The organism is Aurantimicrobium minutum (genome assembly GCF_002355535.1).
In the GTDB taxonomy this organism is placed as follows: Bacteria; Actinomycetota; Actinomycetes; order Actinomycetales; family Microbacteriaceae; genus Aurantimicrobium; species Aurantimicrobium minutum.
In genome coordinates, this window is the sequence record NZ_AP017457.1 from 288,358 (window position 1) to 346,028 (window position 57,671).

The following is a 57,671-nucleotide window of genomic DNA, read 5'->3' on the forward strand; positions in this document are numbered from 1 at the left end:
CGCTGATCCTGTTGTTGCCGAACACTCTCAGCGTTATTTCAAAACAGGTCCGGGTGAATATGGTGAAGGCGATGTCTTTATCGGGGTTCGTGTTCCTGTTGTGCGTGCGGTGGGAAAGAACTTTCGTGATCTCTCACCAGCAGAGATTGTCGAATTAGCTCAATCGCCCATTCACGAACTTCGCTTGTGTGCAGTTCAGGTTTTAGCTGGACAGTTCAAGAGATCTAAAAATCTTGTTCAGCAAGGCGAACTCTTTGATGTGTATCTCTCTCTTGTTGCGCAAGGACGGGTGAACAACTGGGACTTAGTTGATTCGTGCGCTCCCTATGTTGGTGGATATCTGACCTCGATTGATAACTCCATGGATCTACTGAGAGAGCTTGCCTCTTCAGCCAATCTGTGGGAGCGACGAAGTGCTGTGATGTTTACGGCCGCTTTGATCAGACAGGGTATTTTCGATCCCACTGTGAGATTGTGTGAGATGTTGCTGGGGGATAGCCATGATCTCATTCACAAAGCCACGGGGTGGATGCTTCGCGAGGTGGGGATTCGGGATGTGTCGGTCTTACGCGGTTTTCTCGAAAGGTATGCGGCAACAATGCCTCGAACAATGTTGAGATATGCCATCGAAAAGCTCAGTGAACCAGAACGTAAACATTATTTGGGTATGAAGTCACTGTTAGCCTAAAGAAGCGTTCCGCTGAGTTCATCGCGCTGAGCAAACACTCAGACAACACTCAGCCAGGGCATAGCAATCCCACAGATTGATAGGTAATGCTGATGGGACGTGAAAGGAGTTTCTCGCATGACCGAGAACAACGATAAAGGTATACCAGAGTATTTCTTCCCCAAAGTTGGAGAAGGTTCAACACCACCTCCCGCTGCGCCTGCAGCGGAGCAGGTGATTCCTGAAACCTTTGTTGGCCCTGCACGTGTTCAGGCTGACAAACAAAGCAAAGCTCTGCCACTTGTTGCCGTTGCCGTAGCCGCCGCCCTCGTTGGAGGTATCGCAGGTGCTGGAGCAGCTGTCTTCTTCACTGGCCAAAACTCCACAACCGCATCTTCTTCTGCCGTCCAGGGCATCACTATCAATGACACCGATGAGGTCAATGCAGTTACTGCTGTAGCTGCCAAGGCCTCGCCAAGCGTCGTCACTATTTCTGTTACTGGAGATGCCGGTGCTGGAACTGGTTCAGGTGTGATCTTGAACGAAGAGGGCTACGTCCTCACTAATAACCACGTGGTGACCTTGGATGGTGCATCGAATACTGCAGACATTACTGTCCAGGACAATGAGGGCAATATCTATCCCGCGACCATCGTCGGAACTGACCCCACTGTGGACATGGCAGTTCTGAAAATCAAGGGCACCGGTCCATTTATTCCCATTGAATGGGCTGATTCCAGCAAACTTAATGTGGGAGATCTGACCATTGCGCTCGGTGCTCCGCTGGGCCTAGCAGGAACGGTTACTACCGGTATTGTTTCCGCACTCAACCGCTCCATTCAGGTTGCAAGCTCTGCAGCTCCTGATTCTTCAGGATCCGATTCAGGTAACTCTGGAGAAAGTGAAAACCCCTTCAACTTTGACTTTGGTCAAGGTCAGACACCATCTCAAAGACAGTCACAGAGCGCAGCAATTTCTATCCCTGTGATTCAAACTGACGCCGCAATCAACCCTGGAAACTCTGGCGGTGCTTTGCTGGATTCCAAGGGACGTTTGATCGGAATTAACGTCGCCATTGCCAGTGCTGGTGGTGGCGAGGCCGGAAGCATCGGTGTGGGCTTTGCTCTGCCATCAAACCTGGCCAAGCGCGTATCCACTGAATTGATTCAAAACCAGAAGGCCTCTCATGGACTTCTCGGCGCTCAGGTATCTGATGCTGCTGCCAAGGATGGGAGCAACGCTGTTGGTGCATACATCGAGGAAGTAGTTGATGGTGGTGCAGCTCAAAAGGGTGGCATCAAGGCTGGAGACATTGTGACCCAGTTCAACGGTGTCCGTATAACCGATGCCAATGATCTCACTGCACAGGTGCGCACTGCCCCAGGTGGGTCAGACGCGACTGTTGTGATCAATCGTGGTGGTAAGACTCAGACTCTGAAGGTGCAGCTCGGTACCCTCAACTAAGGGCGCAGAAGGCCGAGGTCTTGATACTCTAGAACTCGGCCTTCTTTCAAAGGACCCCATGTCTGCTCTTGGCTCAGCGCCCATCCCATCCACACCTTTACCGGGTGTTTCTTATGTGATGCCAGTGCTCAACGAGGTCACCCACATTCGTGCTGCCGTGCAGAGCCTGCTGGAACAGGACTATGCAGGCCCAATGGAAGTCACCCTTGCTTTAGGGCCCAGCACAGATGGCACCAACGAGCTCGTGGCGCAGATGTGTGCTGAAGATTCACGCATTCACTTCGTCGACAACCCGGCAGCAGCAACACCGGTGGGAATGAATCTGGCGATTAAAGCCTCGCAATACCCCATCGTGATTCGGGTTGACGCTCACTCTGTCTTGCCCTCGGACTACGCCAGCATCGCAGTGGAGACCCTGTTACGCACGCAGGCAGATAACGTCGGCGGCATCATGGACGCCCAAGGCACGACACCTTTTGAAAAGGCTGTTGCTAGGGCATACGACACCAAAGTCGGTCTGGGCGGAACACCCTTTCACGTTGGGGGAAAAGAAGGCCCTGTTGACACTGTTTATCTGGGTGTTTTCAACCGGGAGAGCCTGCTCACAGTGGGCATGTTCAACGAAGAAATTCGCCGCGGTCAAGACTGGGAACTTAACCGTCGATTCCGCGATGCTGGTGGCCTGGTGTGGTTTACCCCCAAACTCAAGGTTGTCTATCGCCCACGAACCTCAGTGAAGGCGCTGTTGAAGCAGATGTATTCCACCGGTTTATGGCGCGGTGAACTTTCCCGCCGGTACGGAAGTGGCCTGCGCTACTTTGTTCCGCCCATCATGGTTATGGCAACCATCCTGGGAATTCTTGCTGGTTTATTCGGTTTTGATCTCGGCTGGGTAGTTCCCGGTGTTTATGTTGCCTTTGTTGTTCTTTCCACGCTGGTTTATGGACGGGGAATGGGGGCCAAAGCAATGCTGTGGTTTCCCCTCGTACTTCCCTGCATTCACTTCGCATGGGGTGTAGGTTTCATCATGAGTTACAGCAGACTCACCTCGAATATCGCCGGCAAAAGCGGAAGGTAAGAACGTGGAGAAACCCACCTCTTTAGCTCAGCTGCGCGAGGTTACACAGCCACCAGAAGTTCGCACACGAGCTAACGCAGAGCACTGGGTTGCTCACTTGTATTTGCGTGACCTCTCTCCCTATGTCACATGGATGTTGCTCAAAACTCCCATTTCAGCCAATGGTGTCACTAGCCTGATGATCCTCACCGGGTGGGCAACCGCTGCTGCCTTACTCATTCCTGGAATATGGGGACCTGTCCTGGCGCTGATGCTTGGCCAATTGCAAATGCTCATTGACTGCTGTGATGGAGAAGTGGCGAGGTGGCGCAAGACAAAGAGCCCAGCAGGTCACTTCCTCGATGCAGTGGGTCACTACACAACCGAAGCATTGATTCCCCTTGCTCTGGGCTTGAGGGCGGCAGGATTTGCTGATGGAAGCCGGCCCATCGACTGGATGTGGGTAGCACTGGGTGCATTCCTGTCCATCGTGATTATTTTGAACAAGGTACTCAACGATTTGGTGCGGGTTGCCAGAGCGATGTCTGATTTGCCCAAGTTGGCCGACGCCAAAGGCGCCAATGCACCCCTGCCGGGCATGGTTGCACAATTGCGCAGAATGGCACGTTTTGTTCCATTCCACCGGATCTATCACTCAGTTGAGTTGACCATTATTGCTTTCGTGGCTGCACTGGTGGGAATTTTCGTGGGGCAGCTGCTCATCAGCCAAATCTTGGTTGCCGTGCTCCTACCACTGTCAATTCTTGCAATCATTGGTCACTTCATCGCCATTATGACGAGCTCACGTGTCAGGGCTGCTTAGTCGCACAAACTTCGGCGCCAGACCAAAAGTGGGCGTCGTGGTGCTGACCATGGGTGAACGTCCAGAAGAGTTGCGCCGAGCTGTTCGCAGTGTGCTTGCACAACGACTCGTTGAGCTGGATGTTGTTGTGGTCGGTAACGGCTGGCGGCCCGAATTCCTCCCCGGGGGTGTCAGAGGAATTTTCCTCCCAGAAAATGTGGGTATTCCTGCAGGCCGTAATGCTGGAGCTCGCGAGGTGAGCGGGGAGTACATCTTCTTCCTCGATGATGACGCTGAACTTTCGGACGGACTGTTCCTTCACAACGCACTCTCGCTTCTTCAGGCTGATTCAGACTTGGGCCTGATCCAACCTCGAATTACTGATCCGAGTGGTGAGCAAACTCCCACTCGATGGATTCCTCGGCTGCGCAAGGGCGATCCGAAGGTCTCCAGCTACGTGTTTTCGGTATTGGAAGCAGCTGTGGTGATGCCGCGACGAGTATTTGACGATATAGGTGGCTGGGGAGATCCCTACTTTTATGCCCATGAGGGTATCGAGTTGGCATGGCGCACCTGGAACGCGGGAAAGAAAGTGTGGTACTGCGGTGATCTGGTTGTTCACCATCCGGTGACAAGTCCAACCCGGCACTCCACGTACTACCGCCTCAATGCTCGCAATCGTGTGTGGCTGGCCAAACGTAATCTTCCCTGGGTGCTCGTTCCCTTCTATGTTCTCTCCTGGACAGGGGTTCAGCTGGTGCGTTCAGTTCGTCAACGCGGCGCTGGGTTAGGTGCATGGTTAGGCGGTTGGGTTGAAGGCTGGCGCACGAACCCAGGTGGTCGTGTGGGAATGCGATGGTTGACCGTATGGCGAATGACCCGCGCTGGTCGTCTCCCCATTCTCTAATTCACACACGTGGCAGGTTAGGTTTAACGTATGGGTTTGTTTCAAGATGCGCGCTCTGCGGCAACATTGCTCAGCAATGCTCTGCAAGGGCGTTTACGACGCAAAGAACTTGCGAGTAAGTTAGCTCAGCAGCCTGAATTTACCCCCGGGAAGTTCAAAGTCGGCCTCTACTTTGCCGACGGGGAAGTCAACCTCTATCAGGTGCGTCAGTGGTACAAACCTCTAGAAGTCCTGGCCAAGACATGGCCTGTCGTGATCTTGAGCAGGAATACTCTCGGGGCTCTGAAGATGTTAGATGAGTCGCCTGTTCCCGTTGCGTATGTTCGAACCGTCATTGATTTAGAAGAGTTCATCGCGGACCAGGATTTGCGCGTCATTCTTTACGTCAATCAGAACGCGCGAAACTTCCAAATGTTCAGATACGGTCAGCGTTGGCATGTGTTCATCAACCACGGTGAATCCGACAAGATGTACATGACCACTAACCAGTTCAAAGCCTATGACTACAGCCTGATTGCTGGGGATGCGGCACGTGAGCGCTTAGGTCGTGTGCTGTGGGATTACGACTTTGATAAGCGCGCCATTGCCATTGGTCGGCCACAAGCAGACCATTACACCGGCACGATTCCATTTACTCCGGATGAGCGCCAGGTTGTCTTATATGCCCCCACCTGGGAGGGGGATCGCCCCGCGGCAGCATACGGCTCTGTCGAATCGCACGGCCTCGCTCTCGTCGAAGCACTTATCGCCACAGGTCGTCATCGCGTGATTTATCGCCCGCATCCACGAAGTGGGGCAGTTGATTTTGAATACGGTCAAGCAAACGACCAAATCAAATCTCTCCTGCGCAGAGCTAACTCACATGACCCTCAGGCCAAGCACATCATTGATGAGGGCGCAGAACTTGGATGGCAACTCTCGGTTGCTGATATGGCCATTGTTGACATTTCAGCGATGGTTTATGACCGTTTGGCTGCAGGGAAGCCACTGATCATTACTCGCCCGGTCAACCCCGATGCAGAAATTGATGAGGGCGGATATCTCAGCGATTGTGAATGGCTGGATGCCACAGCAGCCGGAAATATTGTTACCCAGATAGATGCGATCGAACACGATCCTGCAGCCCAAGAACGCTTAGCTCGATGGTGCAAACACTACTTTGGTGACATTACCCCTGGTGTTCCTACGCAGCGTTTTCATGACGCGATTGCCCACCTGATGAACGAGTGGGAAAAGCAAGCCGAATTACACGAAAACGACGGCTAATTCTTCGCAGTTTTCCAGAAGATATCCCGGAGAGTGTCGGTGCCTGACGATAGCGTGGAGTCATGGCATCAACGGGGTTTATTCAGCGTGAAATAGCCCCTGCGCGCCCATTTCTTCCCGATGACGTCCAAGCCCAGATTCTTGCCCTGCCAGCAGACACATCTGCCGTAATCGTGGGTGCACCCGGTACAGGTAAAACAGCCACCCTAATGGAACTTGTGGCTGCCCGAGTCGCAGCCGGAATGAACCCAGACAACATTGTTGTGTTAAGTCCCAACCGCATCGCGGCAGGTCGCCTTCGCAACGCGCTAGGACTGCGCCTTGGGATCGCAACCAATGGCGCATTGGCAAGAACACCCGGGTCGCTCGCATTCGCTCTCGCTCAACAGCAGGCGTTCGCTGAAGGCCTAGAGCCTCCACGGTTACTCACCGGAAGCGAACAAGACAGCATCATTGCAGAACTTCTAGCCGGTCATACCGAAGACGGTACAGGGCCACAGTGGCCAGACCCTCTCGTACCAGAGGTGCGTGCTCGCCGAGCATTTCGCAGCGAGCTTCGTGACTTGTTTGCCCGTGCTACAGAAATGGGGTGGGGGCCTGAAGAGTTAGCGCAGCAAGGTCAGACCCGCCAGCATCCTGAATGGGTTGCTGCTGCAGAATTTTGGAATTCTTATCAGCAGGTTATCGCCGGTTTTCGATTCAGTTCCTTTGATTCTTCAGAACTGCTTTCTATGGCCGCAGGGGCAGTTGCCTCTGCGGAGGTGATGCCGGATGTTGAACTCATCCTGATTGATGACGCTCAAGAAATTACCGCCGGAGCGATCAGGCTCCTGCGAGCCTTTGCTCAACGCGGAATCCCCATCATCGCAGCGGGAGATCCCGATATAACCTCAACCGGTTTTAGGGGTGCAGTTCCTAATTTCTTGGGAAGATTCGGAATCGAACTCGGCATTAAACCAACCCAAGTGTCGAGCTTTGTGTTGCCTCGGGTCTACCGTCACGGGCCGACTGTTCGTTCTGTGGTGAAAAAGATGACCGAAATGGGGACGGCAGAATCAGGCGCTCAACGTCAGGCAATTTCGGCTGAGGAAGATAGCTCAACGCATCCAGTTGTGGTTCTGGAGCGAGGTTCACGCACCGCCGAGATGACCGCTCTAGCCCTGCAGCTGCGTGAAAAACACATCCTTGGCTCTACTGCCTGGTCGCAGATGGTTGTCGTGGTGCGAACAGGTGCCTTAGTGCCACAGGTTGCCAGAGCCTTGGCTGTTGCCGAAGTTCCTACCCGCACGTTGCTTTCAGAGCGCTCACTCAAAGAACACCCCGCTGCATTGGATCTCATTGCGGCAATCGCCGTTGCAATGGGCCGCTTGGAACTCAGCCCCGCTGTGGTCGCAGATTTACTCACCTCACCTATGGTCGGGCTTACCGCACTGGAAGTGCGCCGAGTGCGGCTTGCATTGCGTCACGAAGAATTAGCATCAGGGGGCGTGCGCACTGGTGAAGAATTACTCACGAATGCTCTGAACCAGCCCGCTGATTTGTTGACGTTGGACTTTGGACCTGCACGCCGCGTGGCACGTTTTGCAGAAACACTCCGCTTGCTTCGCGAAGGAATCGCTGCCGGAGAGTCCATTGAGGAATTGCTGTGGACTGTGTGGGATCGCAGTGGTTTGGCCGACACCTGGGGTTCTGAAGCGTTGAGTTCTGGGTTGATTGCTGATGACGCTCATCGCAACCTCGACGGAGTCATGGCACTGTTTACTTCTGCCAAAAGGTATGTCGAGCGCTACCCAGACAGGCCTGCATCAGAGTTCATAGCTGAGCTTTTGGATGCAGATGTTCCCGAGGACACCCTCGCACCACAAGCCGTTCATGATTCGGTGTTGGTGTGCACTCCATCCGCGTTGATTGGTACCCAGTTCAGTGTTGTCGCGCTCGCTGCCGTGCAGGAGAATATCTGGCCTAATCTGCGGCCCCGTGGCTCTCTTCTTCACGCACAAGAATTAGCGTCAGACTCGGTGGGCGTTGAGATGGACTTTGCTGCTGCCAGGGCAAGCGTTCTCGATGATGAATTGCGCATGTTTGCCCTCGCTGCCTCACGTGCCACCACATCGGTGGTGATGACGGCTACCGCCAGTGATGATGTACTTCCCTCCCCGTTCTTGCGTCGCGTTCAAGCCTTGATGGGTGTTACTGGGGCTAGTGCCTCTGCAGAACGAAACACGTTGGCAGAATATCCCTTGACGCTTCGAGGCATGGTTGGTTCACTTCGTCGCGCATTGACGAGCGAACTTAGGAAGTCTGAGGGTTCGCCTCGTGTGCAGCAGTTGGCCAGCGCACTTGCCAAGCTTTCTCAACAGGACATTCCTGGAGCTCACCCACAGAGTTGGTATGGATTGACCTCCCCATCAACCCTCGAGCCGCTATATGACCTCACTCAGCCCGAGGTTCGTGTTCCAGTATCCCCATCCAAGTTAGAAACGTGGGAGAAAAACCAACTGGCGTGGTTTATTGAATCAGTTGTGGGTCGCACCTCGAGTTCTGCACAAGGCATTGGAACCATCGTGCACAAAGTCATGGAGGATGCTGGAAACAATCCTGAACTTCACATTGACACTGAATCGCTTTGGAGTGCAGTTGATGCCAGATGGCATGAGCTCAGCTTTGATGCACCGTGGCTGAACGAGGCGGAGCGTCGTCGAGTACGGAAGATGGTCGCTGCACTGTCGGAGTATCTGCAGAACTTCAACGCTGATCAGAAAACGCTTCTGGCCAATGAAGGTGGTTTCACTCTCGAGCTTGGTCAGGCCACCGTGCGTGGATACATAGACCGGATTGAACAGGATGTCCAAGGCCACGTGGTGATTGTCGATCTCAAGACAGGAAAGTATTACCCAGCAGCTAAAGACATTCCTGAACATGCCCAATTAGCCTGTTACCAGCTGGCTTTGAGCTCACAGGTCCTCGAGGATGTTCCTACTGATGCACCCATCGGAGGAGCCAAGCTCATTTACCTCACCAACGGTGTCAAGGGGAAGCTCTACAGGGAAATTGTGCAAGAGCCCTATGACGAAAAGGCTTTAGCGGCTATCCGGGAGCGCATAGAGCTTGCGGCTGAGGGTATGGCAGGAAATTCATTTACGGCGCCTGTCGTGATCAAAGAAGCCCTCGGAGATCCGCACTCACGTTATGAATTCCGCATCCATACAGTTTCGGCGGTGTCCGCGTCATGACAGAGATGAGAATCAGTGCACTGGAACTAGCCCAGAAACTGGGTCAGCCCGCACCTACCACGGAGCAGCAGGCCATTATTGAGGCACCGTTGGAGCCAGCACTGGTCCTTGCTGGTGCAGGCAGTGGCAAGACGGAAACGATGGCTAACCGTGTGGTGTGGTTGGTCGCTAATGGCAAGGTTGCAGTCCACGAAATTTTGGGTATGACCTTTACCCGTAAAGCTGCAGGTGAACTTGGTGAGCGTATACGAGCGCGCATTGCCGCCCTGGTGGAAAAGAAGATTGTGCCATTGGAGATTGACGATCTCGAACAAGCCACGGTTACGACGTATAACTCTTTTGCTAACCGCATTTATTCGCAGTACGCCGTCCTGATCGGCCGGGACCCAGATGCTACGGTGCTCGGTGAAGCTGCCGCTTGGCAACTGGCGCGCTCGATCGCGCGGGAGGGAACCGGAGAGAATCTCGCAGATTTAGACAAGAGTCTGGATACTCTCACCGAGGCCATTTTGCGACTGTCACGAGCCATTGCCGACAATGTGGCCGATGTTCACGAGATTGCACGTTACGCACGTGCTTTAGATGCGCACACCGTAGACATGCCCATAGATCCAGGTTCTCGCAAGAGCGCTCCGGTGGACGCTTGGCTGAAGGTGCGCGAAGTTGGTCTCACTCTTCCGGTTCTCACTGATTTAGCCGCGGAATTTGCTGCTGCTAAGCGACGCCAAGGATTGATCGAGTTCAGCGATCAGGTTGCGTTGGCCTTAGAAATCTGTCAACGGTTTGACGCCGTCGTGGCAGATTTCCGCAGCCAGTTCAAAGTCGTGCTACTGGATGAGTATCAGGACACTTCGGTTGTTCAGACACAGTTACTGAGCCTGTTATTTGCCAATACCCCCGTGATGGCGGTGGGAGATCCTCACCAGTCAATTTATGGTTGGCGTGGTGCTTCAGCAGACAATATTGAACAGTTCGGTGCCGCCTTTGCCACTAGTTCTGATGCGGTTGCCACCTACTCGCTGTCAACCAGTTGGCGTAATCCTGTTGACGTACTCGTTGCAGCTAATGTGCTGGTGCGACCTCTCAACGAGAAAACCCGAATTCCGCAGCAGCAACTTCAAGCACGCCCCAATGCAGACCAGGGAGAGCTCACCCTGAGTGTGAGCGAAACAATTCTTGATGAAGCAAAAGAGGTGGCAGCGTGGTTGGCTTCGAGAGTGACGGCAGAAACGTCTGCAGCGCTGTTGTGTCGATCTTTGCAGGGTATTGACCCCTTCAAGAAAGCGTTAGAAGCGGCAGGTGTTCCGTATCACGTCGTAGGGTTGGGCGGCCTTCTTGACGAACCGGTCATTGTTGATGTGGTGTGCACATTACGTGTGCTTCACGATGCCACTGCAGACTCTGAATTAGTGCGTTTGCTCACCGGTGCGCGGTGGGCACTTGCACCCAAAGACATTGTGGGCCTGAGCGACATTGCAAAGTGGATGAGCGCACGTGATCACCGTCAACAAAAACTCTCCCCAGAAATCCGTGAAGCTTTGCGGGCCTCCGTTGTGTCCGAGGATGGGTCATCACTGGTTGATGCCCTTGATTTTGTTGCCACGGCACCTGAAGGACATATTGCACTGGAATTCCTCAGCCCAGAAGCACGAACTCGATTGAAGCACGCAGGAACGCAGATTGCTCGCCTACGTCGCCGGGCAGGTGCAGATTTACGCGAACTCGTCACCATCGTTCAGCAGGAACTACTCCTCGATATAGAGGCGGTGGCCAACGAATCTGCCTCGACTGCGCTGGCGAGCTTAGAAGCATTCATGGAGCCGCTTTCTGCTTATGTGGATGGCGAAGATCGAGCAACCTTGGGTGGATTCCTCAGCTGGTTGACCGAGGCAGAGCGTCGTGAACGACTCAGCCCACAATCTGCACCTGCGGAACCGGGAACCGTCCAAATCATGACCATCCACGGTGCAAAAGGTTTGGAATGGGATGTAGTTGCCATTCCTCGTATGGTCAAAGATGAACTCCCCGGCAATAGAACACGTGCTGAGCATTGGCTTGGTTTTGGGCGCTTACCCTTCCCTTTCCGCGGCGATGCCGCCCACTTGCCTGTTTTTGACTGGCAAGCTGCCTCAACCCAAGTTGAACTGGGGGAACGTTTTGAACAATTCCAAGAAGCTGTTCGCCAGCGCTATGACGATGAACAACGCAGGCTTGCCTATGTTGCCCTCACGCGTGCCAAGCACAAACTCTTACTCTCAGCATCCTTTTGGGCATCTCAAGTAAGTGCACGCCCACCGGGTATTTTTCTTCAAGAACTTGCCGCTGCTGGTTTGTTTGCCCAGGAACTTCCAGAAGCCCCGCAGAATGAATCCAATCCTTTAGAAGGCCTTGAAGAGACGATTAATTGGCCGCTGGATCCGTTGGGAAGTCGACGCGCCATCGTTCAACGCGCTGCTGAGGCTGTGCACGCGGCGAGTGTTGAACTTGCAACGCCTTGGGATTCGGATATTGAGTTACTCCTTGCAGAACAGCAAAACCGTCAATCTGCTGATTCTGCAGTAGTGATCCCCGAACGCATTCCTGCATCGCGGTTTAAGGACTTCATAGAAAATCCTGAAGCTGTAGCTAAATCTTTACGCAGGCCTTTGCCTGAACGCCCCTACCGGGCAACAAGCTTGGGAACGCTCTTTCACTCGTGGGTCGAACAACGTTCGAAGACGAATTCGCTACCGGATTTTGTTGATGCAACAGCTTTTGAACTTGATGGTGTTGATGAACTTTCACGTGTTTCGCAAGATGAGCACACCTTGGCCCAGCTGAAGCGTATTTTTGAACAATCAGAATGGGCCCAACGCAAACCTGTTGCCGTGGAATTAGAGGTCAACGTCCCCTTTGGAAACAGCATCATCATTTGCAAGATTGATGCCATTTATGAAGTCGAAGGCTCTCAGGGAACCCGTTTTGAGATTGTGGACTGGAAAACCGGTAAAGCACCCAAGGATGCCGCCGACCTGGAACTCAAGCAGTTCCAGTTAGCCCTCTATCGCATGGCTTATTCTCGCTGGTCGGGTGTGGCCCCAGAAAATATTGATGCAGCCTTTTACTTCGTTGCCGAAGACACCGTGGTCAGGCCTGAACGGATTTACTCTGAGAGTGAACTGGAAGAACGCTGGTCGTCGGTGACAGGTTCCATGCCGCGATAGCGACCTGGTGTGGCATCCCCTGGAGTTTCATCCAGTAGCTCAACAACTTCGGTGACCGTCAACACAGGAGCGGTGTCAGTTCCAATTGCGTTGGTGTTCTCCTGGTGGACGCTGTCAACCAGGCGATCGAGCATGTCAATGGCGTCATCAACGATTTCTGGACTCTTTTGCTCAACCCCGTGAAGCAACCACTTGGCTAGTTCCAGTTCTGAGTAGAGCGTTGCACGCTGGCGGAGCTTAGGGTCAACCAACGAGTGGCGAGAGTCGCCATAGGAGCCAAAAGCAATGTTTTGTGCCTCGATGGGGGCGTTAATAATCCAATGCATATCTGCAGCAGGGTCACCAACACGCAGCGCAGCCCAGCCCAGCACCCCAGCGACTGAGTCTGTTCCCGCGATGAAGGAATCAGCACCGAGTGAGCCATGAATCACAGTGGGATCAAACATCCACAGTGAAGAATCATCGACTGCCTCTTGCCAACGGGCAGATAGAGCAGCAGGCAAAAGAGCGGTGGCTTGTGCTCGGGAAACAAGCTCACGAGTCTGGCGCTGAACATCCTGCGCGCTAAAGGTGGGCAAGCCTGCATCTGAAACAAAGTGCGTGGGCAGCGAGTGGATAGAGGCAATCGCTGTTCCGATAGATGTTGGCAAACCCGAGTCTGGTGTGAAATCGGACAGGGTCAACTGGTCTCCGTGCAGGAATTCAAAAACAAGACCAAACGTTTTGCCCAAGGGAGCGCGCCCGACCAAGGTCGGAACATCAAAGCTGAGACGGGAGCGGATACCGGCGGTCATCGTTTCAAGCGCATACTTTTCCGCACCCAGTTGAGCTTCTGCTTCAGCAGAGTTAGGAACCCGAACGATAAGTTCACGGCCAGCTGCGTCAGTGACGATGGCGGCAAAGAAATCACCATGCATTCCTGTGGAGAAAGCTTGGGCTTGTACTGGGTCAAAACCGGGCACAGCAGCCGTAGCCAACGCCGCTAGAGTGATATGTGATCTGGCCATGAAATACAGGCTAATTCGAGGATGAGCTTGTGGCCTCTAACGCCACGCATCCAATACCCGACTAATCCTGCAAATGAGCACCATGACTGACGAGTTTATTCATCGACTTTCGCTCTCTCGTCATGCCATTAATCGCCGCGCAGAGCTTCGTGCTGACGCTCAGGCACTGAATTCTTTGCTGGAAAACGATTCATCGCGCGTTGTTGTTTTTAGTCAGGGCAAGGCCCTCGTTCAGAGCAATGCCCTGGTGAGATTCTCCACATCTCAAGTTTTTGAGCAATGTGGTGTCTCTTCCGCTGAGCTGCTCTTCTTGGGAATTGCCGAACAAGAAGGCGAAAAAGCTTATTTTGCCCTCGCATTAGATGAGGTTCATGCTGAGGGATTGATATCTGAGGGAACCCAGTGGGGGGATCTCAAAGTTCTCGGTCATGAACTCAGCGATTTAGACGCTGGATTGTTCACCCAAGGCTTGGCATTGATCAACTGGCATGCCTCACACAAGTTCTCACCGAAAAGCGGCCAGGACATTGTTGCCGCTCAAGCTGGCTGGGTGTTGCATCATCACGACGACCCTTCGCATCAAGTCTTCCCTCGCACCGACCCCGCCGTGATCGTGATGGTCACAGACGATAAAGATCGTTTGTTGCTAGGCAATAATGCGCTGTGGGAGCCGAATAGATTCTCTCTACTCGCTGGGTTCGTGGAGCCTGGAGAATCTTTGGAAGCTGCCGTTATTCGTGAAGTTTTTGAAGAATCTGGGTTGAAAGTTATCAACCCCACATACTTGGGCTCACAGCCGTGGCCATTTCCTCAATCACTCATGCTCGGTTTCCGTGCACAGGTCGCACCAGGTGTTGATCCTGATGTTCTGGTTGCTGACGGAGAAGAGATTCTTCAACTCAGGTGGTTCACCCGAGAAGAGCTTGTGGGAAGTCTCGACGAGATCGTTCTTCCAGGCCCCGTAGCTATTGCCCGGGTCATCATTGAAGAGTGGCTTGGACATCCTCTAGATCAGACTTCCTCGTGGCGAGGCACATCGTCATGAGTAAAAACTCTGTCTCTAGCGCTGAAGAGCTTCTGACAGGCCTTGATAATGATCAGCGCGTCGTCGCCGAGGAGCTTCGGGGTCCTGTCTGTGTTCTTGCCGGTGCTGGTACTGGAAAAACTCGCGCCATTACGCACCGCATTGCCTATGGAATCGCAACGGGAACATATTCACCTGATCGGGTTTTAGCTCTGACCTTCACCAATCGCGCCGCCGGTGAAATGAGAACACGGTTGCGCCAATTAGGAGCAGGCCCGGTTCAGGCACAAACTTTTCACGCCGCAGCACTACGTCAGCTGGGTCATTTCTGGCCTAAGTTTGTTGGGGGAGAAGCGCCCAAAGTTTTTGAATCAAAGTCGAGGCCGCTTGCAGAAGTGGCCACCAAACTTGGGTTGAAACTTGATACAGCAACCCTTCGAGATTTGGCCTCTGAAGTTGAATGGCGAAAGACCAGCAATCTCAGCCTCTCCAGCTACGAAAAGAAAGCCTATTCTCGAGCGATGCCAGGCAACCTTGCCATCGACGATGTTCTCGCGGTCATGAGTGGCTATGAGGATCTCAAGGACTCTCGTGGACAGATTGATATGGAAGATGTGCTGCTTCTGACAGCAGGCTTGCTTGAAACAGAAGCGGCGGCTGCGATGGAAGTGCGCGAGAGATACCGTTTTTTTGTCGTGGATGAATATCAGGACGTCTCACCCTTGCAACACCACTTGCTCGATCTTTGGTTGGGTGATCATCGTGATCTGTGCGTGGTGGGGGATGCAAGCCAGACCATTTATTCCTTCACCGGTGCCACCAGTGATTACCTGTTGAGCTTTGGCACGAGATTCCCCGATGCCCAGGTGGTGAAGCTGGAAACCAACTATCGATCAACTGCTCCCATAGTTTCTGTGGCGAACGCGCTGATGCGCGATCGCCCAGGCGCTCTCACGCTCACGGCGGCACAACAAGGCGGAAGCACTCCCACAGTGACGGCCTATCCCAACGATGCGGCAGAGGCTCGGGCTGTGGCAAACAAGATAGCCTCTGAGATTGCTGCTGGTGCCCAACCTGAAAACATCGCAGTGTTGTATCGCATCAACGTTCAGGCTGTTGCTCTCGAACAGGCGCTCTCTGATCTGGGAATCAGCACAACTATTCACGGTGCTCAACGCTTTTATGACCTACCCGAAGTTAAGCAAGCCATTCTTGCCTTACGTGGAGCATCAGTTTCTGTCGTGGGTGAGCCGCTGTTTAAGTCAGTAAGCGATGTGCTGCGTTCGGTGGGGTGGAGTCAAGAGGCTCCCCAAACCACCGGTGCAGCACGGTCAAAGTGGGAGGCTCTCAATGCCCTCATGGTGATGGCAGATGAAGCACCCACGGGAACCACCTTCCGAGCTTTCACCGATGAACTTCTCGCCCGTCAAGCAGCCAAACATGAGCCCACCCTGCACGCTGTCACCTTGGCATCAGTGCACTCCGCAAAAGGCCTGGAGTGGGACAGCGTTCACGTCATTGGGCTTTCGGAAGGTCTCTTTCCGATTAGCTATGCACAAAACCTTGAGGCCATTGCTGAAGAGCGCAGACTTCTCTATGTTGCAATGACTCGCGCTAGGAAGCAGCTTTCACTCTCGTGGGCTCAGCAGGGGACTGGCCGTGCGACGAACCGAGAACGATCACGTTTCGTGGCAGAGCTTGGCATGCACAATCTGGGTGCAGTAAATACTCCGTAGTGCTGATTGCTCTAGTACTGGCAACTAGCGTGAGAATCTGATTGCTTCTGAGGCTTTCACGTTCAGGGTTGTGTATCCATCTGCCGACAATGCTGGCCACTTCTGAACACAACAGTGGATTCTGTAGCGGCGAACAGACGTTGATGAGCTGAGAAGCGATAGCAACCCAGGCACTATCGCTGTCGTGTCTGTGAAGTTCTATTCAGTGATAGCAGGGACTGTGTTGGGGTTCTGGATGACGAGGGGATATGACCGGTCCGATATCAATGGTGCGATCGCCAAAGACAATTGGCAGGTGAGGAATCTCTCTGCGCAGCCAGTCACTGGTTCGGTGTGGCTCCAGCACAAAATCTCCCACCACGATGGCCAACTCACATTTTCCTGCCGTGAGAGCACTGGCGCGAATAACTCGATGCCCCATCCCAATCAGCATCAGACCCAAGCTGTCTATGAAGGGGCCAGACCCATCCAGTGCTATCCGCAAACTTGGTTGGGGGTCATAACTCCCTAACGCTGGGCTGAGGGTTGAAAGAAAAGAGTCGGCTTGATCTTTGCTCAGCCCACACTCTTCAACCACAGCATCCAGCGAAGCGTCGCTGATTCCCGCCTGCAAAGCAGCAAGCAATCTTTCCTCACCGGGATAAACCCGTTCCACAATTACCTCAGCGGGAGAGGTGCCTATTTGGAATGAGGTGGGTGTGCGCCACAACAGGGGCAGATCAGAATTGAGTTTGTACATGCAGCGAAGAATGCTGCAAAAACAAAATCACTGCTGCGAATCATCCACAGGTGGGATATTTCCATCCAACAAATCAGCCAGAGCGCGGTCCATCTCATCCGGCTCTGCAACCTCGCCACGAGCGGATGCTTCCATTCGTGCTATCAACGCAGCAGGGTTATCGAGGTCTTCCGCGGTGGGCATCAAATCAGGGTGAGACCACAGAGCATCGCGGGCTTCCGCACCCACAGCATCAGTGACCTGTTGCCATAACATGGTTGCTTCACGCAGACGTCTGGGGCGAAGCTCCAAGCCAACCAGTGTTGCAAAGGCAGATTCTGCAGGGCCTCCCGATGCGCGGCGGCGACGAACGGTCTCGGCGAGTGCACTGGCACGAGGCAGTCGTGTTGTCGCAGAGGAGGTTACAACATCGACCCAGCCTTCGATCAGAGCAAGTTGTGTTTCTAAACGGCCCAGGGCAGCAAGCTGTTCTTCAGATTTTGGCGGGATGAGTGCACCGCTGGAAAGTGCCTCTTTGAGTTCGTCGGGGTGTTGTGGATCAAAGTTTCCAGCAATGTCTTCGACCCGTGAGAGATCAATGGTGATGCCTCGAGCAAAATCTTGAATCGAGGAAATCAGATTCAATCGCAGCCAACGGGCGTGACGAAAGAGTCGGGCATGAGCAAGTTCACGCACAGCAAGATAGAGATGAACTTGATCCATGGGGATATCTAAGCCCGCACCAAATTCATCCATGTTCTGAGGCAGCAGCGCAGCTTGACCCTCATCGAGGAGGGGAATGCCGACATCTCCACCAGAAACTACTTCTGTAGAAAGTTGACCAACTACATGGCCTAGCTGCATAGCAAAGAGAGTGCCACCGATTTGTTTCATGAGCTGGGATGCCCCTGCAATCATGCCTTTCATCTCTTCAGGTGCTTGATCGGTGAGGACACTGGTCAAAGCGTTGGAGATACTGTTGGCAACAGGCTCGGCAAGTTGTGTCCACAGCGGCATGGTTTGTTCAATCCACTCCAGTCGTGAAATTAATGCTGGTGTGGAGCTCAAATCAGAAATGCTGGTCGCTTCAGCTAGCCATAGGTTTGCCACGTGGAAAGCCTGGTCTATTTCTGCTCGTTGAATTGCAGTGACAGGCTTCACGGTAGACAGAGCATGAGATTTAGCCTGCTCCATGGCCATGTTCCAGTTAATTCCTTCACCGGATGCACCGGCATTCATGGCTGCTTGGAATTGGTGCATGATGTTGGCCAGGCTGGCTGGATCATTGGGCAGACCCGCGGCGGCAGCCAACTGGCTCGCGTCTACGCCCTCTTTGCCAGAGAGAATATCCCGGATCATGTCGCGAAATTCGTCCTCGGGAGTGCGTTCGTTATCGTCCGCCATGGCCCATCCTTCTGCTTGGTATTTCAACGCTAAACCCCGGTTCCTGTTTTTCCTCTGAATTTCTGCAGAAAACGCGTGCGCTGGGCGCGAACATGGGGGAAATACACAGCATTAACTGCCACGCTTGTTGTAGTTCACCGTTTGCTACTTGGAAAGGGATCCACAGCTGTGACACTCTTCCATGCAGACGAGCAAGGGTTGCCTGAAAACGGCCGTAAACCTCACAAAACTAAAGCACAACGCCGACGGACACTCGGTGTCACCTTTCTTGTGGGCTCTCTAGTCCTCGCAGTGGGTTTGGCTGCTGTTCCCTCTGCCTACGTCATTGAACAGCCCGGCCCCTGGTTTGACACCTTAGGTGCTGTCTCAATTCCGGATCCTGACAATGCAGATAAGAAGATCAAAATTCCTTTGATCACAATTGATGGTGCTGAAACATACCCCACCCCTGGTGAACTAGACCTTCTCACTGTTTCGGTGCTGGGTAATCCGGAACAAACTCCGTCCTGGATTGAAGTTGCCACAGCGTGGTTCGACCCAGCAAAAGCGGTAGTGCCCCTGGAAGCCATTTTCCCCAAACAAGAAACCAAAGAAGAACGAGAAGCCTCCAACACCGCACAGATGGCTAATTCGCAGCAAGACGCTATTGCTGCAGCTTTGACCAATCTGGGGTATGACGTCATCGTGGGTGTTGAGGTTATTGGTTTTACCGATCAATCTCCAGCCAAGGATGTGCTGTCAATTGGGGATGTCATCACAGCTTTCAATGGCACTGCAGTTGAGAGTGTCCCGCAGTTGCGTGAACTGCTCAAAGAAAATGGCACACAAACACCTGGCACCGTCAGTTTCCTTCGCAATGGAGCAGCTCAAGAAGCCCAGATAACCCCCATCGATGTTGACGGCAACACAGTTTTGGGAATTGGTGCCACAGCAAAATATGACTTCCCCTTTGAGGTTAAAATCCGTCTAGATGATGTTGGTGGCCCCAGCGCCGGAATGATGTTTGCGTTGGGAATTATCGACAAACTCACTCCAGATGAGATGACCGCAGGAAATCACTTTGCTGGAACGGGAACCATTGATGCCCAGGGAAATGTGGGCCCCATTGGTGGTATTCGCCAAAAGCTGTATGGTGCCCAAAAAGCCGGAGCCGACTACTTCCTGGCACCGGTTGATAACTGTGACGAAGTAGTAGGTCACGTTCCTAGCGGAGTCAGTGTTTTTGCGGTTTCCACGCTGGATGAAGCCATTAACGTCATCAACTTTGTAGAAATTCACGGGGATAAGGCGGCAGCAATGAATGCTGAAATGAACATGTTCCCCACATGCCAGAATTGAGTCCATAACAATGAGTGAGGTTACTTCGTGAGTAATGCATCAACGTCTCCAGTACGACGCCTGGGCAACCGGGGGCCTGTAGCGATCACCGTCGGTATTTTGGTGGTACTGCTCGTGGTGTTCTTCGCGTTCGCCAGCGTCTATGCAGATATCCTCTGGTACGACCAGCTTGGCTTCCTCAACGTCCTCACCACGCAATGGTTTGCAGCCGCCGGTTTCTTTGTTGCTGGGTTTATTGCGATGGCGGTACCTGTATGGCTCTCGATTGAAATTGCCTACAGAAGTCGTCCTGTTTATGCGCGACTAAATTCTCAGCTGGATCGCTATCAGGATGTCATTGAACCCTTACGCAAACTGCTGACCTGGGGTGTTCCCGCCCTTTTGGGTGTATTCGCTGGTCTGTCCACCGCGACCCGCTGGCCGCTAGCAATGCTCTGGTTCAATGGTGTCCCCACAGGAACTGTGGATCCTCAGTTCAAGATGGACATTTCCTTCTACCTCTTTGATCTGCCCTTCTTCAGAGCAGTAGTTTCCCTGTTCTCGGCAATTGTGTTGCTGTGTGGTTTGGCCGCACTCATTACCAACTATGTATATGGTTCGATCGCGATTGTTCGTCGCGAGCTACGTGTTGCCAAGGCAGCTCGCATTCAGCTGGCCATCACTGCCGCAATCTACATCGCTCTTCAAGGTGTGAGCATTTGGCTTGATCAATATGCAACCTTGAACAACGACACCGGCTTAATCACAGGCGCTGGATACACAGATGTAAACGCAACCATCCCTGGACTTCAGATCCTTTCACTGATTGCTCTTCTGGTTGCTCTTCTCTTCATCGTTACCGCCTTTACTGGCCGTTGGCGTCTGTCTCTGATTGGTACCGCAATGCTCGTCATTGCCGGTCTTGTCCTCACCATGGGTTACCCCTGGGTGATGCAGCGATTTGTCGTTGACCCTTCCGAGCGAAGCCTGGAAGCTCCCTACATTGCCCGCAACATTGAACTCACACGTGAAGCGTATGGAGTTGCAGATATTGATGCATCTCCCTACAACGCCACAACGGACGCAACTCCTGGGGCGTTACGTTCTGATGCTGAGACCACAGCAAGTATCCGCATCATTGACCCTGCACTTGTGAGTGCCTCTTTTGCTCAGCTCGAGCAGTTCAAGCAGTACTACGCATTCCCGGGTGAGCTTGATGTTGACCGCTACACCATCGATGGAAAGTCCCAAGACTCTGTTGTAGCAGTCCGTGAGCTCAACCAGGCTGGTGTGGGAAGTAACCAGAGTTGGTATAACAACACCCTGGTGTACACCCATGGTTATGGCCTCGTTGCTGCCTACGGAACAGAACGTTCCAGCGACGGTCAGCCTGTCTTTCTGCAAGCCGGTATTCCTTCCACCGGTGAGCTCGGAGAATTTGAGCCGCGAATTTACTTCGGTGAGAACTCTCCGCTGTATTCCATCGTGGGTGGAACCTCCAGCACTAAGCCAGTTGAACTCGACTACCCTGCAGCTAGCGGAGAAAACGAACAGGTTTACAACACCTTTGCCGGTGATGGTGGACCCAAGTTAGAGAACGTGTTTAACCGTCTTGTCTATGCACTGAAGTTCCAAAGCGAAGAGATTCTGCTTTCGGACGCTGTCACCAATGACTCACAAATCATTTATGACCGTGATCCTCGTGAGCGCGTTCAGAAAGTAGCTCCATATCTGACCTTGGATTCTGATCCCTATCCCACTGTGGTTGATGGTCGAATCCTGTGGGTAATTGACGGTTACACCACGAGTGCAAACTATCCCTACTCCAAGATGGAGAGCCTCTCGGCTGCCATCAGTGACCAGCCACAACCCGCAAGTGCGTTTGTGCTCGATAACGTCAACTACATCCGAAATTCAGTCAAAGCAACAGTGGATGCCTACGACGGTTCAGTCACACTGTATGCATGGGATGAGGAAGATGCTGTGTTGAAGACATGGCAGAAGATTTACCCCTCAAACATCAAGCCCATCAGCGAGATGTCTGCTGATTTGATGAGCCACGTTCGATACCCCACGGACCTGTTTAAAGCACAGCGTTCCATTTTGGGGCAGTACCACGTTACTGACCCAGGCTCCTTCTACTCAGGTGACGACGCTTGGGTTACCCCCAACGATCCCACCGAGGCATCTGACGCAACCAAGTATCAGTCGCCCTATTACCTGACCATGAAGGTTCCTGGTGCGGATGCTCCTGCCTACTCGATTTACTCCACCTTTATCCCTAAGGCAACAGGTACATCAAGCCGTAACGTGCTGACCGGTTACCTTGTTGCCAACTCAGATGCGGGAGCTGAGGCAGGAAAGAAATCAGAGGAGTATGGAAAGCTACGCTTGCTGACACTTCCCAAAGTTGTTACCGTTCCAGGTCCTGGACAGGTTCAGAACAACTTCAACGCTGACCCTGACGTGTCGAAGGAATTGAACCTGTTGTCACAGGGTTCGACCAACGTGCTCAAGGGAAACCTGCTGACACTGCCCGTTGGTGGTGGTCTGCTCTATGTCCAGCCGGTCTATGTTCAGTCCACTGGTAACACGAGCTACCCGCTGTTGAAGAAGATCCTTGTTGCCTTCGGTGACCAGATTGCCTTCGAGGACACACTGCCGGAAGCTCTCGATGTTCTCTTCGGCGGCAATGCGGGCGTTGACCAACCCACTAACGAGGGTGCACAGCCACCAGAGAATGACCCTGCGGGTGGTTCTGGCGGTAGCACGGCAAACCCAGAACTGACCAAGGCACTTCAAGACGCTCAAAAAGCTCTCACAGACCGTGAAGCTGCTCGAGTATCTGGAGACTGGGCTGCCTATGGTGCGGCAGATGCTGCTTTGACTGATGCACTCAGCCGAGCATTGTCAGCCTCAGGGAACTAGGTTCTTTTTCCGAGGTAAATACTTCGGAACATAAACCAACATCATCACAACGCCGATAAGCCCGGCAACACCGGTGACGGCAGATGCCACAGCCAGTGACAACGCTGCCGTGAGTGCAGAAATACCCAACGGGGCTAGTGCTGCGCCGGAATCAGTGATGAAACGCCATGCACCCAAGAAGGGTGCAGGGTTGTCTTTGTTGGCGAGGTCTGAAGCTAGGGTCAACAGAATTCCTGAACCGATGCCGTTACCTATGGCGAATAAGAAAATCGTGATGACAAACCACAGCACGTTGGTGGGCAGATCATGTGTGGGTGCCAAGGCGAGCAAAGCCACCGACATGATGATCATGGAGGGGACAATGGAGGCAAGCCGTCCCCACTTATCCATAATCTGACCGCTGGTAAAGAACAAGGCAAAATCAACCGCTGTTGCTAAACCGATAATCAACGCGGTGTCTGAATCTTTGATTCCGATACTGACCGCCCACAATGGGAAAATCACGGCACGGCCCGAACGCAAAGCCATAACCAAGGCAGAGGCCACGCCCAGCTTAGCGAGTACTGCTTTGTTCTTGTTAATGGTGGCCATGAGGCCGTGAGTTTCTTTCTCGACTTCGATTTCCCCCGGATACAGAGAAACCCCTGATTCATCTTTGACGCGCGTCAGCTGCCCAAATGTTTTCTCAGGATCTGGCATAAACAGCAATACCGCACCTGCGGAGAGAGTGAATGCTGCCATCAACCAAAAGGCAGCCAGTGGATTATTCGTCAGGGCAAGAACTCCTGCCGAGAGGAATGGGCCCATCACCGCTCCTGCGCGGAACATTCCCCCCAAAGTTGAGAGGGCACGGGCGCGATAGTGCAGCGGCACAAAACTCGTCAGAAAGGCATGTCTAGCCAGAGCGAATGCGCTGGTTGCTAAACCGATCAGGAAAATTCCTGCACCAAGAATGAGGGGCGTTGTGGCAGCCAGAGCTAGTGCAGTTCCCAGCAACGCGACGAGGGTGGACCACAACATGGCCATGCGTTCGCCTATGCGGGAAATGATCCATCCGCTGGGGATATCTCCGGTGACTATGCCGAGGGTAAGCATCCCCGCAACCAATCCTGCTGTCGCAAGATTAGCCCCAACATTTTGAGCGATAACCGGAACGATGGGGATGAATGCTGCTTCACCGGCAGCAAATAGCAGCGTGGGAAGGTAGACCGGAAGTGCTGCTTGACGCAGCTGAAATGGGGCACCGGAAGAAGTCATGTCTAGCCCAAGCCTACGCCCAGGACTCGGCCGGTAGGCTGGAGGCATAATGCTTGATCTAGACCTCACCGAGAATATTCGTGCACTGCGCTCGACTTTTGCCGATATCACCTCAGTCGTTGATGTTGATCGTTTGAACGCTGAGATTGCTCGATTGAGTGAGTTAGCGGAAGCCCCAGATTTGTGGGACGACACCGCGTATGCCCAAAAAATCACGAGTGAACTCAGCCACCGCCAAGCAGAACTCAACAAGCTCAACAGCATTACCTCGCGCCTCGACGACCTGGAAGTTTTGGTCGAATTAGCCAACGAAGCAGGAGATGAAGACTCAGCCAAAGAGGCACAAGCTGAACTGGAATCCATCACTGCGGTTTTGGGTGAGCTCGAAGTTCAGACTCTGCTCAACGGTGAATATGACTCATATCCAGCAGTGGTCACCATACGTTCAGGTGCCGGCGGAGTCGATGCTGCAGACTTCGCTGAAATGCTGCTGCGAATGTATCTGCGCTGGGCAGAGAAGCACAACTACACCGTCAACGTGCTTGACACCAGCTATGCCGAAGAAGCCGGCATCAAATCTGCAACTTTCGAAGTGGATGCGCCATATGCTTTCGGAACATTGTCGGTTGAGGCTGGAACGCACCGTTTGGTGCGAATGAGCCCGTTCAACTCGGCAGGTAAGCGACAAACTTCCTTTGCCGCCGTTGAAGTCGTGCCCTTGATGCCTGAGTCTGCTGCGATAGAAATTCCTGAAAATGATATTCGGGTCGATGTCTTCCGTTCGAGCGGTCCAGGTGGCCAGTCTGTGAACACCACCGATTCTGCGGTGCGCATTACGCACTTGCCAACCGGAATCGTGGTGAGCTGCCAGAACGAGAAGAGCCAAATTCAAAACCGTGCCGCTGCTATGCGCGTGCTCACCTCACGTTTGTTATTGCTGCAGCGTGAAGAAGAAAACGCAAAAAAGAAAGAGCTTGCTGGAAACATCACAGCTAGTTGGGGAGACCAGATGCGCAGCTACGTTCTTGCTCCCTACCAAATGGTCAAAGATTTGCGTTCCGAATATGAAGTCAATAACCCCACCCACGTTTTTGACGGGGATCTAGATGGCTTTATTGCTGCGGGTATTCGCTGGAGAAAGTCAGCAGAAACTCGCTAAAGCTTCCCAGCTGCTTTGCGTGCAAGCAATTCTTCGGCCACTGCCGTGTCGCTGAAGGGAACTAGGTCGTCTCCGACGACTAAATATTCTTCATGCCCCTTCCCGGCAATGAACACCACATCACCAGTGGTGGCGTGAGAAATTGCATAGTGGAGGGCCTCGCCACGATCACGGCGTTCTATCACGGTGTCGGGAACCTGAAAACCTGCACGGATGTCTGCAACAATCTTGTCGCCATCCTCGTAGTGCACATCATCATCAGTGACAATCACGAGATCAGATGCGCTTTCCGCAATGGCGGCCATCTCGGGGCGCTTGCCGGCATCCCGGTCGCCTGTACAACCAAACACGGTGATGATCCGTTTGAAGTTGTAATCGGCCAACGCAGCTAAGCCCTGCTGTAAAGCATCGGGGGTGTGAGCGTAATCAATGATGACCAGTGGGGAGTCTGGAGTGGGCTGAATCTTATTCATGCGGCCAAAGACGGGAGTTAACTGTGGAAGCACGTCCACGATCTGGTGCGCAGTGAATCCTTCGGACAGCAAAATGCCTGAGGTGAGCAGCAGATTGTCTACGTTAAATCTGCCCACTAGCGAGCTCGACACGGAGGCAATTTCTCCCTCAAACTCGATGTCACACGCTAAACCGCTCGCAGCGAGCTGGACATTGTGGGCTGTGATGGAGGCCTGGGGATGTGCTGCAGAGCTCACACCCAGAACGGCACGAGTAGGAAGGTAGGTGTTGAACATCTTTTCGCCGTAGGCATCGTCGATGTTGAGAACAGCGGCAGGTGTGCCAGCGAGCTCAAAGATCTTCTCCTTGGCTGCTGCATAGGCTTCCATCGTGCCGTGGAAATCAAGGTGGTCACGGGTCAAATTGGTAAACGCTACCTGTGCGAAACGAACTGCCCCGACGCGGTGCTGCTCGAGAGCGTGTGAACTCACCTCGATGCCCACATGCGTCACCCCGGCGTCAACAAATGAAGCCAAGGTTTCATGAACCTGGCTGACCGACGGCGTCGTTAGTCCGGTGGAAACGAGATTCTGGCCATGAATACCAACGCCCAGTGTGCCAATGCTTGCACACCGCAATCCCAGATGATCCCAAGCCTGAACAAGTAGCTGAACCACAGAGGTTTTCCCGTTCGTGCCGGTTACCCCTACGATGGTCAGATGTTGGGAGGGAAAGCCCCAGAAAGCGTCAGCAATGCGTGGTAGTTTCTTCCAGAGGTGAGGAACAGAGATGACCTCGCCGGAAAACTGAAGTCGCTGCGCAATTTCAAGTGCTTCTTTGCTCCACTGCTGATCAACCACAACGGCGTTGGCGCCATTACTGATTGCTTGCTCAAGGAACTCATGGCCTGACATACCAGTGCTTCCCATAGCAACGAACACATCACCGGGTTGGATGTGACGAGAGTCTTGAACGAGGCGGTTACCTTCAAGCACCTGGTGACCCCATGCCGAGTCAACCTCTGCGAGGCTCAGGCTACGGGGTGTTGCGGTCATAGTGAAACAGTCTGCCCTAAATGCAAGCGGGCAAAATCGAGGGTTTCAACCAACAGGCTCAGCCGTTCTTCCTCGGACTTGGCTTTGCGAGTATTGACCTCAGCTACCACGTGGCCATCCCACTCCTGGGCGGCCAGATGTTGCAAGACCTCAGCTACGGGCTGTTTGCCGTAACCGGGAAGCAGGTGCTCATCGAAAATACGGTTGTCATCTGCTGCCGCAGAACCATCAGTGAGGTGGACATGGCGCAGGCGCTCGCCGTATTCCAATGTCAGTTCCATGCTGTCGTGGCCAGAGAGAGCCGCGTGAGAGAAATCGAGAGTAATGGCATCACAGTCGAGTTCACGAGGGTCTGGTCCCGGCGCATAGGCCTGCATCTGGGAGTTTCGAACCTTCCACGGAAACATGTTTTCAACGGCGATAGTGATGCCGGTGTTCTCGCTGGTTTGCCGAACGATGTCCAAAAACTTATCGGCATACGTGGATTGCCAGCGGAAGGGCGGGTGAACCACAACTGTGCTGGCACCGACGTTTGCGGCTAGTTCAGCAGACTTTTCTAGCTTGATTTGAGGATCACGACCCCAGACAAAGTGGGTGAGAAGTAAGACGGGAGCGTGAATAGAGAGCACAGGCATCTCGTAGGTGTCGATCAGCTTCTTGAGGCCATCGACGCTTTGGGTAACAGGTTCGCGCGTGACCATCACTTCGACCCCGTCATAACCGGCTAAGTTCGCAAATCGAAAGCCATCTTCACAGGCCAGGGGGTATACGCAGGAAGCGCTCATTCCAACTTGAATCATTTGTTCCAGCCTAGTTGCCCAGGCTGGGTGCTGTGGGGGAGTTCTCACCATAATGGCTGGGAATTAACCGGGAGAATTGTGCGGGAATTATCTCAGCCTGTGAAGGCCGTAGACTTAGAGCTATGCCAGAAAACGACATGAAACCACGTAGTCGCGACGTCACAGACGGTATAGAAAAAGCCGCCTCTCGAGGAATGCTTCGTGCTGTCGGCATGGGAGACGAAGACTGGAGCAAACCACAGATTGGTGTTGCCAGCTCGTGGAATGAAATCACCCCCTGCAACCTCAGTCTCGACAGACTTGCACAGGCCTGTAAAGAAGGCGTGCACTCCGGCGGTGGGTACCCACTCCAATTCGGAACAGTCTCGGTTTCAGACGGTATTTCCATGGGCCACGAGGGAATGCACTTCTCTCTGGTATCTCGTGAGGTAATTGCTGACTCGGTTGAAACCGTCATGCAGGCAGAGCGCCTCGACGGTTCTGTTCTCTTGGCTGGATGTGACAAGTCACTTCCTGGCATGTTGATGGCTGCTGCACGTCTGGATCTGGCCTCTGTCTTCCTCTACGCAGGATCTATCGCCCCAGGTTGGGTACGTCTTTCTGACGGCACCGAAAAGAATGTCACCATCATCGACGCTTTTGAGGCTGTGGGGGCCTGTAAGGCCGGCACCATGAGCGAAGAAGACCTCGATCGCATCGAACGAGCTATCTGCCCCGGTGAGGGTGCGTGTGGCGGTATGTACACCGCCAACACCATGGCATCCATCGCTGAAGCACTCGGCATGAGCCTGCCAGGTTCTGCAGCTCCACCGAGCGCAGACCGCCGCCGAGACTACTTCGCTCACCGTTCAGGGGAAGCAGTCGTCAACCTTATTCGTCAGGGAATCACTGCGCGCGACATCATGACCAGAAAAGCGTTCGATAACGCTATTGCCGTTTTGATGGCCTTTGGTGGATCGACCAACGCCATTCTTCACCTCCTAGCTATTGCGCGTGAAGCTGACGTTGATCTCACTCTGGATGACTTCAACAAGATCGCTGACAAGGTTCCCCACATCGGTGACCTCAAGCCCTTCGGTCAGTACGTCATGAACGATGTAGACCGTGTTGGTGGTGTCCCTGTCGTGATGAAGGCACTTCTTGATGCAGGTTTGATGCACGGTGATGCCCTTACCGTCACTGGAAAGACACTGGCAGAAAATCTCGAAGAGATGAATCTCATGCCACTTGATGGTGAAGTTATCCGCACGCTAGATAACCCCATTCACGCAACCGGTGGAATTTCGATTCTGCACGGAACTCTGGCTCCCGAAGGCGCTGTGGTGAAGACCGCAGGGTTTGATTTGGACGTATTTGAAGGTCCTGCCCGTGTATTTGAGCGCGAACGTGCCGCAATGGATGCCCTCACCGAAGGCAGCATCAAGAAGGGCGACATTGTCCTCATCCGCTACGAAGGCCCTAAGGGTGGCCCCGGTATGCGTGAGATGCTCGCCATCACCGCTGCCATCAAGGGTGCGGGACTGGGTAAAGATGTTCTACTATTGACAGACGGACGATTCTCAGGCGGCACAACCGGACTGTGTATCGGCCATATAGCTCCCGAGGCAGTTGACGGTGGACCCGTTGCCCTCGTGCGCGATGGTGATCTCATACGGGTCGATATCGCAGCTCGGACGCTCGACTTACTCGTCGACGAATCAGAGCTCGAAGCTCGCCGAATCGGCTGGGCTCCGCTCCCTCCGCGTTACACCAGGGGTGTACTTGCTAAGTACTCCAAGCTGGTTCATTCCGCATCAGAGGGTGCGATTACTGGGTAACGACGCCCGATCACTTTTCGCTTTCTCACATTAAGGGATTCACGATGTCTACGGAATCACTCCCCACATCCGCGCCTAGCGCTTCCTCCACTGCGCCAGAAATGACTGGTGCAGAAGCTGTTGTGCGCTCGCTGGAGCTCCTGGGTGTAACAGATGTATTTGGTCTGCCCGGTGGCGCCATCCTTCCGGTTTATGACCCATTGATGGATTCGAAGAAACTGCGCCACATTCTTGTTCGTCATGAGCAAGGGGCTGGTCACGCAGCACAGGGTTACGCTTCGGCAACTGGAAAAACTGGTGTTTGCATCGCGACCTCTGGTCCAGGTGCTACAAACCTGGTGACCGCGATTGCAGATGCCTATATGGACTCTGTTCCGCTTCTGGCGATTACCGGTCAGGTGTTCTCTCACCTGATGGGCACCGATGCCTTCCAAGAGGCTGACATTGTGGGAATCACGATGCCCATTACCAAGCACTCTTTCTTGGTAACCAAGGCAGAAGACATTCCTGCCACTATTGCTGCGGCGTACCACATTGCATCCACAGGACGTCCTGGCCCTGTCCTCGTTGACATCACGAAGGATGCTCAGCAGGCACTTGCGCCCTTTGTGTGGCCGCCTAGCATTGACCTCCCTGGCTACCGCCCGGTAACTAAGGCACACGGCAAGCAGATCCAAGCAGCAGCTGACCTGATTGTTGAAGCCAAGAAGCCCGTGTTCTACGTCGGTGGTGGAATTATCCGCTCGGGTGCCTCCGCTGAACTACTTGAGCTTGTGAACCTCGTGGGTGCACCAGTAGTAACCACGCTGATGGCTCGAGGCGCATTCCCCGACAGCCACGAAAACAACCTTGGTATGCCAGGTATGCACGGAACTGTTCCTGCTGTTCTTGCTCTGCAAGATGCTGATCTGTTGATTACTCTAGGTGCGCGTTTTGATGACCGTGTGACCGGTAAAGCTTCTCTGTTTGCACCTAATGCCAAAGTTATTCACGTTGATATTGATCCTGCAGAAATCGGGAAGATTCGTGCTGCAGAAGTTCCCATCGTGGGAGATCTCAAGGACGTAATTACCGACCTCATTGAGGTCTACAAAGACACCCCTGGAGCGAAGAAAGCTGACTTCAGTGAGTGGTGGAGCACCCTGAATTCTCTGCGTGAAGAGTACCCTCTTGGCTATGCAGAGCCCACAGACGGCTTACTAGCGCCTCAGCACATCATTACGCGCATCGGTGAACTTTCTGGCCCAGAAGCCATTTACACCTCTGGGGTTGGACAGCACCAAATGTGGGCAGCACAGTTCATCAAGTATGAGCGTCCTAACGCCTGGCTGAACTCTGGTGGTGCAGGAACCATGGGTTATTCCGTACCTGCAGCCATGGGAGCCAAGGTGGGTGAACCCGACCGTGTGGTCTGGGCAATCGATGGTGATGGTTGCTTCCAGATGACCAACCAAGAATTGGCTACCTGCACTATCAACAACATCCCCATCAAAGTTGCGGTCATTAATAACTCTTCATTGGGTATGGTTCGCCAGTGGCAGACCCTCTTCTATGACGGTCGTTATTCCAACACTGACTTGAACACCGGTCACGACACCATTCGTGTTCCAGATTTCGTCAAGCTTGCTGACGCCTATGGTGCCCTGGGCATTCGCGTCACCAAAGAAGAAGAAATCGACGCCGCCATCAAGCTTGCTCTTGAGACCAACGACCGCCCTGTGGTGATTGACTTTGTCGTCAGCGCAGATTCGATGGTGTGGCCGATGGTTCCGCAGGGAGTCAGCAACAGCTATGTCCAGTACGCCAGAGACCACGCTCCGACGTGGGATACCGACGAATAAGGGGGAGGAAAGACTATGAGTACCCACGTTCTAAGCCTCCTTGTTGAGGACAAGCCAGGTCTACTGACTCGAGTTGCGGGCTTGTTTGCTCGTCGTGGATTCAACATTGAATCTCTTGCGGTAGGTCACAGCGAAATCGAAGGCCTCTCGCGCATCACCGTCGTGGTGGATGTCGAGAACCTTCCGCTGGAGCAGATCACCAAGCAACTCAACAAACTCATCAACGTCATCAAGATTGTTGAACTGGATCCAGACCAGTCCGTCATGCGCGATCACATGTTGATCAAGGTTCGTGTTGATAACTCAACTCGTTCGCAGGTTCTGGAGGCAGTGACGCTCTTCCGTGCTCGTGTTGTTGATGTTGCAAATGATGCCCTGGTGATTGAAGTCACCGGTAACGGCGCAAAGATTTCAGCATTCCTCAAGGTACTTGAGCCCTATGGAATCAAAGAGATTGCACAGTCTGGTGCGATTGCGATTGGTCGTGGAAGTAAATCCATCACCGAGCGCGTGTTCAAAAACTAACGATTTATAGATTTTCTAAACCTACAAACAAGGAGAAATGACAAAGTGACTGAAATTCACTACGACAAGGATGCTGACCTCGAGCTCATCAAGAGCAAGAAGGTTGCAGTTATCGGTTACGGCTCTCAGGGCCACGCACACGCACTCAACCTTCACGATTCAGGTGTTGACGTAGTGGTTGGTCTGAAGGCTAACTCAAAGTCAATCGCTAAAGCAGAAGAAGCTGGCCTCAAGGTCATGACTACTGCTGAAGCTGCTGCATGGGGTGACGTCATCGTCATTCTCGCTCCAGACCAGGTTCAGCGTCACTTGTACGCAGATGACATTGCTCCGAACCTTTCAGCAGGTAAGACCCTCATCTTCGGTCACGGTTTCAACATCCGTTACGGATACATCACCGCTCCTTCGAACGTCGACGTTGCTCTCGTAGCACCAAAGGGCCCAGGTCACACTGTGCGCCGCGAGTACCTCGCAGGCCGTGGTGTTCCTGTCATCGTTGCTGTTGAGAACGATGCAACCGGAAACGCGTGGGAGACTGCATGGTCTTACTCCAAGGCAATCGGTGGTCTGCGTGCCGGTGGTATCAAGACCACCTTCACCGAAGAAACCGAGACTGACCTCTTCGGTGAGCAGGCTGTTCTCTGTGGTGGTGCATCACAGCTGGTCATGTACGGTTTCGAGACCCTCGTTGAGGCTGGGTACCAGCCTGAAATCGCTTACTTTGAGGTTCTGCACGAACTCAAGCTCATCGTGGACCTGATGTGGGAAGGTGGCATCGCCAAGCAGCGTTGGTCGGTTTCCGACACTGCAGAGTTCGGTGACTACGTTTCCGGCCCACGCGTAATTGACCCATCGGTCAAGGAGCACATGAAGGAAGTTCTCGCAGACATCCAAAACGGTGCATTCGCAACCCGCTTCATCAACGACCAGGACGCTGGAGCTCCCGAGTTCCTCGCTCTTCGCGAAAAGGGTGCTTCTCACCCCATTGAGGCAACTGGTCGCAAGCTGCGTGAATTGTTCGCATGGCGCCCCCAGGACAAGGACTACACCGAGGGTTCTGCAGCCCGCTAGTCATTAGCAATAGAGAGGATGCGCCGCGCGCGTCACACATGAGTACTCATGAAGATGATGCCCTCAGTTGGGCAGGCGACGAAGATCGCCTGGTCACTGGGGCACCACAGAGTGCCAAACGTGATGCACGCGGCGCATCTTCTGTTAATTCCTCCACAAAAGAAGAAGCGGATGGCACCGACGACAATGTTCAGACTGGCCTGAGCTCGATTGCTCTGGTTGGCTTTGGCATCTTTGGTGGCATTTATCTGCTGTACAGCGTTGCATGGCTGATAACTGCTCTGCGTAATCCCACGCAAATAGCTGACCCACTGGGTAATGGCATGTTTGTGTTGGGATTGTGGCTTGCAGTTGCCGCACCTTCACTCTGGTTTGCTGCCGTGCTTTATCTTGGATCACACAGCTCGGTTTCCAAGCGAATGGTGTTCTTGCTACTTGGAGCGTTTGTACTCATTCCCTGGCCATACCTCGCTTGGGCTGGTTAGGCATGGAACAGAAAATTCGTCGCGGCATAACGGGCTGGATCATGGTTGCCATCTTTGCCCTGTTCTTTGCCTATGACGTGTGGGAAGGTATTGGCAACTTCTTTGGTGTGCTTTCGCAAAGCTTCAGTTTGGGTATTGGGCTGAGTGTCTTTGGATGGTGTGCCATCATCCTCGGAATTCTTGCACCCCTTGTTTTGTTTTTTCTGGCGTTGTGGGTCTCAAGAAAACAGAAACTGCTCCCAAGTTTTGTCATTTTCATTGTGGCTTTGAGCGTGTCAGCAGTGATCGGTGTGGACCTGGTGTTGGGCACCAACGCTTTCCTCATTTTCAGTGTTAGTTAGGGCAATTTCGCCCGAAAGTGCTCGGGTAGACTTGAGTCTTCTCGTGCGAAAAGTTAGTTAAGGAACCATTTCTCGTGTCAAAGCCTGTTGTCCTCATTGCCGAAGAACTTTCTCCTGCAACAATCGAAGCCCTCGGCCCTGACTTTGACGTCCGTGTTGTTGACGGAACGGACCGTCCAGCACTCTTAGAAGCTGTTCACTCTGCCAATGCAATTCTGGTTCGCTCGGCTACCCAGGTTGATGCCGAAGTCCTTGCTGCGGCCCCTAACCTCAAGGTGATTGCTCGAGCAGGCGTGGGTCTCGACAACGTTGACATCAAGGGAGCTACGGCGGCTGGTGTCATGGTGGTTAACGCTCCCACATCGAACATCATTTCTGCTGCAGAGTTGACCTGCGGACACATTCTCAGCTTGGCTCGTCACATTCCGGCTGCGCACGCAGCTTTGGCTGAAGGTAAGTGGAAGCGCAGCGCCTACACAGGAACCGAACTCTACGAAAAGACCATTGGAATCATTGGTCTGGGGCGTATTGGTGCGCTCATTGCAGCTCGTATGCAGTCCTTTGGCACCAAGGTTGTTGCCTATGACCCCTACGTCACCTCTGCTCGTGCACAGCAACTCGGTGTTCAACTGCTCTCGTTAGATGAGCTGATTGAAACTGCTGACTTCATCACTATCCACATGCCGAAAACTCCTGAAACCACAGGCATGATTGGCAAGGCACAGCTCGCTGCCATGAAACCCACTGCCTATGTCATTAACGTGGCCCGTGGTGGACTCATTGACGAGGATGCCCTCTATGAAGCACTCACCAACAACGTGATTGCTGGTGCTGGTTTGGACGTCTTCGTTTCTGAACCACCAACTGGTTCACCACTTTTGGGTTTGCCCAACGTCATCACGACTCCACACTTGGGTGCTTCAACGGATGAAGCTCAAGAAAAAGCCGGAATTTCTGTTGCTAAGTCTGTTCGCTTAGCACTCAGCGGCGAGCTTGTCCCAGACGCCGTCAACGTTGCCGGGGGAGTCATCGACCCGTATGTTCGCCCTGCGATTCCTTTGGTGGAGAAGCTTGGTCAAGTCTTCTCTGGTTTAGCTCACACCAGCCCGCTGACTTCTGTCGATATAGAGGTACGTGGTGAAATCACACAGTTTGATACCTCGGTTCTCAAGCTTGCTGCCCTCAAGGGTATTTTCACCAACGTGGTCAGCGAAAGTGTTTCTTATGTGAATGCACCATTGCTTGCTGAACAGCGCGGCATCGAAGTTCGCGAATTACGTGAAGAAGAATCTCCCGAATACCGCACTATGCTGACCATTCGTGGAGCACTCAGTGACGGAACCCAAGTTTCTGTCTCTGGAACTCTTGCTGGTATCAAGCAGGTTGAGAAAGTTGTTGAAATTAATGGCTACGAGGTTGATGTCCCCATCGATGATCACCTCATCGTGATGCAATACATCGACCGTCCCGGAATCGTTGCCGTTTATGGCAAAGAATTCGGCGACGCCAAGATCAACATCGCAGGTATGCAGATTGCCCGCCAGAACCTAGGCGGAAAAGCACTCTCCGTACTCACCGTTGATTCACCTGTTCCAGCTTCATTGCTCGAAAAGGTTCGCGTTGCTATCGATGCAGATGTCATGCTCGAAGTAGACATCACCGACTAATTATCATTTCTGCTCAAGGAAGTCTTATGTCACGCACACTCAAGCTCGCAGTTATTCCCGGGGACGGCATCGGCCCAGAAGTTATTGCCGAAGCCGTCAAAGTGCTGGATGTCGTTGCACCACAGGCTGACCTTGTGGTTGAAAAGACCCAATTCTCGTTGGGCGCTGATCGTTACCTCGAAACCGGTGATGTTCTGAGCGAAGACGATCTGGCTGCCATTTCACAGCACGAAGCTATTTTGCTCGGAGCTGTCGGAGGTAAGCCTGGAGATCCCCGCATTCCTGCCGGGATCATTGAACGTGGTCTGTTGCTCAAACTTCGCTTTAGCCTTGACCACTACGTGAACCTGCGTCCCACAACGATTTTCCCCGGAGTGACCAGCCCACTGGCGAATCCTGGAGTAGTTGACTTTGTTGTAGTTCGCGAAGGCACCGAAGGTCCCTATGTGGGCAACGGTGGGGCTTTGCGTCAGGGCACCGAATTCGAAATTGCCAACGAACTATCGGTCAACACTGCCCACGGTGTTGAGCGCGTTGTGCGCTATGCGTTTGAGTTGGCCGCGCAGCGTGAGCGTAAAAAGCTCACCCTGGTACACAAGACAAATGTCTTGGTAAACGCCGGATCATTATGGAGCCGCATCGTCAACTCTGTGGCTACCGAATACCCTCAGGTTCAAGTGGACTACCTGCACATCGATGCTGCCACGATCTTCTTTGTCACAGATCCTGCACGTTTCGACGTCATTGTCACTGACAATCTGTTCGGAGATATTCTCACCGATCTGGCAGCTGCAATTAGTGGTGGAATCGGTCTGGCCGCCAGTGGAAACATCAACCCCACCAACGCGTTCCCCAGCATGTTTGAACCAGTACACGGCTCAGCTCCCGACATTGCTGGTCAGCAAAAAGCTGATCCCACAGCTGCAATTCTCTCTGTTGCTCTCATGCTTGATCACTTTGGATACTCCGAGGCAGCTGCCCGCATCAATGATGCGGTGGCAGCTGACCTCTCAGAACGTGGGACTACCATTCGTCAAACCAGCGACATCGGCGACGCAATTGTTGCCCGACTGTCTTCGAAAGATAAGGGAAGATCATGAGCACTGAAACGTCGTCGTTTCCGCTGAACTTCGCACTCACGCCCTCAACGTCGGCACGTGCTGAGGCTGCGCGTGAGGAAATTCTTGCTGACCCCGGTTTTGGTAAGCACTTCACAGACCACATGGTTTCCATTGACTGGACCATTGAACAGGGGTGGCACAACGCGCATGTCCAGCCCTATGGCCCACTCACTCTCGACCCTGCAGCATCGGTGTTGCACTACGGCCAAGAAATCTTTGAAGGGCTCAAGGCCTACCGTCACGCCGATGACTCCATTTGGACTTTCCGTCCCGAAGCGAACGCTCTGCGTCTGCAACGGTCAGCGCGCCGGATGGCGCTACCAGAACTCTCAGTTGCCGATTTCATTGAATCCATCAAGCAGCTCATAGCTGTTGATGGCACGTGGGTGCCCTCTGCGCCTGAGACCAGCCTCTATCTTCGTCCGTTCATGATTGCCAACGAAACCTTCCTCGGTGTTCGTGCTGCGCACAAGGTTGGCTACTACCTCATTGCTTCTCCTGCAGGTGCATACTTTGCTCAAGGTGTTGCTCCGGTGAAGATTTGGCTCACCACTGTATATTCCCGCGCGGGTAAGGGTGGAACCGGTGCAGCAAAGTGTGGTGGAAACTACGCCTCATCGCTGCTTGCTCAGGTTGAGGCTTATGAAAACGGATGCGCACAGGTGCTATTCCTTGATTCAGAAACCCACACCAACGTGGAAGAACTCGGTGGCATGAACGTCTTCTTCGTTCACAAGGACGGCAAGATTGTGACCCCCAAGCTCACCGGAACCATTCTCGAAGGAATCACCCGTGAAAGTGTCATTACTTTGGCGCGCGATCGTGGCCTCGAGGTTGAAGAACGTACCGTTCCTATCTCCGAATGGAAGGAAGGCGTTGCCTCCGGTCAGATTACGGAAGTGTTTGCTTGCGGCACTGCAGCAGTGATCACTCCTATCGGTCAACTCATTGGTGCCAATGGTCTTGCTGTGGGAAACCCGGATGCTCCAGCAGGGGAGCTCACCATGAGCTTGCGCAAGGAACTGACGGACATTCAATATGGCCGCCTTCCTGACCGTCACGGATGGATGACCAGGCTCGACGCATGACAACCAATTACCCCTTCTCCACGGCCACCGGAAGTGATGTCCGTGTTCGCTTTTGCCCCTCGCCGACCGGAACTCCTCACGTGGGGCTCGTTCGTACTGCTTTGTTCAACTGGGCTTATGCGCGTCATACCGGCGGAAAGTTTATTTTCCGCATCGAAGACACTGATGCTGCCCGTGACTCAGAGGAAAGCTATGAGCAAATCATTGACGCGCTCACCTGGTTGAACTTGGACTGGGACGAAGGTATCAACGTGGGCGGACCTCACGGCCCCTACCGCCAATCCCAGCGCTCAGAAATCTACAAAGAAGTCATTGAGAAGCTCAAGGCAACCGGCCGTGTTTATGAAAGCTTCTCAACTCCCGAAGAGATCGAAGCGCGCAATATTTCCGCTGGTAAAGATCCCAAGGTTGGCTATGACAACTTTGATCGCAACCTCACTGACGAACAAAAAGCTGCTTACCGCGCAGAAGGTCGCCTGCCTGCACTGCGTGTTCGCGTGCCAGACGAAGACATCACTTTTGATGACCTGGTGCGTGGAGAAATCACCTTCCCAGCTGGGTCTTTCCCTGACTTTGTCGTAGTTCGTCCCAACGGTGATCCGCTGTATACCCTCGTGAACCCTGTGGATGATGCAATCATGCAGGTCACACACGTTCTGCGTGGCGAAGATCTACTCTCCTCAACTCCTAGGCAGATTGCTTTGTATCACGCACTTATTGATGCGGGATTTACAACGCATATTCCCCGTTTTGGTCACCTCCCTTACGTCATGGGGGAGGGAAACAAGAAACTTTCCAAGCGTGATCCGGAAGCAAACTTGTTCCACCACCGTGACCGCGGATTTATTCCAGAAGGCTTGATCAACTACCTTGCATTGCTGGGATGGTCACTATCCCACGATAGGGATGTGTTCACCATCCAAGAGATGTTGAAAGCATTTGATGTGGTGAACGTGAACCCCAACCCAGCGCGTTTTGATCAGAAAAAGGCGGACGCCATCAATGGCGACCACATTCGACTGCTTTCCCTGGAGGACTTCACCGCTCGCATGGTTCCCTATCTTCAAGCGGGGAACGTTTTGAGTAATAACCCCACAGAAGAACAGCTGAAGATTCTTGCTCTGGCTGCCCCCTTAGTCCAAACACGAATGAACGTATTGAGTGAAGCGCCCGATTTGCTTGAGTTCTTATTCACACCCGCATCGCAGATTAACTATGCGGAAGATGCACTCAAGGGTCTTCCAGAGAATGCCGGTGAAATTGTCGCTGCATCGGTGAATGTTCTTGAGCTTATTCCTGAGTCAGAGTTCACTCATGACAAGATTCAGGCAGCTCTCAACGAAGCGCTCATCGAAGGTTTGGAACTCAAACCACGTAATGCTTTTGGTCCTTTGCGAACAGCTATTTCGGGACGCCGCATTTCTCCACCGCTGTTTGAATCAATGGAGATTTTGGGCAAGAAAGACACGATTGAACGTCTAGTTCGTTTCAACGAACGCTAGCCTTGCTGAGTTTGTTTAGCGTGGCCCTCGTGGGTTAGGCTAGGGAGTCGGTTCAGGGCTTAGCCCAGACCCGGTGGGGTATGGTGTAATTGGCAACACGGAGGTTTCTGGTACCTTTGTTCTTGGTTCGAGTCCAGGTACCCCAGCAAGTAAGACCCTCGCTTCAGCGGGGGTTTTTCTCGTTAATTCATGCCAGCATTTGAGGGGTTTTTACCTCAAATACGCACTCGATCGAGCTCAATTTACTGGTTAGAAGGCGTGTTTTGGTCGACATGTATCGGTGACACCTATCGTGGAAAAGCACACCCGCTTTTGAATCGAGGAAACACATGTCTGAAAAAGTAGACGTCGAAGAACACAGCATGACTGCACGTGTTCTCGCTGAAATCTGGGGAACATTTGTTCTCGTATTGGGCCTTATTGGTGCCGCTATTTTTGCTGCAGGATTCCATGAAGACACCAACGGGGTTGGCATTCTTGGTGTTGCCTTAGCCGTCGGTATTGCGGTTTTGGCTGCTGCCTATTCAGTTGGCCGCATCTCTGGGGCGCACTTCAACCCTGCTGTGAGCGTTGGTTTGGCTTTCGCTAAGCGCATGCCGTGGAAAGACGTTCCTGCCTATGTCCTGGCTCAGGTAGTTGGTGGCCTGTTGGCAACCACGCTGATCTACCTCATCGCTACCGATGGCCCTCTGGGATTCCTCTTGATGTCGACTGAAGCCGGTTTTGCCTCCAACGGTTATGGTGAAGGTTCACCTGGTGGATTTGGTCTCACTGCAGTCATCCTTGCTGAAGTTTTCTTCACTGCACTGCTTGTCTGGGTTGTTTTAGGAACCACTCACAAGCTTGCCGTCGTGGGATTTGCCCCCTTGGCAATTGGTCTCACCCTGACACTCATCCACATTGTGACAATTCCCATCAGCAACACCTCGGTCAACCCAGCGCGTTCGCTGGCAACCGCTGTCTACGGTGGCGCATTCCCCATGTCTCAGTTGTGGGTATTCATCGTGGCTCCTCTTGCTGGTGCAGCGCTGGCTGGTCTGACCTACCGGGTTATGCTCAACCGCAAAGGTGACTAATTAGCTCAAACAGAGATGCCCATTCCGATTCCGGGGTGGGCATCTCTGTTTAAGCGACATAATCAAAAGGTGAAACTTGGCCAAGGCCACATTGTTGTGGCAATAAACCCGACATCATCATTTGGTGCACACGCTGACGCTGGAGCTGCGACGGTTGATGCTCTTCTCAACGCGGGTTATGAGGTTACTGAGCTTCGAGCTGAAGATTTTCACTTGCTCACCGGTAAGGTCAATCGAGCTTTGGCCTTGACCCCAGATGCACTGATTGTGGTCGGTGGAGATGGCATGGTGTCACTCGCGGTCAATGCTGTTGCACAAACATCTATTCCTTTTGGGGTGGTTCCTGCGGGCACCGGAAACGACTTAGCGCGAGGTGTTGGTCTGCCTGTTGGAGATATTCCCTCTGCGACAAACAGGCTTGTGGAAGCTCTGACGCGTGAACCGCAACGATTAGATCTGGGGCGGGTCACTTCTAGCGATGGAACACAGGTTCGCTGGTTTGCCAGCATACTTTCTGCCGGCTTTGATGCAGTGGTGAATGAACGGGCCAACACCATGAAACGACCCCAAGGCAAGAGTCGTTACATCATCGCGCTCCTGCGTGAGTTGTTCTCTTTCAGGCCAGTGGATTACAGCATCACTATTGATGGTGTTTCATCTACTCAGAAAGCCATGCTTATTTCTGTGGCAAACAACACAAGCATGGGTGGCGGGATGAGGGTGACACCGCAGGCAAGCATGCAGGATGGCCTACTGGATGTTTTTGTTTTGAAACCGCTGTCGAAATTGCGGTTCCTGAGACTGTTTCCTCGCGTTTTTGCCGGAACACACATCACAGAACCTGAGGTCAGTATCCAACAGGGCACACACGTAAGAATTGATGCAGAAGGTATCGTCGCTTATGCCGATGGGGAGCGCCTGTGGGCATTGCCTGTTGAGGTTGACGTTGTGCCTTCAGCAGTGCGAATTCTGCTCTAATTCAGCCATCGGATTATGTAGCAAACGGCCATATGTGGCATTATTGACAGGTCGCAACGGCCCCATCGTATAGCGGCCTAGTACGCCGCCCTCTCACGGCGGTAACGCGGGTTCGAATCCCGCTGGGGTCACAATTGCAAAACCCTCACCTTCGGGTGGGGGTTTTGTTTTTCTGTGAGGTACTTCTCAATCCGAAAGCACCTGTAGCCTTGTAGCACTATGGATGGTGCTCTCCCCGCGTGGTTTGAAATTGGTTCGCTCATTGTCTTAACGGCAATTTTGATTGCAGACCTGCTTATTATTTTCAAGAGGCCCCACGTTCCCTCCATGCGCGAAGCCTCATTATGGGTGGGCTTCTATGCTCTGCTTGCCGTGTTGTTTGGTTTGGCCATTCTCGCGATCGGGGATGCTGAACATGCAGGCCAGTTTTATGCTGGTTGGCTGACCGAATACAGCCTGAGCATCGACAACCTCTTTGTCTTCGTTATCATCATGAGTCGATTTGCTGTACCGAAGAAGTATCAGCAGGAAGTGCTCATGGTGGGAATCATCATGGCGCTGGTTTTGCGCGCCATCTTCATCGTTTTGGGCGCTGCCCTCATCGAGAACTTCTCCTGGATTTTCTACATCTTCGGTGCGTTCTTGTTGTACACCGCATGGCACCAAGCTTTCCGTTCGCATGAAGATGAGGAAGAAACCGAGAGCAAACTTATTGCGTTCCTTCGCAAGCGCATCACGATGTCCCCAGAGTATGACGGCGCAAAGATTCGTACCGTCCACAACGGCAAAAAGATGTTTACCCCCATGATTGTGGTGTTTATCACCATCGCCATCACGGATGTCATTTTTGCCTTCGACTCCATTCCTGCGATTTTTGGTATCACAACCAGCCCATTCCTTGTCTTTGCAGCCAATGTGTTCGCATTGATGGGTCTGCGTCAGCTCTACTTCTTGCTCGGTGGCCTCCTCGACAAGCTGGAATACCTCAAATATGGAATCGCGTTCATTCTGGGATTCATCGGCGTCAAGCTGGTGCTTCACGCTATGCACGTCAATGAATTGCCCTTTATCAACGGGGGAGAACCCATCGCTTGGGCGCCAGAAATCAGCACGGTCACCTCACTTCTGGTCATCGTTTCAGCAATGGCTGTTGCCACGATTGCCAGCGTGATCAAGATGCGCAGGGTTGAAGCAGCCGAGAACAAGGTAACCACCGGTTCGAAGTAGAATTACAAGGTGAACAAACCTAGAACTCTCGCGGAAAAAGTGTGGGACGACCACTTGGTCGTAAAGGGTGAAGACGGCACCCCTGATTTGATTTATATCGACCTCCACCTGCTGCACGAAGTTACTAGCCCTCAAGCCTTTGACGGTCTGCGCCAAGCTGGTCGACCTGTCCGTCGTCTCGATCTCACCATCGCAACTGAGGATCACAACACCCCCACCCTGGATATCGATAAGCCCATTGCTGATGAAACCAGCCGAGTCCAGATTCAAACCCTGCGAAACAATGCCGAAGAATTCGGTGTGCGACTGCACTCACTCGGTGATGTTGAGCAAGGAATCGTTCACGTCGTCGGACCACAACTTGGTTTGACGATGCCAGGCATCACGGTGGTCTGTGGTGACTCACACACCTCCACCCACGGCGCCTTTGGGGCAATGGCTTTCGGTATCGGCACTAGCGAGGTTGAGCACGTTCTCGCTACCCAGACACTGCCACTGAAGCCGTTCAAGACCATGGCCATCAACGTGGAGGGAACCCTCAAGCCAGGCGTCACCGCAAAAGACATCATTTTGGCTGTCATCGCCAAAATTGGTGCTAACGGCGGGCAGGGATACGTTCTTGAATATCGCGGTTCCGCGATTGAAGCACTCTCGATGGAAGCGCGAATGACCATCTGCAACATGTCCATTGAGGCAGGAGCTCGTGCGGGAATGATCGCCCCTGATCAGACCACCTTTGACTACCTTGAAGGTCGTCCTCACGCTCCACAGGGTGCTGACTGGGATGAAGCTGTTGCCTACTGGAAGACGTTGCCCACCGATGAAGGCGCTGTCTTTGATGCCCAGGTCACTCTCAACGCGGATGAACTCGAACCATTTGTTACCTGGGGCACTAACCCCGGTCAGGGCGCATCGCTCAGCGGCGTTGTTCCCTCGCCAGATGATTTCTCAGATCCCAACGAGCGTATTGCTGCACAGCGTGCACTGGAATACATGGACCTCACCCCGGGCACAAAGCTCAAAGACATTCCTGTTGATGCAGTCTTTATGGGGTCATGTACTAACGGTCGCATTGAAGACCTTCGCGCCTTTGCTTCGGTAATTAAGGGCAAGAAGAAAGCTGATGGCGTTCGAGTAATGGTTGTGCCTGGTTCTGCTCGAGTTCGCTTAGAAGCAGAAGCTGAAGGCCTCGACAAAATCATTACCGACTTTGGTGCAGAGTGGCGCTTCGCTGGTTGCTCAATGTGTTTGGGTATGAACCCGGATCAACTCGCGGTTGGGGAGCGCTGTGCCTCGACCTCGAACCGTAACTTTGAAGGCCGCCAAGGTAAGGGTGGTCGTACCCACCTCGTATCACCATTGGTTGCTGCTGCCACCGCAATTCGTGGCACGCTCTCAAGCCCCTCAGACGTGGAAGGCTAACCATGGAAAAATTTACTTCTGTGACCGGTGTTGGTGTTCCACTTCGTCGAAGTGCAGTGGATACCGACCAAATCATCCCTGCCGTCTACCTCAAGCGCGTAACCAAGACCGGCTTCGATGACGCACTCTTTGCAAACTGGCGTCAGGATCCAGACTTCATTTTGAATCAACCGGCGTATCAAGGAGCGAAAGTTCTCGTTGCGGGTCCAGACTTTGGCACCGGCTCTTCGCGCGAACATGCTGTGTGGGCGCTTCGTGATTACGGTTTCGACGCTGTGTTGGCACCCAAGTTTGCTGATATTTTCCGAGGAAACTCTGGGAAGCAGGGTTTGTTGACTGGCGTGATTTCTGAGGCGGACTGCGAAAAACTCTGGGCAGCTTTGGAAGCGCAGCCGGGTATTGCCATGACTGTTGACCTAGTTGAGAAGAAAGCCACCCTTGGTGATCTAATTGTGTCATTCGAGGTCGATGACTACATTCGTTGGCGTTTGCTCGAAGGCTTAGACGACATCGCGCTAACCTTGCGTAACGAACAAGCCATCAATGATTTTGAAGCGCGCCGTGAATCCTGGCGCCCTAAGACCCTTCCAGCGAGGCATGCATGAACACTGTTGCAAATGATGCGCGAGCCGCAGGCGCGCGCGTAGGCCTCTCTGGGGACACCATCACGATTAATGGTGGATCTCCTCTCACCGGTCGTATTGAAGTCAAGGGCGCAAAGAACCTAGTGACTAAGGCCATGGTTGCTGCACTGTTGGGGGAGAGCCCAAGCGAGCTGCGCGATGTGCCTGACATCAGTGATGTGCGCGTAGTCAAGGGACTGCTTGAAGTTCACGGCGTCAAAGTTGAGCACAACGTTTCTGAAGGTATTCTTCTTCTCGATCCTGCAGGTGTTGAATCTGCACACATGACAGATATTGATGCGCACGCTGGCTCTAGCCGTATCCCAATCTTGTTCTGCGGTCCATTACTGCACCGTCTTGGCGAAGCATTCATCCCAGATTTGGGTGGTTGCCGTATCGGGGACCGTCCCATCGATTACCACCTGGAAGTCCTCGGAAGTTTCGGTGCAGTCATCGAGAAATTGCCAACTGGTATCCGTATGACTGCGCCAGATGGTCTCACTGGCACCAAGATTTCTTTGCCCTACCCCAGCGTTGGAGCCACCGAGCAAGTTCTGCTCACAGCTGTTCGAGCTAAGGGCAAAACTGAACTTTCTGGCGCAGCCATTGAGCCAGAAATCATGGACCTCATCAACATCTTGCAAAAGATGGGCGCCATCATCTCTGTTGACACCGACCGTGTCATCCGTATTGAGGGTGTGGACAAGCTTCAGGGGTATACCCACCGAGCATTGTTTGACCGCAACGAAGCAGCGAGCTGGGCTTCAGCAGCCCTAGCCACCGGCGGAGATGTTTTCGTTGGCGGAGCTCAGCAGGCAGAAATGTTGACCTTCCTCAACATTTTCCGCAAGGTTGGTGGTGCGTTTGAAATCCACGATGACGGTATTCGTTTCTACCACCCCGGTGGAGAACTCAAGCCCGTCGTTGTCGAAACTGACGTTCACCCCGGATTTATGACGGACTGGCAGCAACCGCTGGTAGTGGCACTGACAAAGGCTAACGGTGTCTCTATCGTGCACGAGACGGTCTACGAACAGCGCTTTGGTTTTGTTGACGCTTTGGTCAAGATGGGCGCCAACATACAGTTGCACAGCGAATGTTTGGGCGGGCACCCGTGCCGCTTTGGTCAACGGAACTTCCTCCACTCGGCAGTAATTTCTGGACCTACCGAGCTCCACGGTGCAGATATCGAAGTTCCCGACCTGCGCGGTGGCTTCAGCCACCTCATTGCTGCTCTCACTGCACAGGGGACTTCTCGCGTGAGCAATGTGGGAATCATCAGCCGTGGATATGGTGACTTCATCACCAAGCTGCGCCAACTCGGTGCCGACTTCGTTATCGAGGGCGAGTAACCGCTCGTGAGTGAACGCAGCAAGCCATCCATTTTTTGGCTTTTTGCCCTCTTTGCCCTTCCAATCATGGGCTTGATGGTCAAATTTCGGCTTCATGACCGCGAAAAAATGCCTCAAACCGGTGCAGCAATCATTACGCCCAATCACTACTCCAACATTGATCCGGTAGTTATTGGCACAGCGACCTGGTATCTCGGACGCTTGCCACGATTTATGGCTAAAGCAAGCATTTTGAAAATTCCGGTACTGGGTTGGATTTTGTTGAAGTCTGGCCAGATTCCTGTTGAACGCGGTGGTTCTACCCGCAGTTCTGCTGCACTTAACGCGGCGAAAGAACTTGTTGCTAAAGAACGCACCGTCATCGTGTACCCAGAAGGCTCTCTCACCCGAGATCCCGACATGTGGCCTATGCGAGGAAAAAGCGGCGCTGTCCGCCTAGCTCTGGAACTTGATATTCCGATCATTCCAGTAGCGCACTGGGGTACCCAACAACTCATGGCGCGCTACTCCAACAAATTGAATGTGTTTCCTCGTCACACCATTGACGTCAAGGTAGGTGACCCCGTCGACCTGAGCGAATTCGTGGGCAAACCTTTGGATAACAAAACTCTCACTGCCGCAACAAACAAGGTGATGGACGCCATCACAGCTTTACTGGAAGACTTGCGTGGTGAGAGCGCACCAGAGGTTCGCTGGAACCCAGCAGAACACAACCAGAGTGAGACGGGGCGGTTTTGAGTAAGAAACCTGTATTTCCTCCCGCACGTAAGGTTGCCGTTCTCGGCGCCGGCAGTTGGGGAACCACGTTTGCCAAGATCCTTGCTGATAGCGGCAATGATGTGATGCTGTGGGCACGCCGCGAGGACCTTGCTGCTGATATCAATGAAACTCATCGCAACAGTGATTATTTGCGTGGTATTCGCCTTCCTGCCAACCTGGTTGCCACCAGTTCCATGGCAGAAGCAGTTAAGCAAGCAGAGCAGGTTTATCTTTGTGTGCCAAGTCAGACACTGCGTGAAAACCTTGTGCAACTGGCACCCCTCCTTCGTGAAGACCAGATTGTAATCTCCCTCATGAAAGGCGTGGAGAAGAAAACTGGCCTACGCATGAGCGAGGTGATCGCTGAAGAGTTGCCCATCAGTCCAGATCTGGTCGCGGTGGCATCAGGACCCAACCTGGCACTTGAAATTGCGAAAGAGCAACCCACAGCTGCTGTTATTTCCAGTGAGTCGCTCGACACGGCAAGCGTGGTTGCACAAACAGTCTCTAACCGTTACTTCCGTTGTTTCGTGAACACAGATGTTCCTGGAACCGAATTTGGTGGGGTTCTCAAAAACCTCATTGCCGTTGCGGTGGGCATCGTTGATGGTGTCGGGTATGGAGATAACACCAAAGCTTCAATCATCACCCGTGGTTTGGCTGAGATGACTGACTTTGCTGTTGCTTATGGGGCTCAACCCGAAACCCTGGCAGGTCTTGCCGGCCTGGGTGACCTTATCGCCACCTGCGAATCCCCGTTGTCACGAAACAACACTGCAGGACGCCTTCTCGGTCAGGGATACACCCTCAAAGAGGTTACAAACCAAATGCAGCAAACGGCAGAAGGCCTTGCTTCGGTTGCACCCGTGCTGACTCTGGCACGTGCGCGTGAAGTCGACATGCCTATCGTCGAGCAGGTCAGTCAGGTTTTGGCCGGTACGCTCGACCCCAAGGACATTGCGCCTCACCTCACTACTGATACGGATGAGCCTCAGGGCGAAAGGAGCCTCGATGACTACCAAACTCGTGGTGGCGGTGTTGTTTGGGGGGCGCTCAAGCGAGCATTCAATCAGTTGCGCGACAGCCCGGGGAGTTCTTCAAGCGATTGACCGTGATCGTTACGACGTGCTGCCAATCGGGATTACCCGTGACGGAGCTTTCACCCTAGCCAGCGCGAACCCCGACGATTATGTCCTCATTCCGGGCCAGCTTCCTGAAGTTGAAGATAATGGCACGCGCATTATCTGGCCAGATTCTGCTCATTCAAACGAATTATGGCTCTCCGGGGATGGACCAGACCGTTCCCTCGGCAATGTAGATGTCGTATTCCCAATTTTGCATGGACCCTACGGTGAAGACGGAACCATCCAGGGCATGCTCGAGCTGTATAGCCTTCCTTATGTGGGTTCAGGGGTTTTAGCTTCGAGCTTGGGCATGGATAAGCACTTTACCAAGACTGTCCTGCAAGCTGCTGGTATCGAGGTTGCTCCCTGGCGAACCATCAAGCGTTATGACTGGCATAAGCGTCCTCAAGCTATTCGCGCCATGGCGGAACAAATGTCTCTTCCTGTTTTCGTCAAACCTGCCCGAGCTGGCTCGAGCGTGGGAGTGGGAAAAGTCTCCAACTGGAATGAGTTTGCTCAGGCCATGGATGAGGCATTCCTGGAAGACGATCACGTTCTGATTGAAGCTGGAATTGTTGGCCGCGAGGTCGAGTGCGCAGTTCTCCAAGGAATGCCAGGTGAGCCAACGCGTGCTTCGGTTGCTGGAGAAATTGTTGTCTCAGGTCGCGATTTTTATGACTTTGAAGCTAAATATCTTGGCGCTGAAGGAATTGATTTAGTCTGCCCCGCGCAGCTGAGCACAGACGAGCTTGCTGAGCTCCAGCGTCTGAGCATCCGTGCCTTCGAAGCAATCGGTGGAGCAGGTTTGGCGCGAGTGGACTTCTTCCTCACCGAGACCGGTTTCGTTCTGAATGAAATCAACACGATGCCCGGATTTACGCCCATCTCGATGTTCCCCAGGTGCTGGCAGGAAACCGGGCTGAGTTATTCAGATTTGATTGACGAACTTATTCGAGTGGCTCTCGCGCATCACGCGGAAGACTAGTCAACATGGACTTCCGTCCAATTGCTGCCGAAGACATTCCTCAGCTACTTGAGGCAACCGTTGATAACGTCAACTGGGGCGGCACAGATCGACTGACAGTCAAGGACGTGCTCGATAATTCTCGCTTGTCGCAATATGCCACAGGTTTTCGTATAGATCGGGACTGGGGTTTTGCAGCTGTTGAAGAAGGAAAAGTAATCGGCCTGGGGTGGGTCCAATTTTTTCAAGAAGAATCCCCTGGATATGGATTCGTTAGTTCAGATATTCCTGAACTCAGTATCAACATTGATAAGGATTTTCGAAGACAGGGTTTTGGCACCCAACTGCTTGAGGTCATCGTAAATCACGCGCGAAAAAAGGGTTGTACATCAATCAGTTTGAGTGTTGAAGATGGAAACCCAGCCATCAAGCTGTATGAAAAGTTCGGGTTCCGACCTGTCAGTCGCGAGGGCAATTCCCAAACAATGATCTTGTCAATTTAGTTCTTAAACACATCCGTGATGTCAATGCATTGAGAAGTTTTTGGAAGCACACTCACTGCAGGCCCTAGGTCTACAAGTGTTGTCGTTCCGCTGACAGCCTCAGAGTCAATCACAACCTCTACTGCGGGTGTGCGGCCATAAGTTGTGTAGCGGTACAACGGTGCTTGGCTGTCGTCTTCAATCCAGTCCACGTCATTGATGGATACACAGGGCAGTGTTGTGGGGCCGGGAACTTCCACGCCACAGGTGAGTAGAACTGCTGCGGGGGTGCCCCACGCACCTGTAGCTTGCGCATTGGTTTCACGCTTAGCTAAATCAGAGACAGTGTCGGGCAAACGTACGGTCACGTTGGCGCATTCAGGATTGTTGGAATCCTCGGCAGGTTTCATAGGGACTACTCCGGCGCAGCCGGATAATCCCAGCCCAAGAACGGCGGTAACTGTGACAAACCCAAGGAGTCGAATGCGAATATTCATCCTCTTCAGGCTACCGTGAGAGGGTGAGTGATTTTCCTGAGAATGCGACCCTGGGCCAAATGCCCGAGTCGGCAATTTTGGCGCGTATTTTCCCCAAGCTCCCTCACTCAGATTTCACCATCGTTGGACCAGGCGACGATTGCGCTGTCATGCGCGCCCCTGATTCTCGGTTTGTGATCACCACCGACATGATGGTTCAGGGCCCTGACTTTCGACTGGAATGGTCCACCCCGCATCAGTTAGGTATCAAAGCTGCAGCAACAAATCTTGCTGATGTGGCAGCGATGGGGGCTGTCCCCACGGGACTCCTTGTTTCCATTGCGGCACCGCCAGAAACGACTGTCTCATTCCTCGAAGCCATAGCCGAGGGATTCCACGACGCGTGCCTCGAGTTAGCTCCAGGGTGCGGGGTAGTTGGAGGTGATCTGTCTGTCTCGACAGTTGTTGTGATTAGTGTGAGTGCTTTTGGCGATTTAGAGGGACGAGAGCCCTTGCTGCGCTCATCAGCACAACCCGGAGATGTTGTTGCGGTGAGCGGTCGTTTAGGCCTTGCTGGGCTCGGCTTAGAAGCGCTATTCGCTGGGACACAGGATATTCATCCGCTTCTGCGATCTGCACAATTAGCCCCCTGGCCACCCATCTCTCAGGGTAAGGCTGCTGCAGTTGCTGGTGCACGCGCGGCCATGGATGTGTCCGATTCGTTAGTGATGGATGCAAGTCGTATTGCTCATGCAAGCAACGTCGTCATCGAACTCGACGAAGCAGTCCTCGATGGCCTCGCTTCTCGCTTAGCTATAGAGGTTGGGGTTGATGCCGCTCATGCCAGACAAGCAATGCTTTTCGGTGGTGAAGATCACGCCTTGCTCGTGACCTTCCCTAGTGATCAGCCATTGCCGCCAGGATTCGATGCTCTCGGCGTTGTTCGAGCCAGAGTAACCGGTGAATCACCACACGTGAGCATGGGCGGGGCAGCTGTTGCAGAAAATGGATGGAACCCCTATCAAAACTGGAATGGTGAACTCTCGTGACGCGAATCATTTCAGGATTTGCCGGTTCACGAGAGTTAAAGGTTCCCAAGACAGGCACGCGTCCCACCAGTGATCGTGTTCGAGAAGCAATCTTTTCTGCTTTGGAATCCAGAGAGCTCATCACACAGGCCCGAGTTTTAGATCTCTATGCCGGTTCAGGAGCACTCGCCCTTGAGGCTCTCAGCCGTGGGGCAAGCCATGTCGTTATGGTGGAGAAAAACCCTCAAGCAGGGGCGTTACTCAAAGCTAATGCCGAACTCATTCGTTCTTCAGGCAAGCTTCCCAGCTCCGCATGCAGTGTTCATCTGGCATCTGTGATGAGCTTTCTTTCGACCTTTACTGGCGAGCCCTTCGACATTGTGTTTATTGACCCACCCTATGAACTCAGCAATGAAGAGATAACGGAAGTATTGAGGCAGCTGATTCCTCTGCTTGCCTCTGAAGCTGATGTTGTTCTGGAGCGCAGTACACGTAGTGGTTTGCCAGAAATACCTCAAGGATTAAGTCTTGATAAAAGCAAGGCCTATGGGGAAACGACTATCCACTGGCTCTACCAGGCATAGTCACTGGCCAAACATAGACTGAGGTCTATGCCACATTCTGATGCTTTGCTTGATGCGCAGCTGGAACCCATTCTGGGATCAAAGAATGCGACAGCACTCAAGAAGGCATTTGGTTTTCGAACTGTCGGGGATTTCCTCTCTCACTATCCCAGGCGCTATGCCCGCCGCGGAGAACTCACGGCCATCACTGATGTGCCACTGAATGAGAACGTCACGATTGTCGCCGAAGTTCTTGATGTGAGAGAGCGGCCTATGCGCGCTCGCCGAGGGTCGCTTTTGGAGGTGCGCATCACGGATGGTCGCTCCGGTGGCATCATCACGCTGACCTTCTTCAATCAAGCCTGGCGTGCAAAAGACCTCAAGCCGGGCGTTCGGGGAATCTTTGCTGGGAAAGTGGGCGCCTATCGAGGTGCATTACAACTTGCGCACCCTGATTATGAGCTCTTTGATGCTCAGGAAAATCCTGAATCCTCACAGAGCGAAGCAGCGAGATGGGCTCTGCTTCCTATTCCGATCTATCCAGCAACCAGCACGCTAGCGAGCTGGCAAATAGCCAAAATGATGAATCTGGTGCTGGAGCCACTGCGTCACGGCGCCGTGCTTGCCGATCCAGTGCCGGAAGAAATTCGCGCCAAGAGATCGCTACTGCCGTTGAGCGAGGCAGTGTTAAAGATCCATCAACCAGAGATAGATGCTGACTGGAAGCACGCTCGCGAAACTTTGAGATTCCACGAGGCGTTCATCCTCCAGGCCACTCTCCTCGAACAGCGTGCACAGGCACAAGAACAAGCTGCCACACCTCGGCCGCACCACGCCGGGGGATATCTTGACCAGTTGGATGCGAGGCTTCCTTTCACCCTTACCACTGACCAGCTGAGAACTGGTGAGGAAATCTCTGAGGATATGTCCTCTTCACACCCCATGAACCGACTCGTACAAGGGGAGGTTGGTTCAGGAAAAACATTGGTTGCTTTGCGTGCAATGCTGCAGGTGGCCGACAGCGGCGGCCAGGCAGCATTACTGGCTCCAACAGAGGTGTTAGCTGCACAACATTTACGCTCGATTGTCACCATGCTGGGCCCAGATCTTGCCGCCTCAGTGATGCCCACCTTGATCACGGGTCAACTTCCTGCAGCAGCAAAACGACAGGCTTTACTGCGCACAGTCTCCGGGCAAGCGCGCATCGTGATTGGTACACACGCACTGCTGAGCGACAAGGTCGAATTCTTCGACTTAGGTTTGGTGGTCGTGGACGAACAACACCGTTTTGGTGTTGAACAACGGCAAGCCTTGCGTCTAAAAAGTGACCTCACTCCTCACGTGTTAGTACTCACCGCAACGCCAATTCCACGAACCGTGGCCATGACTGTGTTCGGTGACCTCGATGTCTCTGTGATTGCAGGGCTGCCTGAAGGTCGTGCGGGCATCACGAGCCATGCTGTGTCTCTGGCAGAACACCCCAATTGGATGACCAGAGTCTGGGAACGTGTCGAGGAAGAGATTGCCTCAGGAAGACAAGCTTTTGTGGTGTGCCCAGCAATCGATGCCTCTGGAGCTCCCGAGGATGATCCTGATGCTCTCATCGAGGAGCAAGAACAAGAGTCCGATGATGAAAAGCCCCCCAAGGCTTCAGTGGAAGCAGTCGCTGCTTTGCTTGCTGAGCACCCCCTGCTAGGTAAAAGACGGATTGCTCAACTGCACGGGCGAATGAGCAGTGAAGACAAAGATATTGTCATGCAGGCATTTTCTGCGGGCGAGATTGATCTCATTGTTGCCACCACAGTAATTGAGGTCGGAGTCGATGTACCTAACGCCTCGACCATGGTGGTTCTCGATGCTGACAGGTTCGGTGTTTCTCAGTTGCACCAATTACGTGGTCGTGTTGGTCGCGGAGGAGTTCCCGGGCTGGCGCTTTTTGTCACCCACGCACAACCTGGCACAACAGCCCACGAACGTGTAGATGCCGTTGCCAGCACGCTCGATGGGTTTGAGTTAGCGCGCATAGATTTGGAGCTGCGCAGCGAAGGTAATGTTCTGGGCACCAACCAGTCGGGTGGCCGGTCTTCGTTGAGATTGCTGCGCGCGGCACGAGATGGGGACCTTATTGCACAAGCCCGCGAAGAAGCCGCACAGATCATGGAACATGATCCTGATTTCTCACAACACGTGCTCCTCAAAGAAGCAATCGCACGTCGGCTCAGTGAAAGTGAACGCGATTTCTTGGACAAAAACTAGGAATTTACACACCAGCGCTTGCCAAGATGCGTAGGCTGGAGACATGCGCAGGATCGCCGTAGTCCCTGGTTCATTTGACCCCATCACACTGGGTCACCTCGATGTCATTGCTCGTGCCACGAAGCTATTTGATGAAGTGCACGTGGTCGTGGTGCACAACCCTGATAAGCACGCCCTTCTTCCCATCGCACAGCGCGTAACGCTCATCGAAGAAGCCATTGAAGAAGCTGCTCTTGGTGAAAATGTTGTTGTGGCTTCGTGGAGCATGGGGTTGCTTGTGGACTACTGCTCAGATGTGGGTGCAACGGTTCTGATTAAGGGCATCCGCACACAAACAGACATTACCTACGAGACCCCCATGGCCATGGTCAACAGAAACCTTGCGGGTATAGAAACTGTTTTCCTTATGCCTGAACCAGGCCACTCGTATGTTTCAAGTTCACTGGTTCGCCAGGTAGCTTCACTGGGTGGAGATGTTCGTCCCTACGTGCCTCACGTCGTGGCCAACTATCTGCAAGGTCCCTAATACGCTGTATCTATGGCAGAAAAATCACGCTGGTCATTAGGCGCAAAGCTCAAAGGTCTCTTTGGGCGTGCAGCAGAGTCAGCTGAACCCGATGAGGACATCTTCGATGATGTTCCCTCTTTGCCTCGTAATGATGAGGTCGAACGTGATAACGAACCAGTAGTTCAACCCGTTGCTGAGGTAAAACCTGTTCAGGAAGAAAAACTAGCTCCGGCTAAAAAACCCGCACCAAAGCAGCAAGCTGAACCAGATTTGGTTGCTGAGCCAGAGCCTGCAGTTCCTGTTGAAGAACCAGTTGCAGTTCAGCCTGAGACAGTCAGTGAGCCCGAACCTGTCCCAGATCCTGCGCCAGAAATTGTTGAAGAACCAGCAACCCCTGAGCCTGCTGTCGTTGAAGAACCTCAGTCAGAGGTAGTGACACAGACCCCCAAAGAAAAAGCAGTGGCAAAGACCACTGCCAAGGTTTCCCGTCGCGTCACCATCGATGAGAACACCTGGGAAGAACTTGAGGAGACTCTCCTTGGCGCTGATTTTGGCCCAGACATCACCGAAGAGCTTATTGAAGTTATGCGTGCCAACGTGGCCAGGTACAACACCAGTGATCCTGATGACTTTGTACGTTTACTTCGAGAAGCTATCGAAGACCGCTTGAACAAGTTCGACACGACCCTCAAGCTCAGTGAACGTCCTGCTGTCATTTTGGTAGTTGGAGTCAATGGTGTGGGTAAAACCACCACCATCGGGAAAGTAGCCAAGTACATTGCCAACGCGGGCAAATCTGTTGTCGTTGGTGCTGCAGATACTTTCCGCGCTGCAGCAGTAGACCAGTTGGCCACCTGGGCGCAGCGTGCGGGCGTTGACGTCGTCAGACCACAAATGGAAGGCCAGGATCCTTCAGCGGTGGCATACCAAACTGTTGAATGGGCCATTAACCACGGTACTGAGATTGTCATTATCGACACCGCAGGTCGTTTGCAAACCAAGAGCGGTCTGATGGATGAGCTCTCCAAAATCCGCCGTGTTATTGAAAAACAGGCGCCCATCTCTGAAGTTTTACTCGTGCTCGATGCCACAACCGGCCAAAATGGTTTGTCTCAAGCAGAGGCATTCCTTGAGCACGCAGGCGTAACCGGTTTGGTGCTCACCAAGCTGGACGGCTCCGCCAAGGGTGGTTTTGTGTTGGCAGTTCAAGAACGCACTGGTATTCCTGTGAAGCTGGTTGGTAATGGTGAAGGTATCAATGACTTGATGGGCTTCACGCCACATGCCTTCGCAGCTCAGCTCGTTGGCTAGGCTAGAGGGGTTATGGCAACCTTTGGAACTCTCTCTTCACGACTAACAGAGTCGCTCAAGAACCTTCGCGGCAAGGGAAAACTTTCTCCTGCTGATGTTGATGGCACACTTCGTGAGATTCGTCGTGCCATGTTAGACGCAGACGTATCACTCAACGTTGTTAAGAAGTTCACGAACGACGTTCGTGAGCGTGCACTCAGCGATGAAGTGAACAAAGCCTTGAACCCTGCGCAGCAGGTTGTTCAGATTGTCAATGAAGAACTGGTTGCGATTCTTGGTGGCGCTCAGCGTCGACTGGAATTCGCCAAGAAACCACCAACCATCATCATGCTTGCTGGTTTGCAGGGTGCCGGTAAGACAACCTTGGCCGGAAAGTTGGCTAAATACCTCGCTAAAGACAAGCACACACCACTCTTGGTGGCCTGTGACCTTCAGCGCCCAAATGCTGTTCAGCAGCTCGAGGTCGTTGCCAAGAATGCTGGTGTTGCGGTTTATTCACCCGAACCAGGTAATGGTGTCGGAGACCCGGTCAAGGTCGCCAAGGATTCGATCAAGTTCGCTAACGACAAGCAACACGACGTGGTCATCATTGACACCGCAGGTCGCTTGGGTGTCGATGCTGAACTGATGAAGCAAGCTGCAGACATACGCAAGGCCACCAGCCCAGACGAAGTTCTGTTCGTCATTGACGCCATGATTGGTCAGGATGCGGTTGCCACGGCACAAGCATTCCAAGACGGTGTTGATTTCACCGGTGTTGTCCTTTCCAAGCTCGATGGTGACGCCCGTGGTGGTGCTGCGCTGTCTGTTGTCTCTGAAACTGCACGACCCATTCTTTTTGCTTCAACCGGTGAAAGTCTCGATGACTTCGAGCCTTTCTATCCAGACCGTATGGCCAGCCGTATTCTCGACCTCGGTGACATTCTCACCCTGATTGAGCAAGCTCAAGAAGCTTTTGATGAGAAAGAGGCAGCGCAACTTCAAGAGAAGTTCGCAACAGACTCTTTCACTCTTGAGGACTTCCTCAAGCAGATGCAGCAGCTAAAAAACATGGGCTCCATGAAGAAGATGCTGGGTATGTTGCCCGGTGCTGGAGCTATGAAGGAACAGCTGGATAACTTCGATGAACGTGAGCTCGTTCGCACCGAAGCCATCATTCAGTCCATGACGAAGGCAGAGCGTCAGAACACCAAGTTACTTAATGGTTCACGTCGTCTTCGCATTGCCAAGGGTTCCGGAATGACCGTCACTGATGTGAACGCGTTGGTTAATCGCTTCGAGCAAGCAGCCAAGATGATGAAGACCGTTGCCAAGGGTGGAGTTCCACAGATCCCTGGAATGGGCCCCATGGGAGCAATGGGGCACGGCGGCAAAAAGCAGCAAGCAAAGAAGAAGGGTTCCAAGTCTGGAAACCCTGCCAAGCGAGCTGCTGAAAACGCAGCGTTAGCCGCTGCTGCATCCAAGCCTGGTGGGGGAGCAGGGTTTGGTTTCCCCAAGCCAGCAGGTAACGATGGTCCTACCCCTGAAGAGCTTGAAGCTTTACAGAAAATGTTGGGCAAAGGCTAAATATTTCAGAGAATTACTCACAATAAATCCCCGCAAATACGGGGATTTTTTGTTCTCTGCGTAATCTGACGTAACTCAGTTACGTCACGTTTCTTTTCAATTCGCAGCCATCATTGTGTTCTCCCTACTGTGAACACATGGCCTCCAACCTTTCCTCATCTCATGCCGTGACCAACACGGCATTTGAGGTGCGCTTTGAGGGAGTCGGCCGCAGTTTTGAGGCGGCGAACCCTCGTCGCAAGGATTCTGCTGAGACCCGCACCGTACTTCGAGACATCAACATCACAGTTGAGCCAGGAGAACTCGTTGCCATTCTTGGTGCTAGTGGCTGCGGTAAATCAACTTTGCTCCGCATCACTGCCGGGCTCGACACTGGATACACCGGAAATGTGAGTATCGATGGAACCCCAGTAGAGGGCATTGATCCTCGTTGTGCTTTTGCTTTCCAGGAACCCCGGTTACTTCCATGGCGGACAATTGAGCAAAATGTTGCTCTGGGACTCCCGCATGGTCTTGACAAAGCAGCAGGTGAGAAACGGGTTGCTGAACTACTTGAACTCGTCGGTCTAGCACCTTCCTCACATTTACGCCCCAGAGAAATTTCTGGTGGAATGGCTCAGCGAGCGTCACTGGCACGCGCACTAGCCCGCAACCCTGGAGTTCTCTTATTGGATGAACCTTTTGGTGCACTCGATGCGCTCACCAGGCTCAAAATGCAAGATTTGCTTCTCGACATTCACGAGGCAGCACCCACAACAGTGTTGTTGGTCACGCACGATGTCGACGAAGCCCTCCAATTAGCTGACCGCATTGTTTTGCTGGGACGAATGCCCGAGGAGCCCGGTGCGACCATTACGGAACTGGTGAAGGTTCCAGGTGGCCGACCTCGCGACCGTGGCTCCGCAGAACTAGCTGAACTCCGAGCGCAACTGCTTGGCGGCCTGGGTGTCGATCGTCATACGACGAGTACCTTCAGCATCTAAAACTTCTTTGTTCAGTACCTAAATCCGAAAGATACAAATCCCATCATGAAGAAAAAAT

48 protein-coding genes and 2 tRNA genes (2 of these 50 only partly in view) are annotated in these 57,671 nt (G+C 53.1%); 43 read left to right on the plus strand and 7 right to left on the minus strand.

Features of this window, described 5'->3' with window-relative positions; genetic code table 11:
- The 8 genes from AUMI_RS01465 to AUMI_RS01500 form a co-directional block, all read left to right on the plus strand.
- Positions 1 to 688, plus strand: partial view of a DNA alkylation repair protein gene (locus AUMI_RS01465; RefSeq protein WP_096380522.1) — the 3' portion only. 53 nt of this gene lie to the left of the window's left edge; 688 of the gene's 741 nt are visible here — the last part of the coding sequence; the start codon falls outside the window, past its left edge; the stop codon is at positions 686 to 688.
- Positions 689 to 805: 117 nt separating this feature from the next.
- Complete coding sequence (locus AUMI_RS01470; RefSeq protein WP_096380524.1) at positions 806 to 2,131, plus strand: S1C family serine protease; 1,326 nt, start codon at positions 806 to 808, stop codon at positions 2,129 to 2,131.
- A 58-nt stretch (positions 2,132 to 2,189) separates the two neighbouring features.
- Positions 2,190 to 3,209, plus strand: coding sequence for a glycosyltransferase family 2 protein (locus AUMI_RS01475; RefSeq protein ID WP_096380526.1), 1,020 nt, complete (start codon positions 2,190 to 2,192; stop codon positions 3,207 to 3,209).
- 4 nt (positions 3,210 to 3,213) lie between these two features.
- On the plus strand, positions 3,214 to 4,011 hold the full coding sequence (locus AUMI_RS01480) for a CDP-alcohol phosphatidyltransferase family protein (protein ID WP_096380528.1): 798 nt from the start codon (positions 3,214 to 3,216) through the stop codon (positions 4,009 to 4,011).
- 49 nt (positions 4,012 to 4,060) lie between these two features.
- Positions 4,061 to 4,897, plus strand: a complete 837-nt coding sequence (locus AUMI_RS01485; protein ID WP_096383372.1) for a glycosyltransferase family 2 protein — start codon at positions 4,061 to 4,063, stop codon at positions 4,895 to 4,897.
- Between the two features lie 30 nt (positions 4,898 to 4,927).
- Positions 4,928 to 6,163: a hypothetical protein gene (locus tag AUMI_RS01490; protein ID WP_096380531.1), complete on the plus strand. Its 1,236-nt coding sequence runs from the start codon at positions 4,928 to 4,930 to the stop codon at positions 6,161 to 6,163.
- 62 nt (positions 6,164 to 6,225) lie between these two features.
- Complete coding sequence (locus tag AUMI_RS01495; RefSeq protein WP_096380532.1) at positions 6,226 to 9,396, plus strand: ATP-dependent DNA helicase; 3,171 nt, start codon at positions 6,226 to 6,228, stop codon at positions 9,394 to 9,396.
- The gene (locus AUMI_RS01500) at positions 9,393 to 12,599 is read left to right on the plus strand and encodes an ATP-dependent DNA helicase (protein ID WP_197702070.1); all 3,207 of its coding nucleotides are present in this window, start codon (positions 9,393 to 9,395) and stop codon (positions 12,597 to 12,599) included. The genes AUMI_RS01495 and AUMI_RS01500 overlap by 4 nt, the downstream gene beginning before the upstream one ends.
- On the opposite strand, the gene AUMI_RS01505 is transcribed toward AUMI_RS01500, so the two are convergent.
- Entirely contained in the window at positions 12,539 to 13,606 is a 1,068-nt protein-coding gene (locus AUMI_RS01505) for a phosphotransferase (RefSeq protein ID WP_096380535.1), read from the minus strand. The genes AUMI_RS01500 and AUMI_RS01505 overlap by 61 nt on opposite strands.
- Positions 13,607 to 13,688: 82 nt before the next feature.
- Between AUMI_RS01505 and nudC the strand changes: the two genes are divergently transcribed.
- Complete coding sequence (gene nudC, locus AUMI_RS01510; RefSeq protein ID WP_096380536.1) at positions 13,689 to 14,651, plus strand: NAD(+) diphosphatase; 963 nt, start codon at positions 13,689 to 13,691, stop codon at positions 14,649 to 14,651.
- Complete coding sequence (locus AUMI_RS01515) at positions 14,648 to 16,366, plus strand: ATP-dependent helicase (protein ID WP_096380539.1); 1,719 nt, start codon at positions 14,648 to 14,650, stop codon at positions 16,364 to 16,366. Before nudC ends, AUMI_RS01515 begins: the two co-directional genes overlap by 4 nt.
- A 202-nt stretch (positions 16,367 to 16,568) precedes the next feature.
- Here the strand turns inward: AUMI_RS01515 and AUMI_RS01520 are convergent, their stop codons facing one another.
- On the minus strand, positions 16,569 to 17,105 hold the full coding sequence (locus AUMI_RS01520; protein WP_096380540.1) for a hypothetical protein: 537 nt from the start codon (positions 17,103 to 17,105) through the stop codon (positions 16,569 to 16,571).
- A 27-nt stretch (positions 17,106 to 17,132) separates the two neighbouring features.
- Positions 17,133 to 18,488 (minus strand): zinc-dependent metalloprotease, encoded by a 1,356-nt coding sequence (locus tag AUMI_RS01525; RefSeq protein ID WP_096380543.1) that lies wholly within the window; start codon positions 18,486 to 18,488, stop codon positions 17,133 to 17,135.
- Positions 18,489 to 18,563: 75 nt separating this feature from the next.
- Here AUMI_RS01525 and AUMI_RS01530 point away from each other — a divergent pair, with 75 nt between their 5' ends.
- Both AUMI_RS01530 and AUMI_RS01535 read left to right on the plus strand, forming a co-directional pair.
- Positions 18,564 to 19,826 (plus strand): YlbL family protein, encoded by a 1,263-nt coding sequence (locus AUMI_RS01530; protein WP_231951783.1) that lies wholly within the window; start codon positions 18,564 to 18,566, stop codon positions 19,824 to 19,826.
- 27 nt (positions 19,827 to 19,853) lie between these two features.
- A complete protein-coding gene (locus AUMI_RS01535) occupies positions 19,854 to 22,733 on the plus strand; it encodes a UPF0182 family membrane protein (RefSeq protein WP_172418228.1) in 2,880 nt (959 codons plus the stop codon).
- Here the strand turns inward: AUMI_RS01535 and AUMI_RS01540 are convergent.
- On the minus strand, positions 22,722 to 23,990 hold the full coding sequence (locus AUMI_RS01540; protein ID WP_096380545.1) for an MFS transporter: 1,269 nt from the start codon (positions 23,988 to 23,990) through the stop codon (positions 22,722 to 22,724). The two genes, AUMI_RS01535 and AUMI_RS01540, sit on opposite strands and share 12 nt — an antisense overlap.
- 49 nt (positions 23,991 to 24,039) lie before the next feature.
- Here AUMI_RS01540 and prfB point away from each other — a divergent pair, with 49 nt between their 5' ends.
- Positions 24,040 to 25,149 (plus strand): peptide chain release factor 2, encoded by a 1,110-nt coding sequence (prfB, locus tag AUMI_RS01545; RefSeq protein WP_096380547.1) that lies wholly within the window; start codon positions 24,040 to 24,042, stop codon positions 25,147 to 25,149.
- Here the strand turns inward: prfB and AUMI_RS01550 are convergent.
- A complete protein-coding gene (locus AUMI_RS01550; protein WP_096380549.1) occupies positions 25,146 to 26,657 on the minus strand; it encodes a UDP-N-acetylmuramoyl-L-alanyl-D-glutamate--2,6-diaminopimelate ligase in 1,512 nt (503 codons plus the stop codon). The genes prfB and AUMI_RS01550 overlap by 4 nt on opposite strands.
- Positions 26,654 to 27,457, minus strand: coding sequence for a sugar phosphate isomerase/epimerase family protein (locus tag AUMI_RS01555; protein WP_096380551.1), 804 nt, complete (start codon positions 27,455 to 27,457; stop codon positions 26,654 to 26,656). Before AUMI_RS01555 ends, AUMI_RS01550 begins: the two co-directional genes overlap by 4 nt.
- Before the next feature lie 122 nt (positions 27,458 to 27,579).
- On the opposite strand from AUMI_RS01555, the gene ilvD reads away from it, so the two are divergent.
- From ilvD to AUMI_RS01665, 22 genes are all read left to right on the plus strand, one after another.
- Positions 27,580 to 29,274 carry a dihydroxy-acid dehydratase gene (gene ilvD, locus AUMI_RS01560; RefSeq protein WP_096380553.1) on the plus strand — a complete coding sequence of 565 codons (1,695 nt, stop codon included), beginning with the start codon at positions 27,580 to 27,582 and terminating at the stop codon, positions 29,272 to 29,274.
- A gap of 44 nt (positions 29,275 to 29,318) precedes the next feature.
- Positions 29,319 to 31,115 carry an acetolactate synthase large subunit gene (locus AUMI_RS01565; protein WP_096380555.1) on the plus strand — a complete coding sequence of 599 codons (1,797 nt, stop codon included), beginning with the start codon at positions 29,319 to 29,321 and terminating at the stop codon, positions 31,113 to 31,115.
- 15 nt (positions 31,116 to 31,130) lie between these two features.
- Positions 31,131 to 31,640, plus strand: a complete 510-nt coding sequence (gene ilvN / locus AUMI_RS01570) for an acetolactate synthase small subunit (protein ID WP_096380557.1) — start codon at positions 31,131 to 31,133, stop codon at positions 31,638 to 31,640.
- Between the two features lie 45 nt (positions 31,641 to 31,685).
- On the plus strand, positions 31,686 to 32,711 hold the full coding sequence (gene ilvC / locus AUMI_RS01575; RefSeq protein ID WP_096380560.1) for a ketol-acid reductoisomerase: 1,026 nt from the start codon (positions 31,686 to 31,688) through the stop codon (positions 32,709 to 32,711).
- Between the two features lie 38 nt (positions 32,712 to 32,749).
- Positions 32,750 to 33,196 (plus strand): hypothetical protein, encoded by a 447-nt coding sequence (locus AUMI_RS01580; RefSeq protein WP_096380561.1) that lies wholly within the window; start codon positions 32,750 to 32,752, stop codon positions 33,194 to 33,196.
- Between the two features lie 2 nt (positions 33,197 to 33,198).
- The gene (locus AUMI_RS01585; RefSeq protein ID WP_096380565.1) at positions 33,199 to 33,537 is read left to right on the plus strand and encodes a hypothetical protein; all 339 of its coding nucleotides are present in this window, start codon (positions 33,199 to 33,201) and stop codon (positions 33,535 to 33,537) included.
- Positions 33,538 to 33,611: 74 nt separating this feature from the next.
- Positions 33,612 to 35,204: a phosphoglycerate dehydrogenase gene (gene serA / locus AUMI_RS01590; protein WP_096380567.1), complete on the plus strand. Its 1,593-nt coding sequence runs from the start codon at positions 33,612 to 33,614 to the stop codon at positions 35,202 to 35,204.
- A 26-nt stretch (positions 35,205 to 35,230) separates the two neighbouring features.
- Positions 35,231 to 36,304: a 3-isopropylmalate dehydrogenase gene (locus tag AUMI_RS01595; protein ID WP_096380569.1), complete on the plus strand. Its 1,074-nt coding sequence runs from the start codon at positions 35,231 to 35,233 to the stop codon at positions 36,302 to 36,304.
- A complete protein-coding gene (locus AUMI_RS01600; protein WP_096380572.1) occupies positions 36,301 to 37,413 on the plus strand; it encodes a branched-chain amino acid aminotransferase in 1,113 nt (370 codons plus the stop codon). Before AUMI_RS01595 ends, AUMI_RS01600 begins: the two co-directional genes overlap by 4 nt.
- Positions 37,410 to 38,915, plus strand: a complete 1,506-nt coding sequence (gene gltX, locus AUMI_RS01605; protein ID WP_096380574.1) for a glutamate--tRNA ligase — start codon at positions 37,410 to 37,412, stop codon at positions 38,913 to 38,915. The genes AUMI_RS01600 and gltX overlap by 4 nt, the downstream gene beginning before the upstream one ends.
- A gap of 74 nt (positions 38,916 to 38,989) precedes the next feature.
- A tRNA-Gln gene (locus tag AUMI_RS01610) sits at positions 38,990 to 39,061 on the plus strand.
- A gap of 183 nt (positions 39,062 to 39,244) precedes the next feature.
- Positions 39,245 to 39,991 (plus strand): aquaporin Z, encoded by a 747-nt coding sequence (gene aqpZ / locus AUMI_RS01615; protein ID WP_231951786.1) that lies wholly within the window; start codon positions 39,245 to 39,247, stop codon positions 39,989 to 39,991.
- Between the two features lie 69 nt (positions 39,992 to 40,060).
- The gene (locus AUMI_RS01620; RefSeq protein WP_231951788.1) at positions 40,061 to 40,969 is read left to right on the plus strand and encodes a diacylglycerol/lipid kinase family protein; all 909 of its coding nucleotides are present in this window, start codon (positions 40,061 to 40,063) and stop codon (positions 40,967 to 40,969) included.
- Between the two features lie 58 nt (positions 40,970 to 41,027).
- A tRNA-Glu gene (locus tag AUMI_RS01625) sits at positions 41,028 to 41,100 on the plus strand.
- Between the two features lie 88 nt (positions 41,101 to 41,188).
- Positions 41,189 to 42,196, plus strand: coding sequence for a TerC family protein (locus tag AUMI_RS01630; RefSeq protein WP_096380579.1), 1,008 nt, complete (start codon positions 41,189 to 41,191; stop codon positions 42,194 to 42,196).
- 9 nt (positions 42,197 to 42,205) lie between these two features.
- Positions 42,206 to 43,618, plus strand: a complete 1,413-nt coding sequence (leuC, locus tag AUMI_RS01635) for a 3-isopropylmalate dehydratase large subunit (protein ID WP_096380582.1) — start codon at positions 42,206 to 42,208, stop codon at positions 43,616 to 43,618.
- Positions 43,619 to 43,620: 2 nt separating this feature from the next.
- Positions 43,621 to 44,223, plus strand: coding sequence for a 3-isopropylmalate dehydratase small subunit (gene leuD / locus AUMI_RS01640; RefSeq protein ID WP_096380584.1), 603 nt, complete (start codon positions 43,621 to 43,623; stop codon positions 44,221 to 44,223).
- Positions 44,220 to 45,593: a UDP-N-acetylglucosamine 1-carboxyvinyltransferase gene (murA, locus tag AUMI_RS01645; RefSeq protein ID WP_096380587.1), complete on the plus strand. Its 1,374-nt coding sequence runs from the start codon at positions 44,220 to 44,222 to the stop codon at positions 45,591 to 45,593. The genes leuD and murA overlap by 4 nt, the downstream gene beginning before the upstream one ends.
- A 6-nt stretch (positions 45,594 to 45,599) precedes the next feature.
- Positions 45,600 to 46,331: a lysophospholipid acyltransferase family protein gene (locus AUMI_RS01650; protein WP_231951790.1), complete on the plus strand. Its 732-nt coding sequence runs from the start codon at positions 45,600 to 45,602 to the stop codon at positions 46,329 to 46,331.
- Positions 46,328 to 47,461: an NAD(P)H-dependent glycerol-3-phosphate dehydrogenase gene (locus AUMI_RS01655; protein WP_096380590.1), complete on the plus strand. Its 1,134-nt coding sequence runs from the start codon at positions 46,328 to 46,330 to the stop codon at positions 47,459 to 47,461. Before AUMI_RS01650 ends, AUMI_RS01655 begins: the two co-directional genes overlap by 4 nt.
- Positions 47,364 to 48,461 (plus strand): D-alanine--D-alanine ligase family protein, encoded by a 1,098-nt coding sequence (locus tag AUMI_RS01660; protein WP_096380592.1) that lies wholly within the window; start codon positions 47,364 to 47,366, stop codon positions 48,459 to 48,461. The genes AUMI_RS01655 and AUMI_RS01660 overlap by 98 nt, the downstream gene beginning before the upstream one ends.
- A gap of 5 nt (positions 48,462 to 48,466) precedes the next feature.
- A complete protein-coding gene (locus AUMI_RS01665) occupies positions 48,467 to 48,943 on the plus strand; it encodes a GNAT family N-acetyltransferase (RefSeq protein ID WP_096380595.1) in 477 nt (158 codons plus the stop codon).
- Here AUMI_RS01665 and AUMI_RS01670 read toward each other — a convergent pair.
- A complete protein-coding gene (locus AUMI_RS01670) occupies positions 48,940 to 49,419 on the minus strand; it encodes a DUF3515 domain-containing protein (protein ID WP_231951792.1) in 480 nt (159 codons plus the stop codon). The genes AUMI_RS01665 and AUMI_RS01670 overlap by 4 nt on opposite strands.
- 59 nt (positions 49,420 to 49,478) lie before the next feature.
- Between AUMI_RS01670 and thiL the strand changes: the two genes are divergently transcribed.
- From thiL to AUMI_RS01710, 8 genes are all read left to right on the plus strand, one after another.
- Entirely contained in the window at positions 49,479 to 50,447 is a 969-nt protein-coding gene (gene thiL / locus AUMI_RS01675) for a thiamine-phosphate kinase (protein ID WP_096380600.1), read from the plus strand.
- Positions 50,444 to 51,010 (plus strand): 16S rRNA (guanine(966)-N(2))-methyltransferase RsmD, encoded by a 567-nt coding sequence (gene rsmD, locus AUMI_RS01680; RefSeq protein ID WP_096380602.1) that lies wholly within the window; start codon positions 50,444 to 50,446, stop codon positions 51,008 to 51,010. The genes thiL and rsmD overlap by 4 nt, the downstream gene beginning before the upstream one ends.
- Positions 51,011 to 51,037: 27 nt before the next feature.
- The gene (locus AUMI_RS01685) at positions 51,038 to 53,245 is read left to right on the plus strand and encodes an ATP-dependent DNA helicase RecG (protein ID WP_096380605.1); all 2,208 of its coding nucleotides are present in this window, start codon (positions 51,038 to 51,040) and stop codon (positions 53,243 to 53,245) included.
- 43 nt (positions 53,246 to 53,288) lie between these two features.
- Positions 53,289 to 53,771, plus strand: a complete 483-nt coding sequence (gene coaD / locus AUMI_RS01690) for a pantetheine-phosphate adenylyltransferase (protein WP_096380606.1) — start codon at positions 53,289 to 53,291, stop codon at positions 53,769 to 53,771.
- Positions 53,772 to 54,212: 441 nt separating this feature from the next.
- The gene (gene ftsY / locus AUMI_RS01695; protein ID WP_231951854.1) at positions 54,213 to 55,064 is read left to right on the plus strand and encodes a signal recognition particle-docking protein FtsY; all 852 of its coding nucleotides are present in this window, start codon (positions 54,213 to 54,215) and stop codon (positions 55,062 to 55,064) included.
- Positions 55,065 to 55,076: 12 nt separating this feature from the next.
- Positions 55,077 to 56,630, plus strand: a complete 1,554-nt coding sequence (gene ffh / locus AUMI_RS01700) for a signal recognition particle protein (RefSeq protein ID WP_096380610.1) — start codon at positions 55,077 to 55,079, stop codon at positions 56,628 to 56,630.
- 137 nt (positions 56,631 to 56,767) lie between these two features.
- On the plus strand, positions 56,768 to 57,613 hold the full coding sequence (locus tag AUMI_RS01705) for an ABC transporter ATP-binding protein (RefSeq protein ID WP_096380613.1): 846 nt from the start codon (positions 56,768 to 56,770) through the stop codon (positions 57,611 to 57,613).
- Positions 57,614 to 57,658: 45 nt separating this feature from the next.
- On the plus strand, positions 57,659 to 57,671 hold the 5' portion of the coding sequence (locus AUMI_RS01710) for an aliphatic sulfonate ABC transporter substrate-binding protein (RefSeq protein ID WP_096380614.1). 1,049 nt of this gene lie beyond the right edge of the window; 13 of the gene's 1,062 nt are visible here — the first part of the coding sequence; the start codon lies at positions 57,659 to 57,661; its stop codon lies off the right edge, out of view.

What these genes read in the sequence shown, in the direction of transcription:
- AUMI_RS01470 (WP_096380524.1), top strand. Translation starts at nt 806, where the DNA reads ATGACCGAGAACAACGATAAAGGTATACCAGAGTATTTCTTCCCCAAA.
- AUMI_RS01475 (WP_096380526.1), top strand. Translation starts at nt 2,190, where the DNA reads ATGTCTGCTCTTGGCTCAGCGCCCATCCCATCCACACCTTTACCGGGT.
- AUMI_RS01485 (WP_096383372.1), top strand. Translation starts at nt 4,061, where the DNA reads ATGGGTGAACGTCCAGAAGAGTTGCGCCGAGCTGTTCGCAGTGTGCTT.
- AUMI_RS01490 (WP_096380531.1), top strand. Translation starts at nt 4,928, where the DNA reads ATGGGTTTGTTTCAAGATGCGCGCTCTGCGGCAACATTGCTCAGCAAT.
- AUMI_RS01495 (WP_096380532.1), top strand. Translation starts at nt 6,226, where the DNA reads ATGGCATCAACGGGGTTTATTCAGCGTGAAATAGCCCCTGCGCGCCCA.
- AUMI_RS01500 (WP_197702070.1), top strand. Translation starts at nt 9,393, where the DNA reads ATGACAGAGATGAGAATCAGTGCACTGGAACTAGCCCAGAAACTGGGT.
- AUMI_RS01505 (WP_096380535.1), bottom strand. Translation starts at nt 13,606, where the DNA reads ATGGCCAGATCACATATCACTCTAGCGGCGTTGGCTACGGCTGCTGTG.
- nudC (WP_096380536.1), top strand. Translation starts at nt 13,689, where the DNA reads ATGACTGACGAGTTTATTCATCGACTTTCGCTCTCTCGTCATGCCATT.
- AUMI_RS01515 (WP_096380539.1), top strand. Translation starts at nt 14,648, where the DNA reads ATGAGTAAAAACTCTGTCTCTAGCGCTGAAGAGCTTCTGACAGGCCTT.
- AUMI_RS01520 (WP_096380540.1), bottom strand. Translation starts at nt 17,105, where the DNA reads ATGTACAAACTCAATTCTGATCTGCCCCTGTTGTGGCGCACACCCACC.
- AUMI_RS01525 (WP_096380543.1), bottom strand. Translation starts at nt 18,488, where the DNA reads ATGGCGGACGATAACGAACGCACTCCCGAGGACGAATTTCGCGACATG.
- AUMI_RS01540 (WP_096380545.1), bottom strand. Translation starts at nt 23,990, where the DNA reads ATGACTTCTTCCGGTGCCCCATTTCAGCTGCGTCAAGCAGCACTTCCG.
- prfB (WP_096380547.1), top strand. Translation starts at nt 24,040, where the DNA reads ATGCTTGATCTAGACCTCACCGAGAATATTCGTGCACTGCGCTCGACT.
- AUMI_RS01550 (WP_096380549.1), bottom strand. Translation starts at nt 26,657, where the DNA reads ATGACCGCAACACCCCGTAGCCTGAGCCTCGCAGAGGTTGACTCGGCA.
- AUMI_RS01555 (WP_096380551.1), bottom strand. Translation starts at nt 27,457, where the DNA reads ATGATTCAAGTTGGAATGAGCGCTTCCTGCGTATACCCCCTGGCCTGT.
- ilvD (WP_096380553.1), top strand. Translation starts at nt 27,580, where the DNA reads ATGCCAGAAAACGACATGAAACCACGTAGTCGCGACGTCACAGACGGT.
- AUMI_RS01565 (WP_096380555.1), top strand. Translation starts at nt 29,319, where the DNA reads ATGTCTACGGAATCACTCCCCACATCCGCGCCTAGCGCTTCCTCCACT.
- ilvN (WP_096380557.1), top strand. Translation starts at nt 31,131, where the DNA reads ATGAGTACCCACGTTCTAAGCCTCCTTGTTGAGGACAAGCCAGGTCTA.
- AUMI_RS01580 (WP_096380561.1), top strand. Translation starts at nt 32,750, where the DNA reads ATGAGTACTCATGAAGATGATGCCCTCAGTTGGGCAGGCGACGAAGAT.
- AUMI_RS01585 (WP_096380565.1), top strand. Translation starts at nt 33,199, where the DNA reads ATGGAACAGAAAATTCGTCGCGGCATAACGGGCTGGATCATGGTTGCC.
- AUMI_RS01595 (WP_096380569.1), top strand. Translation starts at nt 35,231, where the DNA reads ATGTCACGCACACTCAAGCTCGCAGTTATTCCCGGGGACGGCATCGGC.
- AUMI_RS01600 (WP_096380572.1), top strand. Translation starts at nt 36,301, where the DNA reads ATGAGCACTGAAACGTCGTCGTTTCCGCTGAACTTCGCACTCACGCCC.
- gltX (WP_096380574.1), top strand. Translation starts at nt 37,410, where the DNA reads ATGACAACCAATTACCCCTTCTCCACGGCCACCGGAAGTGATGTCCGT.
- aqpZ (WP_231951786.1), top strand. Translation starts at nt 39,245, where the DNA reads ATGTCTGAAAAAGTAGACGTCGAAGAACACAGCATGACTGCACGTGTT.
- AUMI_RS01630 (WP_096380579.1), top strand. Translation starts at nt 41,189, where the DNA reads ATGGATGGTGCTCTCCCCGCGTGGTTTGAAATTGGTTCGCTCATTGTC.
- leuD (WP_096380584.1), top strand. Translation starts at nt 43,621, where the DNA reads ATGGAAAAATTTACTTCTGTGACCGGTGTTGGTGTTCCACTTCGTCGA.
- murA (WP_096380587.1), top strand. Translation starts at nt 44,220, where the DNA reads ATGAACACTGTTGCAAATGATGCGCGAGCCGCAGGCGCGCGCGTAGGC.
- AUMI_RS01660 (WP_096380592.1), top strand. Translation starts at nt 47,364, where the DNA reads ATGACTACCAAACTCGTGGTGGCGGTGTTGTTTGGGGGGCGCTCAAGC.
- AUMI_RS01665 (WP_096380595.1), top strand. Translation starts at nt 48,467, where the DNA reads ATGGACTTCCGTCCAATTGCTGCCGAAGACATTCCTCAGCTACTTGAG.
- AUMI_RS01670 (WP_231951792.1), bottom strand. Translation starts at nt 49,419, where the DNA reads ATGAATATTCGCATTCGACTCCTTGGGTTTGTCACAGTTACCGCCGTT.
- thiL (WP_096380600.1), top strand. Translation starts at nt 49,479, where the DNA reads ATGCCCGAGTCGGCAATTTTGGCGCGTATTTTCCCCAAGCTCCCTCAC.
- AUMI_RS01685 (WP_096380605.1), top strand. Translation starts at nt 51,038, where the DNA reads ATGCCACATTCTGATGCTTTGCTTGATGCGCAGCTGGAACCCATTCTG.
- coaD (WP_096380606.1), top strand. Translation starts at nt 53,289, where the DNA reads ATGCGCAGGATCGCCGTAGTCCCTGGTTCATTTGACCCCATCACACTG.
- ffh (WP_096380610.1), top strand. Translation starts at nt 55,077, where the DNA reads ATGGCAACCTTTGGAACTCTCTCTTCACGACTAACAGAGTCGCTCAAG.
- AUMI_RS01705 (WP_096380613.1), top strand. Translation starts at nt 56,768, where the DNA reads ATGGCCTCCAACCTTTCCTCATCTCATGCCGTGACCAACACGGCATTT.